The sequence below is a fragment of the Nocardia sp. AB354 genome (genome assembly GCF_049538315.1).
Lineage (GTDB): Bacteria > Actinomycetota > Actinomycetes > Mycobacteriales > Mycobacteriaceae > Nocardia > Nocardia nova.
The window spans coordinates 1-57,477 of sequence record NZ_JBMVFU010000012.1; the positions used below are offsets into that span (position 1 = coordinate 1).

Annotated in this window: 54 protein-coding genes (1 of these 54 only partly in view); 42 read left to right on the forward strand and 12 right to left on the reverse strand. The window is 68.9% G+C overall.

What is annotated here, in order from left to right; genetic code table 11:
• The first annotated feature begins 135 nt into the window (after positions 1–135).
• The 7 genes from ACPCUW_RS18605 to ACPCUW_RS18635 all read left to right on the forward strand — a co-directional run bounded on the left by ACPCUW_RS18605 (position 136) and on the right by ACPCUW_RS18635 (position 7,463).
• Complete coding sequence (locus tag ACPCUW_RS18605) at positions 136–777, forward strand: (2Fe-2S)-binding protein (protein WP_064901657.1); 642 nt, start codon at positions 136–138, stop codon at positions 775–777.
• Positions 778–915: 138 nt separating this feature from the next.
• The gene (gene thrS, locus ACPCUW_RS18610) at positions 916–2,973 is read left to right on the forward strand and encodes a threonine--tRNA ligase (protein WP_423426149.1); all 2,058 of its coding nucleotides are present in this window, start codon (positions 916–918) and stop codon (positions 2,971–2,973) included.
• Positions 2,974–2,981: 8 nt separating this feature from the next.
• Positions 2,982–3,620, forward strand: coding sequence for an HIT family protein (locus tag ACPCUW_RS18615; RefSeq protein WP_423426317.1), 639 nt, complete (start codon positions 2,982–2,984; stop codon positions 3,618–3,620).
• A gap of 1 nt (position 3,621) precedes the next feature.
• Positions 3,622–4,293 (forward strand): phosphatidylinositol phosphate synthase, encoded by a 672-nt coding sequence (gene pgsA / locus ACPCUW_RS18620; RefSeq protein ID WP_195049593.1) that lies wholly within the window; start codon positions 3,622–3,624, stop codon positions 4,291–4,293.
• 22 nt (positions 4,294–4,315) lie between these two features.
• A complete protein-coding gene (locus tag ACPCUW_RS18625; protein WP_423426318.1) occupies positions 4,316–5,299 on the forward strand; it encodes a phosphatidylinositol mannoside acyltransferase in 984 nt (327 codons plus the stop codon).
• Positions 5,296–6,420 (forward strand): glycosyltransferase family 4 protein, encoded by a 1,125-nt coding sequence (locus ACPCUW_RS18630; RefSeq protein WP_063019119.1) that lies wholly within the window; start codon positions 5,296–5,298, stop codon positions 6,418–6,420. The genes ACPCUW_RS18625 and ACPCUW_RS18630 overlap by 4 nt, the downstream gene beginning before the upstream one ends.
• Positions 6,420–7,463: an NUDIX hydrolase gene (locus ACPCUW_RS18635; RefSeq protein ID WP_064901664.1), complete on the forward strand. Its 1,044-nt coding sequence runs from the start codon at positions 6,420–6,422 to the stop codon at positions 7,461–7,463. Before ACPCUW_RS18630 ends, ACPCUW_RS18635 begins: the two co-directional genes overlap by 1 nt.
• A 24-nt stretch (positions 7,464–7,487) precedes the next feature.
• On the opposite strand, the gene ACPCUW_RS18640 is transcribed toward ACPCUW_RS18635, so the two are convergent.
• From ACPCUW_RS18640 to ACPCUW_RS18660, 5 genes are all read right to left on the reverse strand, one after another.
• A complete protein-coding gene (locus ACPCUW_RS18640; RefSeq protein ID WP_423426151.1) occupies positions 7,488–8,882 on the reverse strand; it encodes a PQQ-binding-like beta-propeller repeat protein in 1,395 nt (464 codons plus the stop codon).
• Between the two features lie 297 nt (positions 8,883–9,179).
• A complete protein-coding gene (locus ACPCUW_RS18645; protein ID WP_423426153.1) occupies positions 9,180–10,412 on the reverse strand; it encodes an NAD(P)/FAD-dependent oxidoreductase in 1,233 nt (410 codons plus the stop codon).
• Positions 10,409–10,591, reverse strand: a complete 183-nt coding sequence (locus ACPCUW_RS18650) for a rubredoxin (protein ID WP_063019113.1) — start codon at positions 10,589–10,591, stop codon at positions 10,409–10,411. Before ACPCUW_RS18650 ends, ACPCUW_RS18645 begins: the two co-directional genes overlap by 4 nt.
• Before the next feature lies 1 nt (position 10,592).
• Positions 10,593–10,784 carry a rubredoxin gene (locus ACPCUW_RS18655; protein WP_063019111.1) on the reverse strand — a complete coding sequence of 64 codons (192 nt, stop codon included), beginning with the start codon at positions 10,782–10,784 and terminating at the stop codon, positions 10,593–10,595.
• Positions 10,784–12,007: an alkane 1-monooxygenase gene (locus tag ACPCUW_RS18660; protein WP_064901660.1), complete on the reverse strand. Its 1,224-nt coding sequence runs from the start codon at positions 12,005–12,007 to the stop codon at positions 10,784–10,786. Before ACPCUW_RS18660 ends, ACPCUW_RS18655 begins: the two co-directional genes overlap by 1 nt.
• Positions 12,008–12,209: 202 nt before the next feature.
• Here ACPCUW_RS18660 and ACPCUW_RS18665 point away from each other — a divergent pair, with 202 nt between their 5' ends.
• On the forward strand, positions 12,210–12,824 hold the full coding sequence (locus ACPCUW_RS18665; RefSeq protein ID WP_064901665.1) for a TetR family transcriptional regulator: 615 nt from the start codon (positions 12,210–12,212) through the stop codon (positions 12,822–12,824).
• A gap of 523 nt (positions 12,825–13,347) precedes the next feature.
• Entirely contained in the window at positions 13,348–14,250 is a 903-nt protein-coding gene (pdxS, locus tag ACPCUW_RS18670; protein WP_030513899.1) for a pyridoxal 5'-phosphate synthase lyase subunit PdxS, read from the forward strand.
• Positions 14,251–14,376: 126 nt separating this feature from the next.
• On the opposite strand, the gene ACPCUW_RS18675 is transcribed toward pdxS, so the two are convergent.
• Positions 14,377–14,808 (reverse strand): VOC family protein, encoded by a 432-nt coding sequence (locus ACPCUW_RS18675; RefSeq protein ID WP_423426155.1) that lies wholly within the window; start codon positions 14,806–14,808, stop codon positions 14,377–14,379.
• 90 nt (positions 14,809–14,898) lie between these two features.
• Here ACPCUW_RS18675 and ACPCUW_RS18680 point away from each other — a divergent pair, with 90 nt between their 5' ends.
• Together ACPCUW_RS18680 and ACPCUW_RS18685 are read left to right on the forward strand one after the other, a co-directional pair.
• Complete coding sequence (locus ACPCUW_RS18680) at positions 14,899–15,876, forward strand: helix-turn-helix transcriptional regulator (protein WP_423426157.1); 978 nt, start codon at positions 14,899–14,901, stop codon at positions 15,874–15,876.
• A 138-nt stretch (positions 15,877–16,014) separates the two neighbouring features.
• Positions 16,015–16,986, forward strand: a complete 972-nt coding sequence (locus ACPCUW_RS18685) for a LysR family transcriptional regulator (protein ID WP_195049588.1) — start codon at positions 16,015–16,017, stop codon at positions 16,984–16,986.
• Between the two features lie 52 nt (positions 16,987–17,038).
• On the opposite strand, the gene ACPCUW_RS18690 is transcribed toward ACPCUW_RS18685, so the two are convergent.
• Positions 17,039–17,650 carry a hypothetical protein gene (locus tag ACPCUW_RS18690; protein ID WP_423426158.1) on the reverse strand — a complete coding sequence of 204 codons (612 nt, stop codon included), beginning with the start codon at positions 17,648–17,650 and terminating at the stop codon, positions 17,039–17,041.
• A 184-nt stretch (positions 17,651–17,834) separates the two neighbouring features.
• On the opposite strand from ACPCUW_RS18690, the gene ACPCUW_RS18695 reads away from it, so the two are divergent.
• The 4 genes from ACPCUW_RS18695 (at position 17,835) to ACPCUW_RS18710 (ending at position 21,775) form a co-directional block, all read left to right on the forward strand.
• Positions 17,835–19,268, forward strand: coding sequence for an MFS transporter (locus ACPCUW_RS18695; RefSeq protein ID WP_423426159.1), 1,434 nt, complete (start codon positions 17,835–17,837; stop codon positions 19,266–19,268).
• An 83-nt stretch (positions 19,269–19,351) separates the two neighbouring features.
• Positions 19,352–20,170 (forward strand): acyl-CoA thioesterase, encoded by an 819-nt coding sequence (locus ACPCUW_RS18700; protein WP_063019556.1) that lies wholly within the window; start codon positions 19,352–19,354, stop codon positions 20,168–20,170.
• A 67-nt stretch (positions 20,171–20,237) separates the two neighbouring features.
• Positions 20,238–20,900, forward strand: coding sequence for a pyridoxal 5'-phosphate synthase glutaminase subunit PdxT (gene pdxT / locus ACPCUW_RS18705; RefSeq protein ID WP_423426161.1), 663 nt, complete (start codon positions 20,238–20,240; stop codon positions 20,898–20,900).
• Between the two features lie 122 nt (positions 20,901–21,022).
• Positions 21,023–21,775 carry a YebC/PmpR family DNA-binding transcriptional regulator gene (locus ACPCUW_RS18710; protein ID WP_030513907.1) on the forward strand — a complete coding sequence of 251 codons (753 nt, stop codon included), beginning with the start codon at positions 21,023–21,025 and terminating at the stop codon, positions 21,773–21,775.
• A gap of 55 nt (positions 21,776–21,830) precedes the next feature.
• Here ACPCUW_RS18710 and ACPCUW_RS18715 read toward each other — a convergent pair whose 3' ends face one another.
• Positions 21,831–23,318 carry an alpha/beta hydrolase gene (locus tag ACPCUW_RS18715; protein ID WP_423426320.1) on the reverse strand — a complete coding sequence of 496 codons (1,488 nt, stop codon included), beginning with the start codon at positions 23,316–23,318 and terminating at the stop codon, positions 21,831–21,833.
• Between the two features lie 145 nt (positions 23,319–23,463).
• Here ACPCUW_RS18715 and ACPCUW_RS18720 point away from each other — a divergent pair, with 145 nt between their 5' ends.
• The 4 genes from ACPCUW_RS18720 to ruvB all read left to right on the forward strand — a co-directional run bounded on the left by ACPCUW_RS18720 (position 23,464) and on the right by ruvB (position 26,420).
• Complete coding sequence (locus ACPCUW_RS18720) at positions 23,464–23,982, forward strand: O-acetyl-ADP-ribose deacetylase (protein ID WP_423426164.1); 519 nt, start codon at positions 23,464–23,466, stop codon at positions 23,980–23,982.
• A 121-nt stretch (positions 23,983–24,103) separates the two neighbouring features.
• Positions 24,104–24,673 (forward strand): crossover junction endodeoxyribonuclease RuvC, encoded by a 570-nt coding sequence (gene ruvC, locus ACPCUW_RS18725; RefSeq protein WP_030513910.1) that lies wholly within the window; start codon positions 24,104–24,106, stop codon positions 24,671–24,673.
• Entirely contained in the window at positions 24,670–25,275 is a 606-nt protein-coding gene (ruvA, locus tag ACPCUW_RS18730; protein WP_423426166.1) for a Holliday junction branch migration protein RuvA, read from the forward strand. Before ruvC ends, ruvA begins: the two co-directional genes overlap by 4 nt.
• 5 nt (positions 25,276–25,280) lie before the next feature.
• Positions 25,281–26,420 carry a Holliday junction branch migration DNA helicase RuvB gene (gene ruvB / locus ACPCUW_RS18735; protein WP_231982983.1) on the forward strand — a complete coding sequence of 380 codons (1,140 nt, stop codon included), beginning with the start codon at positions 25,281–25,283 and terminating at the stop codon, positions 26,418–26,420.
• 28 nt (positions 26,421–26,448) lie between these two features.
• Here the strand turns inward: ruvB and ACPCUW_RS18740 are convergent, their stop codons facing one another.
• Both ACPCUW_RS18740 and ACPCUW_RS18745 read right to left on the reverse strand, forming a co-directional pair.
• Positions 26,449–26,973, reverse strand: a complete 525-nt coding sequence (locus ACPCUW_RS18740; protein ID WP_030513913.1) for a DivIVA domain-containing protein — start codon at positions 26,971–26,973, stop codon at positions 26,449–26,451.
• Between the two features lie 22 nt (positions 26,974–26,995).
• A complete protein-coding gene (locus ACPCUW_RS18745) occupies positions 26,996–27,628 on the reverse strand; it encodes a TetR/AcrR family transcriptional regulator (RefSeq protein WP_423426322.1) in 633 nt (210 codons plus the stop codon).
• Positions 27,629–27,698: 70 nt separating this feature from the next.
• Between ACPCUW_RS18745 and ACPCUW_RS18750 the strand changes: the two genes are divergently transcribed.
• From ACPCUW_RS18750 to ACPCUW_RS18780, 7 genes are all read left to right on the forward strand, one after another.
• Positions 27,699–29,192, forward strand: coding sequence for a flavin-containing monooxygenase (locus tag ACPCUW_RS18750; protein WP_063019249.1), 1,494 nt, complete (start codon positions 27,699–27,701; stop codon positions 29,190–29,192).
• Between the two features lie 136 nt (positions 29,193–29,328).
• Positions 29,329–29,790, forward strand: coding sequence for a preprotein translocase subunit YajC (gene yajC, locus ACPCUW_RS18755; RefSeq protein ID WP_423426168.1), 462 nt, complete (start codon positions 29,329–29,331; stop codon positions 29,788–29,790).
• Between the two features lie 138 nt (positions 29,791–29,928).
• The gene (gene secD / locus ACPCUW_RS18760; RefSeq protein WP_423426170.1) at positions 29,929–31,749 is read left to right on the forward strand and encodes a protein translocase subunit SecD; all 1,821 of its coding nucleotides are present in this window, start codon (positions 29,929–29,931) and stop codon (positions 31,747–31,749) included.
• Positions 31,746–32,948, forward strand: coding sequence for a protein translocase subunit SecF (secF, locus tag ACPCUW_RS18765; RefSeq protein WP_423426172.1), 1,203 nt, complete (start codon positions 31,746–31,748; stop codon positions 32,946–32,948). The genes secD and secF overlap by 4 nt, the downstream gene beginning before the upstream one ends.
• The gene (locus ACPCUW_RS18770; protein WP_423426174.1) at positions 32,948–34,684 is read left to right on the forward strand and encodes an ABC transporter substrate-binding protein; all 1,737 of its coding nucleotides are present in this window, start codon (positions 32,948–32,950) and stop codon (positions 34,682–34,684) included. The genes secF and ACPCUW_RS18770 overlap by 1 nt, the downstream gene beginning before the upstream one ends.
• 50 nt (positions 34,685–34,734) lie before the next feature.
• On the forward strand, positions 34,735–35,292 hold the full coding sequence (locus tag ACPCUW_RS18775; RefSeq protein WP_423426323.1) for an adenine phosphoribosyltransferase: 558 nt from the start codon (positions 34,735–34,737) through the stop codon (positions 35,290–35,292).
• Between the two features lie 149 nt (positions 35,293–35,441).
• Complete coding sequence (locus tag ACPCUW_RS18780) at positions 35,442–35,855, forward strand: hypothetical protein (RefSeq protein ID WP_146098662.1); 414 nt, start codon at positions 35,442–35,444, stop codon at positions 35,853–35,855.
• 52 nt (positions 35,856–35,907) lie between these two features.
• Here ACPCUW_RS18780 and ACPCUW_RS18785 read toward each other — a convergent pair whose 3' ends face one another.
• Entirely contained in the window at positions 35,908–36,210 is a 303-nt protein-coding gene (locus ACPCUW_RS18785; protein ID WP_051755453.1) for a hypothetical protein, read from the reverse strand.
• Positions 36,211–36,366: 156 nt separating this feature from the next.
• Here ACPCUW_RS18785 and ACPCUW_RS18790 point away from each other — a divergent pair, with 156 nt between their 5' ends.
• The 3 genes from ACPCUW_RS18790 to ACPCUW_RS18800 all read left to right on the forward strand — a co-directional run bounded on the left by ACPCUW_RS18790 (position 36,367) and on the right by ACPCUW_RS18800 (position 41,183).
• On the forward strand, positions 36,367–36,810 hold the full coding sequence (locus ACPCUW_RS18790; protein ID WP_423426176.1) for a nitroreductase: 444 nt from the start codon (positions 36,367–36,369) through the stop codon (positions 36,808–36,810).
• A 187-nt stretch (positions 36,811–36,997) separates the two neighbouring features.
• A complete protein-coding gene (locus ACPCUW_RS18795; protein ID WP_423426178.1) occupies positions 36,998–38,602 on the forward strand; it encodes an ABC-F family ATP-binding cassette domain-containing protein in 1,605 nt (534 codons plus the stop codon).
• Positions 38,603–38,891: 289 nt separating this feature from the next.
• The gene (locus ACPCUW_RS18800) at positions 38,892–41,183 is read left to right on the forward strand and encodes a RelA/SpoT family protein (RefSeq protein WP_245660984.1); all 2,292 of its coding nucleotides are present in this window, start codon (positions 38,892–38,894) and stop codon (positions 41,181–41,183) included.
• Here ACPCUW_RS18800 and ACPCUW_RS18805 read toward each other — a convergent pair.
• Positions 41,159–42,037, reverse strand: coding sequence for a DMT family transporter (locus tag ACPCUW_RS18805; RefSeq protein WP_423426180.1), 879 nt, complete (start codon positions 42,035–42,037; stop codon positions 41,159–41,161). The two genes, ACPCUW_RS18800 and ACPCUW_RS18805, sit on opposite strands and share 25 nt — an antisense overlap.
• Before the next feature lie 883 nt (positions 42,038–42,920).
• Between ACPCUW_RS18805 and ACPCUW_RS18810 the strand changes: the two genes are divergently transcribed.
• The 13 genes from ACPCUW_RS18810 to ACPCUW_RS18870 all read left to right on the forward strand — a co-directional run.
• Positions 42,921–44,048, forward strand: coding sequence for a hypothetical protein (locus tag ACPCUW_RS18810; RefSeq protein ID WP_063019477.1), 1,128 nt, complete (start codon positions 42,921–42,923; stop codon positions 44,046–44,048).
• A gap of 13 nt (positions 44,049–44,061) precedes the next feature.
• The gene (locus ACPCUW_RS18815) at positions 44,062–44,934 is read left to right on the forward strand and encodes a hypothetical protein (protein WP_030513929.1); all 873 of its coding nucleotides are present in this window, start codon (positions 44,062–44,064) and stop codon (positions 44,932–44,934) included.
• Positions 44,931–45,575 (forward strand): hypothetical protein, encoded by a 645-nt coding sequence (locus tag ACPCUW_RS18820; RefSeq protein ID WP_030513930.1) that lies wholly within the window; start codon positions 44,931–44,933, stop codon positions 45,573–45,575. The genes ACPCUW_RS18815 and ACPCUW_RS18820 overlap by 4 nt, the downstream gene beginning before the upstream one ends.
• Positions 45,576–45,681: 106 nt before the next feature.
• Positions 45,682–45,978, forward strand: coding sequence for a hypothetical protein (locus ACPCUW_RS18825; protein ID WP_030513931.1), 297 nt, complete (start codon positions 45,682–45,684; stop codon positions 45,976–45,978).
• Entirely contained in the window at positions 45,975–46,238 is a 264-nt protein-coding gene (locus tag ACPCUW_RS18830; RefSeq protein ID WP_308248237.1) for a hypothetical protein, read from the forward strand. The genes ACPCUW_RS18825 and ACPCUW_RS18830 overlap by 4 nt, the downstream gene beginning before the upstream one ends.
• Before the next feature lie 99 nt (positions 46,239–46,337).
• Positions 46,338–47,171: a hypothetical protein gene (locus ACPCUW_RS18835; protein ID WP_064902606.1), complete on the forward strand. Its 834-nt coding sequence runs from the start codon at positions 46,338–46,340 to the stop codon at positions 47,169–47,171.
• An 80-nt stretch (positions 47,172–47,251) separates the two neighbouring features.
• Entirely contained in the window at positions 47,252–48,727 is a 1,476-nt protein-coding gene (locus tag ACPCUW_RS18840) for a hypothetical protein (RefSeq protein ID WP_030513934.1), read from the forward strand.
• Positions 48,724–50,214: an SCO6880 family protein gene (locus ACPCUW_RS18845; RefSeq protein ID WP_030513935.1), complete on the forward strand. Its 1,491-nt coding sequence runs from the start codon at positions 48,724–48,726 to the stop codon at positions 50,212–50,214. Before ACPCUW_RS18840 ends, ACPCUW_RS18845 begins: the two co-directional genes overlap by 4 nt.
• A gap of 6 nt (positions 50,215–50,220) precedes the next feature.
• Positions 50,221–53,604 carry a hypothetical protein gene (locus ACPCUW_RS18850; RefSeq protein ID WP_423426183.1) on the forward strand — a complete coding sequence of 1,128 codons (3,384 nt, stop codon included), beginning with the start codon at positions 50,221–50,223 and terminating at the stop codon, positions 53,602–53,604.
• A 35-nt stretch (positions 53,605–53,639) separates the two neighbouring features.
• Positions 53,640–53,909, forward strand: a complete 270-nt coding sequence (locus ACPCUW_RS18855) for a transposase (RefSeq protein WP_227463133.1) — start codon at positions 53,640–53,642, stop codon at positions 53,907–53,909.
• A gap of 10 nt (positions 53,910–53,919) precedes the next feature.
• Positions 53,920–55,623 (forward strand): peptidoglycan DD-metalloendopeptidase family protein, encoded by a 1,704-nt coding sequence (locus ACPCUW_RS18860; RefSeq protein WP_423426185.1) that lies wholly within the window; start codon positions 53,920–53,922, stop codon positions 55,621–55,623.
• Between the two features lie 149 nt (positions 55,624–55,772).
• Complete coding sequence (locus ACPCUW_RS18865) at positions 55,773–56,282, forward strand: hypothetical protein (RefSeq protein WP_082940443.1); 510 nt, start codon at positions 55,773–55,775, stop codon at positions 56,280–56,282.
• A gap of 36 nt (positions 56,283–56,318) precedes the next feature.
• Positions 56,319–57,477 carry the 5' portion of a type IV secretory system conjugative DNA transfer family protein gene (locus tag ACPCUW_RS18870; protein WP_030513940.1) on the forward strand. The gene runs 677 nt beyond the window's last position, so only the first 1,159 of its 1,836 coding nucleotides appear in the window; the start codon lies at positions 56,319–56,321; its stop codon lies off the right edge, out of view.

The window sequence follows — 57,477 nt, forward strand, 5'->3', positions numbered from 1 at the left end:
TCGCCGTCGCCCGCGCCGATACGCTGAGCGGCGCACCCCGAAACCCGCGGCCGACGCCTCGATCCGAGCGCGGCGGACATGCCATGGTGGAGGTGGTGCATTCGGTGAATCGACGTGGATCGGAGTCGGAGGGAAATGGTTGCGCAGTCGGTGGAGTCCGGGGTGCCCGCCCAGGTGGCCGGCATCAAACTCACCGAGCCCGCGTGGCTGTCGGAACGGATCGCCGATATGGGAATCTCCTGGGGCACAGGCAATTCCCGCGTGTCGGGCACGCTGTGGTGGTGTATGGCCGCCTCGGCGCTGGTCGATCCGATCACCGAGGCGTATGCGAGCGGCGCACCGGCGCCCGACCCCACGCTGGAAGGGCTGCGCTGCGAGATCCGGCCCGACGGTGGCATCGAGCGGATCGTGCCCGACGCCGTGAGCGAGTCCGAAGCGGTCGGCGCGGCGCTGGGGGAGTCGCTGCGGCGCGTCATCCCGGTGGTGGCACGGGTGACCGGCGCCGGTCCGGCGGCGCTGTGGGCGATCGTCGCCGATGCGATCGGTAACCGGGCCATCGACGCGGGCGACCCCGAGGCGGGTGCGCGGCTGGCCGCCCAGGTCGGCGAACGGTTGCCCGCGCCGCGATTCACCGATGTCGAATCGCGCACGTTCGTGCGGCGGATCTCCTGCTGCCTGGTCTACGAGGTGCCCGGCTGCGGTATGTGCACCAGCTGTCCGAAAAGGCCCGCCGCCGAGCGCGAGCGGCTGCTCACCGAGCTGGCCCGGCGCGGATGAGCGGGTCGCGGCCGATTCGCGGCCGGTCCATCGGCGCGCGACCGGTACTGTCCCGATAGCATTGGTCGCGCCGGTGACTTTTCTGTTCGTCGACCGGCCTGGACCGAGAATGCCGACATATTCAAGGAGAGCGCAGCCGTGACCACCTCAGCCCGCACAACCCTCGCCGCCCTCGTCCGGGTGCCGGCCGGGACGACGGCGGGCGCCGCGGTGCGCGAAGCGGGCCTGCCCACCAAGGGCCCCGACACCGTCGTCGTCGTGCGTGACGGCGAGGGCAACCTCAAGGATCTGTCCTGGGTGCCGGAGACCGACGTCGAGGTCGAGGCAGTGACCGCCGGCTCCGAGGACGGCCGCAGCGTCATCCGCCATTCGGCCGCCCACGTGCTGGCCCAGGCGGTGCAGCAGGAGTTCCCCGAGGCCAAGCTCGGCATCGGCCCGCCGATCAAGGACGGCTTCTACTACGACTTCCAGGTCGAGCGGCCGTTCACCCCGGAGGATCTGGCCAAGCTCGAATCCCGGATGAAGAAGATCGTCAAAGGCGCGCAACGGTTTTCGCGCCGGGTGGTCGAGGTCGACGAGGCTCGGGTGGAATTGGCCAAGGAGCCGTTCAAACTGGAGCTGATCGGCGACAAGTCGGGAATCGACGACCCGGAGATCATGGAGGTCGGCGGTAACGAGCTGACCATCTACGACAATCTCGACCCGCGCACCGGCGAGAAGGTGTGGGGCGACCTGTGCCGCGGCCCGCACATCCCGACCACCAAGTTCATTCCCGCGTTCAAGCTGACCCGCTCCTCGGCGGCCTACTGGCGTGGTGACCAGAACCGCGAGGATCTGCAGCGCATCTACGGCACCGCATGGGAGTCGCCGGAGGCGCTGGAGAACCATCTGCGCATCCTGGAAGAGGCCGAGAAGCGCGATCACCGCAAACTCGGCCTGGAACTGGATCTGTTCTCCTTCCCGGACGAACTGGGTTCGGGCCTGCCGGTGTTCCATCCCAAGGGCGGCATCATCCGCAAGGAACTCGAGGACTATTCCCGGCGCCGCCACATCGCCGCGGGCTACGAATTCGTCAACACCCCGCATATCACCAAGGGGCATCTGTTCGAGGTCTCCGGACACCTCGACTGGTACCGCGAGGGCATGTTCCCGGCCATGCACCTCGACGCCGAATACAACGACGACGGCACCGTGCGCAAGCCCGGCCAGGACTATTACGTCAAGCCGATGAACTGCCCGATGCACAATCTGATCTTCCGCTCGCGCGGCCGGTCGTATCGGGAGCTGCCGCTGCGGCTGTTCGAATTCGGGTCGGTGTATCGCTACGAGAAGTCCGGCGTCGTCCACGGGCTGACCCGGGTGCGCGGCATGACCCAGGACGACGCGCACATCTACTGCACCAAAGAGCAGATGCACGCCGAGCTGACCTCGACCCTGCAGTTCGTGCTGAGCCTGCTGCGCGACTACGGTCTCGACGATTTCTACCTGGAATTGTCGACGAAGGATCCGCAGAAGTTCGTGGGCTCGGACGAGTTGTGGGAGGAGGCCACCGACACGCTGCGCAAGGTCGCCACCGATTCGGGTCTGGACCTGGTACCGGATCCGGGCGGCGCCGCGTTCTACGGTCCGAAGATCTCCGTGCAGGCCAAGGACGCGCTGGGCCGTACCTGGCAGATGTCGACCATTCAGCTCGATTTCAACCTGCCCGAGCGCTTCGGCCTCGAATACACCGCCTCGGACGGCACCAAGCAGCGTCCGGTGATGATCCACCGCGCCCTGTTCGGGTCCATCGAGCGATTCTTCGGCGTGCTCACCGAGCATTACGCGGGCGCGTTCCCGGCCTGGCTGGCGCCCGTGCAGGTGGTCGGCATCCCGGTCGCCGACGCGTTCGCCGAACACCTCGACTCCGTGGTGGAGGAACTGCGCGCGCACGGTGTGCGGGCCGAGGTCGACCGCAGCGACGACCGGATGCAGAAGAAGATCTTCAACCACACCGCGCAGAAGGTGCCGTTCATGCTGCTGGCCGGCGAGCGCGATGTGAACGCCGGTGCGGTGAGCTTCCGATTCCGCGACGGCACGCAGGTCAACGGCGTGCCGGTCGCCGATGCGGTGGCGACCGTCGTCGACTGGATCTCGCGGCGCGACAACGCCTCGCCGAGCGCGGAAGGATTCGAGGTCCGGACCGGTGGGGCGTGAGTGAGGGCATGGTGGAAGAGGCTGTGACGCAACAGGATCCGGGTCGGATCGTCGACACGGGAGCGGGGGACCCGGACCGGTTGCAGCGATTGTGGACCCCCTACCGGATGTCCTACATCACCGGCGCGGTCGCGGCCGATCGCGGCAGCCGGAGCGCACCGGTCGACGCCGACGCGCCCGCCGGTGCCGAGGAGAAGACCTCGGCCGGGCTGAAGCATCCGTTCACCGAGATCCCGAAGATGTCGGACGAGGACGGACTGGTCATCGCTCGCGGTGAATGGGTGTTCGCGGTGCTCAACCTCTACCCGTACAACCCCGGCCACATGATGGTGGTGCCCTACCGGCGGGTGGCCGACCTCGAGGATCTCACCCCCGAGGAGAGCGCCGAACTGATGGCGTTCACCCAGCGGGCGATCCGGGTGATGAAGAAGGTGTCGCGGCCCGAGGGCTTCAACGTCGGGCTGAATCTCGGCGGGGTGGCCGGTGGCTCGCTGGCCGACCACCTGCACCAGCACATCGTTCCCCGCTGGGGTGGAGACGCCAATTTCATCACCGTCGTCGGCGGGGTGAAGGTGATGCCGCAGTTGCTGCGGGAGACGCGGGCCCTGCTGGCCGGGGCGTGGCACGAGGCGAAGGAAGTCGAGTAGCGTGCTGAGCTTCTTCGGTCGGGAGACGTTCGCCAAGGCGACCGCGCCGCTGGGACGGGCGCTGGTGAGCACCGGGCTCACGCCCGACGCGATGACGCTGATCGGCACCACCGCCTCGATCGTCGCCGCGGTGACGCTGTTCCCGACCGATCACCTGTTCTGGGGAACGATGGTGATCTGGCTCTTCGTCATGTTCGACATGCTCGACGGGGCGATGGCCCGCGCCCGCGGCGGCGGCACGAAATACGGTGCGGTCCTCGACGCCACCTGTGACCGCGTCGCCGACGGCGCCATCTTCGGTGCGCTCGCGTGGTGGTCGGTGTATCACGAGCACAGCAAGCATCTGTTCGTGGCGACGCTGGTGGTCCTGGTGACCTCGCAGGTGATTTCCTATGCCAAGGCGCGCGCGGAGGCGAGCGGGCTGTCGGCCGACGGCGGGATCATCGAACGTCCCGACCGTCTGGTGATCGTGCTGGTCGGGGCCGGCCTCACCGGCATCGGTGGCTATTTCGACGTCGAGTGGCTCACCTATGCGGTGTATGTCGCGATGTACATCCTGGCGGTGCTGAGCATCGTCACCGTCTTCCAACGAGTCCTGGCGGTACGGAATTCGGCCGGGGCCCGCGACGTGATCGCGCCGGTGACCAAGGCCGACTCCGATTCGGCGAAATGAAGGTGGTACGGGCGTGACGCAGATGAGGGCGGCGCTGACCGACGGGGCCTATGCGGCCGGGTGGCGACTGGTGCGGGGGCTGCCGGAGCGCACCGCGCGTCGCTGGTTCGACTTCGGTGGTGATTGGGCGGCCCGGCGTGCGAACCGTGCCGCTCATCGCGGCCGGGGGCCGAATCAGTTGCGCCGCAATCTCGCCCGGGTGCTGGGTGTCGACCCGCTCGAGGTACCCGACGAGTTGATCCACGCGTCGATGCGCTCGTATGCCCGGTACTGGCGCGAGGCGTTCCGGCTGCCGACCCTCGACCATGCGGCACTGGCGGATTCGCCGCTGATGCCGTTTCCGGAGGGCTTGGAACATCTCGACGAGGCACTGGCGCAGGGGCGCGGCGTGATCTTCGTGCTGCCGCATTCGGGAAACTGGGATATGGCCGGGGTGTGGCTGGTGCAGCACTACGGCAGCTTCGCCACGGTCACCGAACGGCTGCGACCGGAATCGCTGTTCGAGCGCTTCGTGGCCTACCGGGAGAGCCTGGGGTTCGAGGTGTTCCCGCTGACCGGCGGGGAGCAGCCGCCGTTCCGGCAGCTCGCGCAACGGTTGCGCGACAACAAGGTGGTCTGCCTGATGGGCGAGCGCGATCTCACCGGCAAGGGCGTGCCGGTGGAGTTCTTCGGCGAACGCACCTGGATGCCGGCGGGCGCGGCGAAATTGGCCATCGAGACCGGCGCCGTGCTGATGCCGGTGCACGCCTGGTTCACGGTGGATGAGCAGGGCCGTGAGGGGTGGGGGCTGAAAACCGAAGCGCCGCTGGATGTTTCGGAGGGTGTCGCGGCGGCCACGCAGCGGCTGGCGAATCGCTTCGCGGCCAATATCGCCGAACACCCCGCCGACTGGCATATGTTGCAGCCGCTGTGGGAGGGGGACCTGTCCCCCCAGCGCCTGGAGCGGATCGCGTCCGCGCAGGCCGTGCGCGGCGGTGAGCGGCCCGCCGGAGACGCGGTGTCATGAGAATCGGCATGGTCTGCCCGTACTCGTTCGACGTGCCGGGCGGAGTGCAGTCACATGTCGTGGAGCTGGCGCAGGTGCTGATCGAGCGCGGCCACAAGGTGAGTGTGCTGGCCCCGGCCTCCGACGACACCGAACTGCCGGAATTCGTCGTCTCGGCCGGGAAGGCGGTGGCGATTCCGTACAACGGTTCGGTGGCGCGGCTGTCGTTCGGGCCGACCGCCTACACCCGGCTGCGGCGCTGGATCGCCGACAGCGACTTCGAGGTCCTGCACGTCCACGAACCCAACGCCCCGAGCATCTCGATGCTGGCGCTGAAGGTGGCCGAGGGACCCATCGTGGCCACCTTCCACACCTCCACCACGAGGTCGCTGGTGCTGGCGACCTTCCAGGGCGTACTGCGGCCGTATCACGAGAAGATCAGCGGGCGAATCGCGGTCTCCGAGCTGGCGCGGCGCTGGCAGGTGGAGGCGCTGGGCAGCGACGCGGTCGAGATCCCGAACGGGGTCGACGTGCCGGCGTTCGCGAATGCGCCACTGCTGCAAGGGTATCCGCGCGCGGGCGGGACGGTGCTGTTCCTCGGTCGCTACGACGAGCCGCGCAAGGGGATGGCCGTGCTGCTGGGCGCACTGCCCACACTGGTGGCCCGGCATCCGGACGTGGAAATTCTGATCGTCGGCCGCGGGGACGAGGAACGCCTGCGCCGGGAGGCGGGCGAACACGCCGGACATCTGCGCTTTCTCGGTCAGGTCTCGGATGCGGAGAAGGCGTCGGCGATGCGCAGTGCCGATGTGTACTGCGCGCCGAACCTGGGCGGGGAGAGTTTCGGCATCGTGCTGGTGGAGGCGATGGCCGCCGGAACCGCCGTGGTCGCCAGCGAATTGGACGCCTTCCGCCGGGTGTTGCGCGACGGGACCGCGGGTGTGCTGGTGCCGGTAGGTGACTCCGCGGCGCTGGCCGAGGCGATCGACGGGCTGCTCACCGACCGCGCCCGCCGCGAGGATCTGGTGCGCACCGCGGACCAGGTTGTCGGCGAATACGATTGGCCGGTCGTGGCCGAACAGATTCTTCGGGTGTACGAGACGGTCACCGTCGGCGACGCCCGGGTGAGGACCGCTGGATGATCACCTTCTCCGCGACGACCATCCTGGTCCTCGCGCTGATCGCGGCGGTGATCATCGCCATCGGAGTGTGGGCCTACTCCACTGCCAACCGGCTCGACCGGCTGCACGTGCGCTCTGACCAGGCCCGCGACGCCCTGGAGTCCGCCTTGGCGCGACGCGCGGTGGTGGCCCGCACGGTCGCGATCTCGATGGCCGGGCCGATGTCGGAGTCCACGGCGGCGGAGCAGTCCAAACGGCTGATCGCATTGGCCGACCGCGCCGAACGCGCCGACTGGAACGATCGCGAAACCGCGGAGAACCAGCTCGCGGCCGCACTCTCCGCGGTCGACATCACCTCGTTGCGTCCGCAGCTGGTGGCCGAACTCGCCGACGCCGAGGCGCGGGTGCTGATCGCGCGCCGCTTCCACAACGACGCCGTACGCGACACGCTGGCGCTGCGTACCCGGCGCCCGGTGCGGTTGCTGCACCTGGGCGGTACCGCGCCGCTGCCCACGTATTTCGAGATCGCGGAGCGCGTCACCCCGGCGGCGACCACCGGACTCGAGGTCGACACCGTGCGCACCTCGGCCCGGGTGGTGCTGCTCGACGACGAGGATCGCGTGCTGTTGATGCGCGGCCACGACCCCCAGACTCCCGATTCGCCGTTCTGGTTCACCGTCGGCGGCGGCATCGAACCGGGGGAGACGCTGCGCACCGCGGCGGTGCGCGAGGTCTGGGAGGAAACGGGCTTGGCGCTGGACTCCACGCTGCTGCGCGGCCCGATCTGGCGGCGGGTCGCGGTCTTCCCGTTCAACGGGGAGCTGATCCGCTCCGAGGAACTGTTCTTCGTCGCCCGGGTGCGCTGGTTCGACCCGAAGCCCGCGGATCCGAGCGTCTGGGAACGTCGCTGCGTCACCGCCTACCGCTGGTGCCTGCCGCCGGATATCGCCGAACTCGACCGGATCGGCGAAACGGTGTACCCGTACCACCTGGACAACCTGCTGGCCGAGGCGCTCGCCGCCGCCGGTTCCGAGATCGAGCCGGAGGTCCGGTCGATCCGCTGAGCCGCGGCGAGTATTCGGGCCGCCTCATGCCGCGGCGTATCCGGTGAACGCGTCCGCGAGCACGACAACCATCCGGCCGCCCATCGCTTCCACCGTCGAGCGCAATCTGGGATCACCACTGGGCGGCAGCGACATCGACCATGCGGTCGAACCGTCGCCGGCGTCGATCGCGTGCACGGTGGCGCCGTCCGCGAGAACGAGGTGCCAACCGTCGGTGAGGCCGTCGCGCACCGTGTTCGCGAGCCGCGCCGGCTGCTGCCACACCTGGTGTCCGTCGGCGAGATCGAGGCCGATCAGCGCCGTCCCGTCGAGCGATCGGACGATCACCGTGTGATCCACTACTCCTTCGACCGCGCCCTGACGACCGGTGTGCTCGTCGAGGCCGATCTGTGGATTGGTCCACAGCACTCGCCCTGTCGTTCGGTCGTAGGCACTCTCGCCGGTGAGGATCGGCGGCGACGCGGTCGCGGTCGGATACCACTCGAGCAGGAAACTGGGGTTGCGGACCTCGGTGATCGAGTGGCCGTTGCGATCGAGAAGTGTGACTCGTCCCGCGCTCCAGCCGCGATCGATCACCTGCGTGGCGATGATCCCGCCGTCGAATACGGCGCCGACGGGCCCGGTGAACAGCGGGTCGCCGGTGCGCAGATCGTAGACGCGAACGCTGCCGTCGTGACCGTCCCGGAAGTAGTCCGGCGCATCGAGTCTCGGCCTGACCGCGTCTCCGGGAACCGGGGTCGGATACGTTCGGCGCCAGCTCGCCTCGATGTCGGAAACGGTTCCCCGGGTGACGACGGCGGTCATCCGGTCGGCGGTGCGGCCGGCGACGGAAACCACGCCGTCGCGCACCGCCACGTCCGTCACCTCGAAGTCCGTCGAGCGGTCCGTGGCTATCGCGCCGGTGGCGGCGTCGACGATCACCACTCGGTGGGTGCCGCGGCAGGTCAGCCGGCCGTCGAAGACGCGCTCGTTACAGCTGAGGAGTTTGCCGGCGTCGATCGTCCACCGCACCGCGCCGGTGTCCGGGTCGATGCCGTACAGCCGCACCGGTCCGGCTTTCGGTGCGGTGCCCGGCCCGGGCTCGCCGGGTACCGCGGTGGCCGCGACGATCATCGGCCCGGCGTCCATCGGCGAACCGTAGCCGTTGTAGTTGTCCAGGCTGTGCGGAAGTGCCAGCAGGACCGCGCCGGGCTCGTGCGACAGATCGGCGGCGCGTAACGTCCATCGCGGCACCGGGGCGGAGTCGAGCCGGCCGGAAATCCGGAACCGGCCACCGGCCGCGGGACCCGCCGGCGGCTGCTCCGGTGATCGGTTCACCCATACGACCGCTGCGACTCCCGCCACCACGGCCACGATCAGCACCGCGATCCAGATCCGGCGCGTGCCTCGACCGGTGAACCAGTGTGCGGCCGCGTTCATCCGGCGGTCTCCTTCATCCGTCCAGCCGGCTCACGCACCGGCCCCACTGTGCGAAAGAGGCAAGGTATCAGCCTCTTTCGAGGTAGGCGACCGAGGACGTCCCAGCGCCGGTAATGCCGTAGCTCGAAAGCCCCTTCTCGTCGACGATCCCCATCGTGGTCGGAGAAACTGTCACCGGCGGGCATCGGTCAGCGACGAGGACGTGCTGCCGCGTTCGGTGTGGACGACAACGCGCCGGAACGCCCGGAGGCCGGTGTCAGCGCGGCGCGATCGCACGGTTGCGAAGCGGTCACTCGGTCAGTGGTGGCCCGAGAGTTCCGTGGCGGATGCCAGTTCCTGGAGGGGAATGGTTGTGTCGGACCAGGTTTCGGGACCGTGGGTCGTTCGGGCGGCGATGAGGCTTCGGGCGGTGCGCAGGTCGGCGGGACGGCCCACGGCCGCCGCGGCGACCAGTCGACCCGCTCGCAGGGACAGTGCGACGAACTGCCCGGGGGTGTCGGTGGTGCGGACCACGACGTCGTCCTCGGTGTGCGGTCGCCCTGCGAATTGGATCGTGACGCCGTACTGCGTGGTCCAGCCCCAGGTGACCTCTTGCGCGGGGAGGGGTTGTCCGAGAACGGATTTCGCCACGGCGATCCCCTGTGACTGTGCACTGTTCCACTGTTCGGTGCGCCGGTGGACCCCGAATTCCGGATCGTAGACGGCGGCGGCGTCACCGGCGGCGAAGATATTCGGCGCCGAGGTCGTATAGGACTCGTCGACGAGGATCCCGTCCCCGACGGCGAGTCCGGCCTGACGGGCCACCTCGGTCTCCGGTTCCGCGCCGATCGCGACGAGCACACCGGCAGCGGTCCACTGACGTCCGTCGACAGCGGTGGCCCGGATATCGCCGTCGTCACCGTCGATCCGGTCCAGTACGACCGCGTCGTGAATGTCGACGCCCTTGCCGGCGTGCAGGTTTCGGCAGTGCACGCCGATCGCCGCCGGGGCCACCCGCTCCAGCGGAGCGTCACCCGCGTGCACGATCGTCACCGCCGCCCCGAGTCCACGCGCCGTCGCGGCGGCCTCGCAGCCGACCAGGCCGCCGCCCACCACGAGCAGCGATCCCCCGGTCACCACGGCCGCGCGCAACGCCTCGACATCCGCCGCGGTGCGCAGCGTGTAGGCGCCCGATTCGGGACCGGGCAGTTCTCGGGCGCGCGCGCCCGTGGCGAGCACCAGGGCGTCGTAGCCGAGGGTTTCGCCGGTGCCCAGATGTAGCCGGTCGCGGTCGACATCGATGCCCGCGACCGGGGTCCCCGGGCGCACCTCGATGCCGAGTTCGCGCCACGATTCCGCGGATTCGAGCAGGAGCCGGCGTTCGTTCGCGGTACCGGCGAGCAATTCCTTGGAGACCATCGGGCGGCGGTAGGGCAGCCGGTCCTCCGCGCCGAGCAGCACGATCTCACCGGTGTAGCCCTCGGTGCGCAGAGCGCGGGCGGCGGTGGCGCCCGCGACCCCCGCACCCACGACGACGATGCGTCCGGTCATGCGCGACTGACCTCGACCATCTCGAAATCCGCCTTGGCCGCACCGCAGTCGGGGCAGGACCAGTCCTCGGGAATGTCGTCCCAGCGGGTGCCCGGCGCGATGCCGTCTTCGGGCCAGCCGAGCGCCTCGTCGTATTCGAATCCGCATTGCAGGCAACGGAACAGCTTGTAGTCGCTCATATCATGCGCCTTTCGTGAGGGTCGGATCGTGGCTCGCGAGATCGAAATCGACCTTCTCCCGCACGCCGCAGTCGGGGCAGCACCAGTCGTCGGGTATCGCCGACCACGCGGTGCCGGGCGGAAAGCCCTCGCGAGGTGCGCCCTCGCTTTCGTCGTACACGTAATCGCAGACGGGGCAACGGAATCGGGACATCAGGCGACCCCGTACTTCGCGAAGACCCGATCGCGCTTGCGGGGCTGGATGTTGACGCGGGTGATGTCACCGCCGTAGTGCGCGAGCACCCGCTTGTCCATCACGCGGCGCCACACCGGCGGGAAATAGGCGACGGTGATCATGCTGGCGTAGCCGCTGGGCAGATTCGGCGCGCCGTCCATACTGCGCAAGGTCTGATAGCGCCGGGTGGGGTTGGCGTGATGGTCGCTGTGGCGCTGCAGGTGGTAGAGGAAGATATTGGTGACGATGTGGTCGGAGTTCCAGCTGTGCTCCGGCGTGCAGCGTTCGTAGCGTCCGGCCGCTGTGCGCTGCCGCAGCAGGCCGTAGTGCTCGAGATAATTGACCGTCTCCAGCAGCGAGAAGCCGTACACCGCCTGCAGCACCAGGAACGGCAGCACTCCGGGGCCGAAGATCGCGGCCAGCGCGCCCCACAGCACCACCGACATCAGCCAGGCGTTGAGCACGTCGTTGTGAATCGTCCACGGCCGCTTGCCCATCCGCTGCAGGCGCGTCTTCTCGAGCGACCAGGACGAGCGCAGGCTGCCCCACACACTGCGCGGCAGGAAGGTCCAGAACGATTCGCCGAACCGGGAACTGGCCGGATCCTCCGGTGTCGCCACCCGTACGTGGTGGCCGCGGTTGTGCTCGATGTAGAAGTGGCCGTAGAACGTCTGCGCCAGCGTGATCTTCGACAGCCAGCGCTCCAATTCGTCCTTCTTGTGGCCGAGTTCGTGCGCGGTGTTGATGCCGACACCGCCCATGGTGCCGATGCTGAAGGCCAGGCCGATCTTCGACACCAGGCTCAGCCCGCCGTCGACACCCAGCCAGGACAGATCGGCCGCACTCCACAGATAGCAGGCGAACACCAGGCTGAGCAGCTGGAACGGGATATAGGCGTAGACGCACCAGCGGTAGTAGCGGTCGTTTTCGAGCTGTTCCATCACCTCGTCGGGCGGATTCTGCCCGTCGGGCCCGAAGAAGCGATCCAGGATCGGCAGCAGGACGTACACCAGTAGCGGCCCGATCCACCACCACACCGGCGCCGCGTGGTGCCAGCCCAGCTGGTTGAACAGCCACACCAGGCCGGTGGCGAGCAGGACCGCGGTCGGCGGGACGAGGCCGAACAGCCAGAGATGGCGTTTGCGGTCGCGCCACTGCGGCGGCGCGGTCCGGGCCGGATCGCCGATTCGGGATGTGGTCACGGAGTTCTCCTCACGAACGGTACGCGGACTGCGCGGCGGAACGGTGCGCCCGCATACGGGCTGCGTGGACGAGGTCGGGGCCGGAGCGCGACCCGTTCACCTCGGCGTATTTACACTTTCTGATGAAGTGTTCTCATTGAATACAGATGCGGATAGATTGTCAATAGTCGAACAGTTTCGTGGACCGTGTACGATCATGGACGTGGCTACCGCGCCGAACTTCCAGTCCGATATGCGCCGACTTCTGCGCGAGCGCGTCATCGAGACCGCTCGTGGCCTGGTCTGTACCGAGGGCTGGGGCGCGGTGAACATGTCGCGGGTCGCCAAGGAGGTCGGTGTCAGCCGGCCGGTGCTGTACAAGGAGATCGGCACCAAACAGGACCTCGCCGATGTGGTGATCGCGAACGAGGTGGACGTCTTCCTGGTCGGGATCGCCGAGAAGCTGGCGGCCCACCCGGACGATGTGATCGCCGGCCTGATCGCGGCCGTGGAGTTCACCCTGCGCAGCGGCGCGGACAATATGCTGCTGAAGGCGGTGCTGTCGGGCCGCTCGGCGCCGGATACCGCACTGCTGCCGGCGCTGATGACCGAACCGGAACCGGTGCTCGGCCGGGCGATCGCCGCGGTGACCGCGACGGTTCGCGCGCAATACGATCTGGCGTCGGTGGGCGACGAGGAACTGGGATCGGTCGCCGAAACCGTTGTGCGCCTTGCTCTCAGTCATCTGTTCCAGCCGACCGGGCCGGTCGAACGGGCGCTGGAGCAGATCCGGGTCGTCGCCGTCGGACTGTTCGAGCCACTGCTGGCCGACGCGTGACGATTCGAGCCTGACGATTCGACGGTGGGAGACGTTGGCTGTCAACGCATTTCGTCGGAAATCCGCCGATCTCGCCGATACCCGGCCGTTGCCGCTGTGTGACAGGTCACCATCGGTTAGGGTCGAAACCGGTTTGCCGCACACCGAATCCGGCGAACCGGTGTGTGGAGGTGAGGTACCGAATGCATATGTCCTATCTGCTGTACGACTTCCTGCTGCCGTATATCGGCGAGCAGGCCGCGACGTACTGGGCGCAGCTGTTCGTCGTCGACCCGATCTGACGAACAGGTGGCGCCGGCCTGCGGTTACGGTCGTCCGGCGCCACGGGTACCCGCTCTCGGCGCGCCCGTAGCGACGCCGTAGCGGCCGCCTGCCGGGCGTGTGATTCCGGCCGGGGGCCGCGGACCAGTCCAGTGCTCTCGGACTGGCTATCTAGTGGCCTGATCGGGGCGCCTAGAATCGTGGAGGTTCGCATCGCAGCGATGCCTCCTCGAACGAATCCCCGATAATCAGGAGTTTGCCCGTGACAACGCCCGACACCACCTCGACGACCGGCACCGCCCGCGTGAAGCGCGGCATGGCCGAGATGCTCAAGGGCGGGGTGATCATGGACGTCGTCACCGCCGATCAGGCCAAGATCGCCGAGGATGCCGGCGCGGTCGCGGTGATGGCGCTCGAGCGGGTTCCCGCCGACATCCGCGCCCAGGGCGGTGTCGCGCGGATGAGCGACCCGGACCTGATCGACGGCATCGTCAACGCCGTCTCCATCCCGGTCATGGCCAAGGCGCGCATCGGCCACTTCGTCGAGGCGCAGATCCTGCAGAGCCTCGGCGTCGACTACATCGACGAGTCGGAGGTGCTGACACCGGCCGACTACGCCAACCACATCGACAAGTGGCAGTTCACCGTGCCGTTCGTCTGTGGCGCCACCAATCTGGGCGAGGCGCTGCGCCGCATCACCGAGGGTGCGGCCATGATCCGCTCCAAGGGTGAGGCCGGCACCGGCGACGTATCCAACGCGACCACCCACATGCGCAAGATCCGGGCCGAGATCCGCCACCTGCAGTCGCTGCCCGAGGACGAGCTGTTCGTGGCCGCCAAGGAACTGCAGGCGCCCTACGAGCTGGTCCGTGAGATCGCCGAGACCGGCAAGCTGCCCGTGGTGCTGTTCACCGCCGGTGGTATCGCCACCCCCGCCGACGCCGCGATGATGATGCAGCTGGGCGCCGAGGGCGTCTTCGTCGGCTCCGGCATCTTCAAGTCCGGCAACCCGGCCGAGCGTGCCGCCGCCATCGTCAAGGCCACCACCTTCTACGACGACCCCGATGTGCTCGCGAAGGTGTCGCGCGGCCTCGGTGAGGCCATGGTCGGCATCAACGTCGAGGAGATTCCGGAGCCGCACCGCCTCGCCGAGCGCGGCTGGTAATTCGGTCGGAAGACTTTCCGAGACAACGGCTTTCGCCGGGTCGTCGTGTACGGACGGCCCGGCTTCGTCGTACAGGCGTGATCGCGCCGCAACCCGGAGACCGTCCCGGAGTGTGCGGTCGGCGCCTCACCTGTCCTGCGCGATCGCCCCGATCCGATCCCGCGCCGCGAACTTCGCGATCGCGGCGGCTGTGACCGGGGTGAAGAAGTTGACCAGGTTGCCGTCCGGGTCGCGGACCAGCAACGACCGGTTGCCCCACGGCATCGTCGTGGGTTCGGCGACGATCTCGGTGCCGGCACCGGACAGCTCGCGATGGACGCGGTCCACATCGGCGACGAGGAATTCGGTGATCACACTGCGGTTGGCGCCCGGAGCGGCGGAATCCGGTGCGAACAGGGCCGCCGTGCGCGTGCTCGCGATCGCGAGGGTGGCGGTGGCGGTCTCGAGCTCGGCGAAATCCTCGGTCGCCCACTGCGCCCGGACGCCGGTCGCGCGCTCGTAGAACGCGACCAGACGCGCGACGTCGCCGGTGATGATGCGGATGGAGACGAAATCCATGACTGTTTCCTTGCTGTTGAGAGGCGTTTTCCGCAGCGTAGGAGAAATAGTGGACACAATCGGTCCGGTATCGGAACTAGAGTTGTCCGCATGGCTCGACCCACCGGCCGCGTGCTGATCCTGCTGGAACTCCTGCAGTCCGGCGGTACCCGCACGGTGGCCGAGCTCGCCGACCGGCTGGGCGTCGAGGGACGCACCGTCCGGCGTTATGTGGACCATCTGATCGACCTCGACATTCCGGTGGAGTCCGTGCGCGGCCGCTACGGCGGCTATCGCCTCGCCGCCGGATACCGGCTGCCGCCACTCATGTTCAGCGACGACGAGGCCCTGGCCGTGCTACTCGGTCTGCTCGCCGGCCGCCGGAACGGCTGGGCCCCAACGGATGTCACCGCGAGCGAGACGGCCGCCGCCAAGATTCGTCGCGTCCTGCCCGCGTCCCTGACCCGGCGATTGGACACACTGCTGGAATCGTTCGACGTCACCGAGCAGCCGGACGCAGCGGCCCCGGCGCCGGCCGCGGTTCTGCTCGCGATCGCCGATGCGGTACGCCACCGCCGGCCCGTCACCATCCGCTATACCGATCGGCACGGCCGCGGAAGCGAACGCGTCCTGCATGCCTACGGCCTCGTCGCTCACGCCGGGCGGTGGTACGTGACGGGCACGGATCCCCGGCTCGGCGAAGACCGCACCTTCCGCCTGGATCGCGTCACCGATGTGCGAACGCTGCCCGGCTCGTTCGACCCACCCGCCGGATTCGACGCCGCACAGCATCTCGTGTCCGGCTTCGCCGCCGCCGACTACCGATACGACATCGGCCTGCGGATCTTCGGCACCACCGAGCAGATCCGCGCCCATCTGCCCGCGACCGTCGCGACCGTGGCCCCCGCCGACGACGAGGAGGCGCCGCAACGCTGGTGGCGTGTCGACGTGCGGGCCGAGCGCCTCGAGTGGCTGCCGCCGGTGCTGGCGGCGCTGGATCGCCCGTTCGTCATCGACCGGCCCGAGGAGTTGCGCGACCGCGTCCGGGCCCTCGCCGATCGGCTCGCCGCCTCCGCCCGCCGAACCTGATCGCCCCTTCGCACCGGTGCGGCCGGTCCCTGCCGAGCGAATGAGCTTCCCGCTACTGTCTTTCGGGCACTGTGCGATCCTTCGCACCGATCGACGAGACGAGACAGGGGTCCACATCCGATGGTTGGGTCAGGGACTGTGGGCCGGGACCTCGATCTGGCGGCGGTGCGGGCGTTCGTCGCCGCGGCCGAGGAGCGGCAGTTCAGTCTCGCCGCCGTGGTTCTCGGCATCAGTCAGCAGGCGGTGTCGAAGCGGATCGCGAAGCTGGAGGACCAGCTCGGGACGGCGCTGTTCGACCGCGTCCCCGCCGGAATCGTGCCGACCGCCGCCGGTGCGCGGCTGCTGCCGCATGCGCGAGCGCTGCTGGCGGTGGCCGAAACCGCGGTGGCGGCGGTCTGTGAGATGCCGCGTCCGCTGCGTGTCGCGGTGCAGGGCGAGCGCCAGGGCGCGACCGAGCAGATGCGGTTCTACCTCGACCGCAACCCCGGCGCCGAGACCGAGATCGTGATCTCGAACGTCTTCGTCACGTCGCGGGACATGGTGGTGCACGGCCGCGCCGACGCCGCCTTCGCGCGCCCCTCGGGCGGCCCCCGCCCGCTGCCGCCCGATATCGCGGCCGTCCCCGCCTATGTCGATCCGGCGCATCTGCTCGTCGGCAGGGACCATCCGCTGGCCGGGCGCTCGGCGGTGCCGCTCGCCGAGCTCGCCGCGTACACGGTGTGGATTCCGGGTGCCGGGGTGGCGTCGGAATGGGCCGACTTCTATCGCGAGCTGAGTGAATTCTGCGGTGTCACCATCGATACGACACCGCGCGACCGCACCCGGTTCCCCGGGCCCGACGGTATCGAAGCCATGCTCGCACGCATCGCGGACTCCGACACCCTGGCCACCGTCAGCAGCGATCACTTCCGCAATCCGTGGCATCCGCACATCCGTCGGGTGCCGATCGTCGACCCGACGCCGGCCTATCCGCATGCGCTGCTGTGGTCGACGGCCAATACCCATCCGGGGCTACCGCACCTGATCGAGCATTTCCGCACGACCTACAACCGCGACATCGCCGCCGGCTGCTGGCTGCCCGCCGCCGACCGCGAGCGGTTCGCGGGCTGATCGCCGCGAATCCCGCTGCGCCCCTGCGCCTTCGGTTCGGGACCGACGCCGATCAGGAACCGGTGCGCACCGCCGGGCGGTCCGGATGATCCCAGCGCACGTCGAAGGTGGGCATGTCGTCGTGCTCGCGTTCATGGCGCAGCAGCGCGGGCACGGTCCATCGGTCGGCGGGGTCGGTTCGGCGCAGCAGTGCCGATTCCGACATCTGCAGCCGCACGGTGACGTCGAAATCCAAACCCCGGCCGAGCAACATCGGCCCCGCGACCACCAGGACGAGACCCGGTTCGGCGGGCTGCATGCGCGCCCGAGCGGACCGATCCTCGACTTCGTCCCACAGCGCGGGCAGCCACCGCCCGCGCCCGCGTACCGCTTCCAGCACTTCACGATCCAGGGCGGCGTAGTCGAACCAGGCTGTGCGATAGGTCATCTCGTCGCGCCCGAACTCCAGCCGCAGCGATGCCGGGCGCACGAAGTCGTGCAACCACACCCGCTCGGCCGGCCGCCCCCGCGTGCGGATCCGCTCGGCGATCCGGTCCGCCGGTTGTCGCGGGTGCGCACCGTCGGCGCCGTCGACGGCCACCACGACCGGCCCCGGCAAAGCGAGAGCGACCGCGGCGACCCGCTCGACCAGCCCGTCCACGGCGATCGGTTCGTATGCGGGCATCCGCCTATCATGCCCGCCCCCGCGCGGATCCTGGAGAGTCGCCCGGCGACCGGGTTTGCCATCACATAGCCTGAGCGGGTCGATTTCGGGCACGGCGGTACCCGCGAGGCGATCGAACACCCTCCGCGGACCCCACCGGCGTCGCTGTTCGACGGTTGTCGTGAACTCGAGGAGGTCGTGGTCCGTGGCGGTGCTGGTTCCGCGTGAACGTCCGAGGCGGTGGTCGCTCGACGACATCGTCGTCACCGATCCGCCGATCATCCGGCGGGCGATCGGCGCCGCGAGTATCGGCAACATCACCGAGTGGTACGACTTCGGCGTCTACGCGTATTTCGAGCCGACCATCAAGGACGTGTTCTTTTCCCATCTCGGGGACACCGCCGGCACGATCGCCACCTTCGGCCTGTTCGCGGTGGCGTTCCTCGTCCGCCCGTTCGGCGGCATGTTCTTCGGACCGCTGGCCGACCGCGTCGGCCGCAACAAGGTGCTCGCCACCACGATGATCCTGATGGCGGCCGGCACGTTCGCCATCGGCTGTATCCCGGATCAGGACACGATCGGGATCTGGGCGCCGATGTTGTTGCTGGGCGCGCGGTTGCTGCAGGGTTTCTCGACCGGTGGCGAATACGGCAACGCGATGACCTTCATCGCCGAATACGCACCCGACCGGCGGCGCGGATTCCTCGGCAGCTGGCTGGAATTCGGCACCTTCACCGGATATCTGCTGGGCGCCTTGGTGGTCACGCTCGCCGACGCCACCCTCACCGACGAGCAGCTGCTGTCGTGGGGCTGGCGGCTGCCGTTCTTCGTCGCGCTGCCGCTGGGTGTGGTCGGCGTCTATCTGCGGACGCGGCTGGCCGACACCCCGGCCTTCGCCGCCCTGGAGAAGGAATCCGAGGAGCGGGAGAAGGCGAACAAGACCGGCGAGGAGGCGAAGATCCTGGCCCGGCTGTGGCCGTACGTGCTGGTCTGCATGGGCCTGGTGGTCGTCTGGAATGTCACCAACTACATGCTCACCTCCTATATGCCGACCTACGTCACCTCGACCGTGCCCGACAGCACCGGCGGCGGCGTGTCCTCCTCGGCGTCGCAGTGGCTGCAGATCGCGGTGATGACCATCGCGCTGCTGACCATCCCGGTGATCGGCCTGATCTCGGACCGGGTCGGGCGCAAACCGATCATCTGGGCCGGCATCGTCGCGTTGCTGGTGCTGGCGTTTCCGATGGTCCTGCTGGTGCGCACCGACAACGCCTTCGCCGTGTTCCTGGGCCTGCTCATGATGGGTCTGACCCTCATCTGCTTCAGCGCGACCATGCCGTCCACCCTGCCGTCGCTGTTCCCGACGAAGGTCCGCGGCGCGGGGCTGTCGGTGTCGTTCAACGTGGCGGTCTCGCTGTTCGCCGGCACCACATCGGTGGTGGTCGGCGCGCTCGTGGGCGCGACCGGAGATCTGAACTGGCCGGCGTACTACCTGATCATCGCGGGGCTGGTGGGTGCGGTCTCGGTGTACTTCCTGCAGGAGCCCAACGGCCGGCACATGTGGGGCTCGGCGCCGGCCGCGCGGTCCGCGGAGGAGGCGAGGGAACTGATCGGATCGCAGGGGAAGCGGGCGTCGTGAGCGGTGTCACGGCGGAGAGTCGCGCGCCGGGGCGGGTTCGCCATCGCTTAGCCTGAGCGGGGCACGTGGCGGAAGGACGGTACATGGCGACGATCGAAGAGGCACTGGAGATCGAGCGGCTCGAGCGGGACATCTTCCGCGGCGCGATCACCAAGTCCCAGCTGGCGCGCACATTCGGCGGTCAGGTTGCCGGGCAGGCGCTGGTCTCGGCCGTACGCACCGTGGAACCGCGCTTCGAGGTGCATTCGCTGCACGGATACTTCCTGCGCCCCGGCAATCCCGCCGAGCAGACCGTGTATCTGGTGGAACGCATTCGCGACGGGCGCTCGTTCTGCACCCGACGCGTCACCGGCGTCCAGGACGGCGAGGCGATCTTCACCATGTCGGCGTCCTTCCATGTCGGCGACGAGGGTCCCGAACATCAGGACCGGATGCCGGAAGTTCCACTGCCGCAGGACATTCCGGACGAACGCGCGTCGATGAGCCCGGAGCGGCTGTGGCTCATGCGCGAATGGGAGCACTGGGACATCCGGCTGGTGCCGCAGGAAGAGGTGGTCCGGCGCGACGGCCTGGCCTCCCAGCAGCAGGTCTGGTTCCGCTACCGGCACCCGCTGCCCGACGACCCGCTGTTCCACGTCTGCACCCTCGCCTACATGAGCGATATGACCCTGCTCGGTTCGTCGAAGGTCACCCACCGCGACGAACCGACCCAGGACGCGTCGCTCGACCACGCGATGTGGTTCCTGCGCCCCTTCCGCGCCGACGAATGGCTGCTCTACGACCAGAATTCCCCGTCCGCGGGCTACGGCCGCGCGCTCACCAGCGGGCGGATCTTCAACCAGCGCGGACAGTTCGTCGCCCAGGTCGTGCAGGAAGGGCTCATCCGCAAACTGCGGCGGTAGGTGAGCGGCGCCACAACGGCGGTGGCCGCGGGCCGCGTCCGCGCCGCGCGACTCGTATGCTCGTGCCGTGAAACCGACCATTGGCGTGCTGGCTCTGCAGGGTGACGTGCGGGAGCACTTCCACGCGCTGGCCGCGTGCGATGCCGAACCGGTGAGTGTGCGACGGGAATCGGAACTCGAGTCCGTCGACGCGCTCGTGCTGCCGGGCGGCGAATCCACCGCGATCAGCAAACTGCTCGAGGTCTTCGGATTGCTGGAACCGCTGCGGGCGCGGCTGCGCGCGGGCATGCCGGCCTTCGGTTCGTGTGCCGGGATGATCCTGCTGGCGTCGGAGGTGCTCGACACCCGTCCCGACGCGCAGTCGCTGTCGGGCGTCGATATGACGGTGCGGCGCAACGCCTTCGGACGCCAGGTCGATTCGTTCGAAACCGATCTCGACTTCACCGGACTCGACGAGCCCATCCGCGCGGTGTTCATCCGGGCGCCCTGGGTGGAACGAGTCGGCGACGGCGTCGAGGTCCTGGCCCGGGTTCCGCACCGGCCGCGTCCGGGGACCGTGGTCGCCGAGGGACCGTCGGTGGGCGACCCGCAGGAGGCGGCGGGCCGGATCGTGGCGGTCCGGCAGGGCTCGGTCATCGCGACCTCGTTCCATCCCGAGGTGACCGGCGATCTGCGCGTGCATCGCCTGTTCGTCGACTCGGTCCGGGCCGCGGTGGCCGCCGGTACCTGACCGTTCGCCGCGCACCCCGGCCGGGCGATGGCGGACCGGGCAGTAGACTGCACAGCGATCGCCGGAACGCAGATCGCGAATCTGCCCGGGCCTCGAGCACACCGACCTGAAGGAAGTAGGGAATGAGCGGCCACTCCAAATGGGCCACCACCAAGCACAAGAAGGCCGTGATCGATGCCAAGCGCGGCAAGATGTTCGCGAAACTGATCAAGAACATCGAGGTCGCGGCGCGTACCGGCGGTGGTGATCCTGGCGGAAACCCGACTCTCTACGACGCCATCCAGAAGGCGAAGAAGTCGTCGGTTCCCAACGACAACATCGAACGCGCCCGCAAGCGCGGCGGTGGTGAAGAGGCCGGCGGCGCCGACTGGCAGACCATCATGTACGAGGGCTACGGGCCCAATGGTGTTGCGGTGCTGATCGAATGCCTCACCGACAACCGTAATCGCGCCGCCGGTGAGGTGCGAGTGGCCATGACTCGCAACGGTGGCAATATGGCCGACCCCGGGTCGGTCGCCTACCTGTTCCACCGCAAGGGCATCGTCACGCTGGAGAAGAACGGGCTCAGCGAGGACGACGTGCTGACCGCGGTGCTCGACGCGGGCGCCGAGGAAGTCAACGACCTCGGTGATTCGTTCGAGATCATCAGCGACCCCAGTGACCTGATCGCCGTGCGCACGGCGCTGCAGGAGGCCGGAATCGATTACGACTCCGCCGAATCCGGCTTCCAGCCCTCGGTGTCGGTGGCGGTCGACGCCGACGGCGCCCGCAAGGTGTTCAAACTCGTCGACGCGCTCGAGGACAGCGACGACGTGCAGAACGTGTACACCAACGTCGATGTCTCCGACGAGGTTCTCGCCGAACTCGACGCCTGATCCGTACCGCCGCGGGCCGCTGCCGGATGGACCGGCGGCGGCCCGCGGCGTGTGATCAGGTGTGCACGGGCAGTCCGAGCCGCGCCGACACCCACGGCAGCGACGAGGTGAACGCGGCCGCCGCGAACTGCCAGGTATGCCCGCCCTGAGTGGTGTGGATGGTGCACTCGATGCCGACCGCGCGGCCCTGACCACACAGTTTCTCGGCGGCACCGACCTCGCCGGTATCCATGACGCCGTCCTGGCCACCGACGCCGATGCGGCTCTCGTCGACCTGCGGCAGGTGGAACCGGCCGCCGGCGTCCTTACCGGTGCGGTCCGGGCGGTGCGGTGGCGTCAGATCGTCGAACAATCCGGCGACATCGGTATAGGGGCCGTGCTTCGCCATCACCGTCAGCGGGTCGAAGCGGTCGTAGGCCGCCGCGTCGCCGCCGTAGAGGCGGGAGATCGTCTGATCCTTGGTGCCGGACGTGGGGCCGAGATCGCCCGCGATATCGACGAAGGTGCGGAACAGCTCCGGATGCATCACGGTCAGGTCTGTGGCGCAGGTACCGCCCATCGACCAGCCGATTACCGCCCACTTCGCCGGGTCGGCCGGCACGCCGAAACGCGAGTCCACATACGGCACAACATCTTTCGTGAGGTGGTCGGCGGCGGCGCCGCGCGGCCCGTCGACGCATTCGGTGTCGTTGTTGAAGCTGCCCGAGGAGTCGACGAAGACCAGGACGGGGGCGCTGCCGGCGTGGGCCGCGGTGAACGCGTCGATGGCGGGCATGATCTGGCCGCTGCGCAACCAGTCGGCGGGAGTGTTGAATTCGCCGCCGATCATCATCACCGCCGGCAGGGCGGGCGGGGTGGGCCCGGCGAACCACGCCGGTGGCAGGTAGACGTATTCGGTGCGGTGCTTGAACCCGCTGGCGCCGTCGCCGGTGTCGATCGGCACCACCACGCCGTTCGCGGGGTGACTGTTGCGCATCGTGGCGAGTTCGTCCTGATCGGTCTGGTGGGGCAGCGGCCCGGCCGTCAGCGCATTCCACGCCGACTGCACACTCGGGTAGTAGCCCACCCACTGGTTGAGCACCACCGCCGAACTGGCGATCGCGAACGGCACCGCCACGATCGCGGCGGTACGGTGCCACCACCGTGCGCCCGGCCAGCCGACGACCACCAGCGCGATCGCGGCGACCGCGACGCCCACCCAGATCCACAGCCGCACCGGAGCGGGATCGGAGGCCAGGCCCTCGTTGTTCATCACGGTGCGGGCGGCGAAGGCGGCCACCACCCCGAGGGCGAGGCAGATCGGCACCCGGATCAGCCACCACCGCCGGCTCCAGCGCACGATGGCGACCACGAGCAGGACGGCGGCGACGATCTCGATGGTCAGCGGCAGCCAGCCGTGCAGCAGCGAGACGCCGTGATGAAAACCGTTGTAGGGGTTCAGTTTCGCCGAGGGGAGCTGAGGTGGCGGAGGCGGCGCCACCGCGGGGGCGGCGGTCGGCGCGGGCGCGGCGGGGGCGGTCGGCGCGGGCGTCGGCACATCCATGGGCGCTGGGAACACGGCGTAATTGTCGGTGGCGTTCCTCGAGAAACCCTGTGAACTCGCTCGGAGTCCGGTCCGGCCGGGCGGCCGGGGAAGATGGGGTCGAAGTCCGGCGCCGCGCGAGCCCCGCGCGGGCACAATGGGGAATATGGCCGAAATCGTGCTGTTGCGCGGGGATATCACCGAACAAGACGTGGACGCTGTGGTCAATGCCGCCAACTCCGGGCTGCTGGGTGGCGGTGGGGTCGACGGTGCGATCCGCCGCCGCGGTGGACCCGACATCCTCGCCGCCTGCAAGCAGTTGCGGGCGACGACCTATCCCGACGGCCTGCCCACCGGGGCGGCCGTGGCGACGACGGCCGGCAACCTTCCCGCCCGCTGGGTGATCCACACCGTCGGCCCGGTCTGGGCGGCGAAACACGACCGCTCCGCCCTGCTGGCCTCCTGCTACCGCGAATCCCTGCGTGTCGCAGAGGAATTGGGTGCCCGCACGATCGCCTTCCCGGCGATCTCCACCGGCGTGTACGGCTGGCCTCTCGACGACGGCGCCCGGATCGCCCTCGACACCGTCCGGACGGCGCGTACCGGCGCCGCCGAGATCCGTTTCGTCCTGTTCGGCGCGACCGCGCATCGGGTGTTCGAGTCCGCGCTGGCCGCACTGGAATAGCAGGCTTCGTCGCTCCGCGGTGCGGGGTCGCGGCGTCCCGGCTCCGTGTCGGTGGCCGCCGGTGCGGGGGCTCTCGGTTAGACTTCGAACAATTGTTCGCGAATCGACAGGGGTGCATTTCGTGCGGGTGATGGGTGTCGACCCCGGGCTCACCCGGTGCGGCCTGAGCATCGTCGAGGGCGGTCTGGGGCGGCAGGTCACCGCGCTCGACGTCGACGTCGTGCGGACACCGGCCGATATGGACCTCGCGCAGCGGCTGCTGGGCGTCGCCGACGCCGCCGAGCACTGGATGGACACCCATCGACCCGAGGCGGTCGCGATCGAGCGGGTCTTCTCCCAGCACAACGTCCGCACCGCGATGGGCACCGCACAGGCCGGCGGGGTGATCGCGCTGGCCGCCGCGCGGCGCGGCATACCCGTCGCCTTCCACACTCCGAGCCAGGTCAAAGCGGCGGTGACCGGCAACGGTTCCGCGGACAAGGCTCAGGTGACGGCGATGGTGACCCGCATTTTAGGCTTGCAGACGGCGCCGAAACCGGCCGACGCGGCCGACGCCCTGGCGCTGGCGATCTGCCACTGCTGGCGGGCGCCGATGCTGGAGCGGATGGCGAAGGCGGAGGCCCAGGCCGAACAGGCGCGGCGCAGATACGCCGAAAGGCTTGCCCAGCAACGAAAGGCGGTGACCAGGTGATCGCGTCGGTGCGCGGTGAGGTGCTCGAGATCGGGCTCGACCACGCGGTGCTGGAGGCTGCGGGCGTCGGATACCGGCTCAACGCCACCCCCTCCACGCTGGCCGGTCTCACCCGCGGCGACGAGGCCCGCCTCTACACCGCGATGATCGTGCGCGAGGATTCGATGACGCTGTACGGCTTCGCCGATACCGAGGCGCGCGATCTGTTCGGGCTGCTGCAAACCGTCTCCGGTGTCGGTCCCCGGCTGGCGATGGCGGTGCTGGCGGTGCTCGAGCCCGAGGCGCTGCGAAAAGCCTTGGCGGAGAGCAACGTCGCCGCACTGACCCGCGTACCGGGCATCGGTAAACGCGGGGCCGAGCGCATGGTGGTCGAATTGCGCGACAAGGTGAATCTGGTTCCCGTGCAGTCCGCCCCGGCCGGCGCGGCGCCCACCCCGGTCGTCACCCCGGTGCGTGATCAGGTCGTGGAGGCGTTGACCGGTCTCGGGTTCCCGGTGAAGCAGGCCGAGCCCGCCGTCGACGGTGTCCTCGCCGAACAGCCCGAACTGGGTACCTCGCAGGCCCTGCGGGCCGCACTGGCGATCCTCGGCCGGAATCGGTGACGCCGATGCACGACGACGAATTCCCTTCCGGCAGTGACGGTATCGCTCCCGGCACCGACGATGTCGACACCGGTGCGGACGGCGGCGAATCCGCGGTCACCGCGAACTACCTGACCTCCGACGGCGACATCGAGGCCGGCCTGCGCCCGAAATCCCTGGACGACTTCATCGGCCAGCCCCGGGTGCGCGAGCAGCTGGCTCTGGTCCTGCGCGGTGCGACCCAGCGCGGCGGCACCCCCGACCACGTCCTGCTGTCCGGCCCGCCCGGGCTCGGCAAGACCAGTATGGCGATGATCATCGCCGCCGAACTCGGTACCGCGCTGCGCATCACGTCCGGACCGGCTCTGGAACGCGCCGGTGACCTGGCCGCGATGCTGAGCAATCTCGTCGAGGGCGACGTGCTGTTCATCGACGAGATCCACCGCATGGCCCGCCCGGCCGAGGAGATGCTGTACCTGGCGATGGAGGATTTCCGGGTCGACGTCGTGGTCGGCAAGGGACCGGGAGCGACCTCGATCCCCTTGGAGATCGCGCCGTTCACCCTGGTCGGCGCCACCACGCGCTCGGGCGCGCTGACCGGCCCGCTTCGCGACCGCTTCGGCTTCACCGGCCATATGGACTTCTACGAGCCCGAGGAACTGCAGCGCATTCTGCAGCGTTCGGCGGCGATCCTCGGCGTGCGCATCGAATCCGATGCGGCGGCAGAGATCGCCGGCCGCTCCCGGGGTACACCTCGCATCGCCAACCGGCTGCTGCGCCGGGTCCGCGACTATGCCGAGGTACGGGCCGACGGCCTGGTCACCCGGGACATCGCCAAGGCCGCGCTGGCGGTCTACGACGTGGATTCGCTGGGATTGGACCGGCTCGACCGCGCCGTCCTGGGCGCGCTGGTCCGCGGCTTCGGCGGCGGGCCGGTCGGTGTGTCGACGCTGGCGGTGGCCGTGGGGGAGGAGGCCGCCACCGTCGAGGAGGTGTGCGAACCGTTCCTGGTTCGCGCCGGTATGGTCGCGCGCACCCCGCGCGGGCGGGTCGCCACCGCCGCCGCCTGGGAGCATCTGGGCCTGGTGCCGCCGCCGGATCTGGTTTTCGGATCCATCGAGGTCCGAGGCCGCGAAGTCCAGCCCACCCTCGACCTGTTCGACTGATCGCGTCCGGCCCGCCAGTTCGATCGCGTCAGCTCACCAGCGCCGCGACCGCATCCACGAAGGCATCCACCTCGCCGCGATGGTAGGCCCGGACCCCTGCCGCGGCGGTGCCGAATGCGGGGCGGATCGCCGCCGCGTCCCATCCCGTCGCGGCCTGTGCCAGTAGCGCGGCCACGCGCTCGCGGAACGCGTCGACCTCGTCGGCGACATATCCGCTCCGGCCCAGCGGCGGCGCCGAAAACCGCAGCCGGGAAACATATTCCGGCGACGGCGGCCACGCCACCTGCGGCCGGGCCGGGCCGTAGCGCGCGGATTCCAGCGCCACGCAGGCGCGATCGAGAAATGCGTCCACCTCGTCGCGGTCGTAATCGCGGCGGCCGGGAGCGGCCAGGCCGAATTCGTGTCCGCGAATGGCGGCCGCGCTCACAATGGCCCGGCCCGCGAAGGCATCGGCGAGGGCGGCGCAGAACGCGTCGACCTCGGCGGGGTCGTAGCCGCGGTGCCCGATCGGGGCCCGGCCGAAACGGATCCCTCGCACATACTCCGGCGTCACCCGCACATTGTTACAACACCGCTCAGCCGGCGCGCACCCCGTCGATCAACAATCGCGGAATCGCCTGGGCCAGTCCGTCGGTCGACTCCGGATCGGGATCGCGCAGGCCGTGCACGATGGCCGCGAGCAGCATGCCGGTCACCGCCTTGGCCGTATTGGCGGCGTCGAGGTCGGCCCGCAGATAGCCCAATTCCACACCGTGCTCGAGATATCCGGTGGTCAGCGCGTCGGCGGTGTCGAGCAGGCCGTAGAGCCGCATCGTCAACTCCGGATCGATGCCGGTCGCCTGGAACAGCAGCAACTGCGCGACCCGGCGGTCTTCGAGGAAGATCCGGTGCAGCGCGACGCCGATGCGGTCCAGCTGACGCCGGTAATCGGCGAGCGAGGTCGCCGCGTCGGGCGCGTTCTCCGTTCCGAGCGCCTCGATGATCCGCGCGGCGAGATCGTCGATCACGTGGTCGATGATGTCGCGCTTGTTCTCGAAGTAGCGATAGAACGTCCCGTGCCCGATTCCGAGGGCCGTGGCGATATCGGCGATTCCGGTGGCGTGATAGCCCTTGTCGGCGAAGCAGGCGAAGGCGGTGTCGATGATCTGTTGCCGCAGTTCGGCCTTGCGTCGCTCCAGATGTGTGGATGGCTTCGGCACGGACCCGATGATACGGTGTTCCGCAACGGAATGATGTGTCATTCCGTATCAGATACGTCAGGTAACAGGGAGGTTCGGCGTGGCACCTCAGTACGACGCCGTGGTGGTCGGTGCGGGATTCGGCGGTATGGGGGCCGGAATTCAGCTGGATCGTCTCGGTTTGAAGAATTTCGTGATCCTCGAGCGCGAGGACGGCCTGGGCGGGACCTGGCACGTCAATCACTACCCGGGCCTGGCCGTCGATATAGCGTCGGTGACCTACTCGTATTCGTTCGAACCGAATCCGCACTGGTCGCGGCTGTTCGCCCCGGGGGCCGAGCTCAAGAAGTACGCCGAGCACATCGCGGACAAATACGACCTGCGCCGCCGGATGCGGTTCAACCAGGTCGTCGGCGGCGCTCGCTGGGATTCCGAACACGCGCACTGGGTGGTGTCGGTCGAGGGTGGCGAAACCCTCACCGCGCGCTATCTGCTCACCGCGACCGGCTTCCTGTCCCAGCCCTATACCCCGCCGTTCCCGGGCATCGACAGCTTCGCCGGCAAGATCATCCACACCACCGCCTGGGAGGACGATTTCGATCTGACCGGCCGGCGCGCCGCCGTCATCGGCACCGGCGCCACCGCCGTACAGCTCGTGCCGGAGGCCGCGAAGAAGGTCGCGGAACTGACCGTCTTCCAGCGCACGCCGATCTGGGTCGTACCCAAGGTCGACACCGCCATTCCGAAGCGCGTTCAACGGCTGTTCGAGAAGGTGCCGCTGACCCAGAAGGCGGCGCGACTGGTCAACACCGGCGCTCTGGAACTGCTGATGGTCTCCGGTGTCCTGCACTACAAGCAGGCCAAACTCGGCAACAAGGGCGCCGCACTGCTGGCGAAGGCGCATCTGCGCGCGCAGGTGCGCGACAAGGAGACCCGCGACAAGCTGACGCCGCACTACGACTTCGGCTGTAAGCGGCCCACCTTCTCCAACACCTACTTCAAGACCTTCAACGAACCGCACGTGCGGCTCGAGACCAATGCGATCGACCATGTCGAGGCCGACGGCATCGTGACCGCGGACGGGCACAAGACCGAGATCGACACGCTGATCCTCGCGACCGGCTTCAATCTCTGGGATGTGAACTTCCCGGCCGTCGAGATCATCGGCCGCGACGGGGTGAATCTCGGAAAGTTCTGGCGCGACAACCGATTCCAGGCCTACGAGGGCATCACGGTGCCGAAGTTCCCGAACTTCTTCAGCCTCAACAGCCCCTACTCCTACAGCGGTCTGTCCTACTTCACCACCATCGAGGCGCAGATGAAGCACATGGACCGGCTGCTGCGCGAGGCTCGCCGACGCGGTGAGGAGGTCTTCGAGGTGCGGGAAGAGGCCAACGCGCGCTTCCTGGACTACGTGACCGAGAAGCTCGGCTCGTCGGTCTTCTACGCCGGGAGCTGCTCGACGGCCCGCAGCTACTACTTCAACCAGCACGGCGAGGCCGCGCTGCTGCGCCCGAACAGCACGATCACCACCCACCGCGAAGCGGTGAACTTCCCGCTCGACGACTACGTCTACGGCGCGCCCGCCGCCTGAGGCACCGCTGCGGCGGGGTTCGCGCCGGTGTGGCGCACCTCGCCGCGCGCACCGCGGGTGTGGCGATATTCCAGGTTGCTGGCAGACTGTGTGGGTACAGCCCATCCAACCCACCAAACTAGGACCGACTACGACGATGGCGAACCTGCTGTTTCCGCTGCTACTGGTAGTTCTGCTCGTACCGATGTTTCTCGGTGTCCGCCGCCAGAAGCGCGAAGCGCAGAAGGTCGCCGATATGCAGGAGAGCGTGAAGGTCGGTGACCAGGTCACCACCACCTCCGGCCTCTACGGCACCGTGGTCGACCTCGACGAGGAGACCGTCGACCTGGAGATCGCCGAGGATGTGGTGACCACCTGGCTGCGCGCCGCCATTCGCGATGTGCGCCCCGGTGGCGACACCGCCGACTCCGCCGAGGCGGGTTCCGCCACCGAGGAGTCCGGCGACGGGGCGATCGCCGCTCCCGCAGCGGAGACTGCCGGCACCAACGGGACGAACGGTTCGGCTTCCGCGAACGGCTCGGCGGCCAACGGATCGGCCTCGGCCTCCGGTGTGGAGGAATCCGTCGAGGACACCGCAGCCCGGCTGCGCAAAGACTGACCCGCTTCCGCCGTCGCAGCGCTCCGCCGCCGCGACGGCGGTGCGGCGTGTCCGTGGGCCCGCGTTCGCCGGTGCTCCGTGCTCGCAGGTCATGCCGCGATTCCGGCCGCCACCCTCACCGCCTAGGAGATATGTACTGTGCCACCTTCCAAGGGAACGGGGCATCCGCTGCGGCTGCTCGGCGTCTACGCCGTGCTGCTCGCGGTGATCTACGCGTTGGTGTTCTTCACCGGTGACAAGTCGCCGGAACCCAAACTGGGAATCGACCTGCAGGGTGGAACCCAGGTCACGCTGACCCCGCGCACGCCCGACGGCGGTAAGCCGAGCAAGGACAGCCTCAAGCAGGCCCAGCAGATCATCGAATCCCGGGTCAACGGCCTCGGTGTGGCCGGTTCCGAGGTGGTGATCGACGGCAACAACCTGGTCATCACCGTGCCCGGCAGCGACGGGCAGCAGGCGAAGTCGCTGGCCACCACGGCCAAGCTGTACATCCGCCCGGTGGTCGGACAGCCGTTGCCGGTCGGGCCCGACGGCAAGATCCAGACCGGTGGCGAGCCCGCTCCCGGCGCGGAGCAGCCCGGCACCCCGCCCGCGAACACCCCGGCTCCGGGTGCCGGCCAGCAGGCACCCGCACCGGGTGCGTCGCCCGGTACCGAGTCGAAGCCGTCGAACGAATCCGGCACCGCCTCGGGGCCGGCCTCTTCGGGTGAGACGTCCGGCACCGGCGAATCCTCGGGCACGACCGCGCAGAACCGGGTCTTCCCGGCTCCGGCGCAGGCTCCGACGACGCCCGCTCCGGCTCCGGCACCCTCTCCGGAGCCCGGTGCGCCGAACCCGGCGCTGACGCCGCAGCAACAGGCCAAGCAGGAGATCGACGCGGCGCGTGCGCTGCGGCAGAGCACCGACCCGCAGGTCCAGCAGCTGGCGGCCCAGCAACTGGACTGCCACAAGCCCGACCCGCTGGCCGGTAACGACGATCCGAAGCTGCCGCTGGTGACCTGCTCGTCGGACGGCAACGCGGTGTACCTGCTGGCCCCGATGCGCATCGACGGCCAGGACATCAAGGATGCGAGTTCGTCGCTGAACCAGCAGTCGCAGTGGGCGGTCGATCTGACGTTCAAGAACGCCGACGCGTGGGCCGATCTCACCAAGGAATACCTGCAGAAGCAGGTGGCCTTCACCCTCGACTCGAAGGTGATCAGCGCGCCCGTCGTTCAGCAGGGGCCGCAGCTCGGCGGTACCACCCAGATCACCGGCCAGTTCAACGCCTCCACCGCCAAGGAACTCGCCAACTCGCTGAAGTACGGCTCGCTGCCGCTGTCGTTCGAGGTCTCGGAAGCCTCCACAGTGTCGGCGACGCTCGGCCTGGCCTCGCTGCACGCCGGTTTGATCGCCGGTGCGATCGGTTTGGTCGCGGTGCTGCTGTACTGCCTGCTCTACTATCGGATGCTCGGCTTCCTGGCCGGGTTCTCGCTGGTGGCCTCGGGTGTGGCGGTATACGGGATCATCGTGCTGCTCGGCCGGTGGATCAACTTCACCCTCGACCTGGCCGGTATCGCCGGTCTGATCATCGGTATCGGTATGACCGCGGACTCGTTCGTGGTGTTCTTCGAACGCATCAAGGACGAGATGCGCGAGGGCCGCAGTTTCCGCTCGGCCGTCCCGCGCGGCTGGGCTCGCGCGCAGCGCACCAACCTCTCGGGTAAGACCGTCAGCCTCATCGCCTCGGTGGTGCTCTACATCCTGGCGGCCGGGCAGGTGAAGGGCTTCGCGTTCACCCTCGGCCTCACCACCGTGCTCGACGTGGTGGTGCTCTACCTGGTGACCTCGCCGCTGATGATGCTGGCCTCGCGCTCGCCGTTCTGGGCGAAGCCGTCGGTCAACGGTCTGGGCGCGGTGCAGCAGATCGCGCGGGAGCGTAAGGCGGCGGGCACACTCGTAGGGACGGGGTCACGATGAGCGACAATCGCAGTCAGGTGTTGGAGGAACCGATCGTGGACGAGTCGCTGCCCGCCGGGGAAGCGCCGAAGCACGGATTCTTCGAACGCCTCTACACCGGTACCGGCGGCTTCCGGATCGTCGGCCGGCGCAAGCTGTACTACGGCATCGCCGCCGTGCTGGTCTTGATCGCGGTGCTGAGTATCGCGGTGCGCGGCTTCACCCTCGGCATCGATTTCGCCGGTGGTACGAAGATCCAGATCCCGGCGACCAGCGGTATGACCACGACCTCGGTCGAGGACACCTACTCCCAAGCCCTGGGACACAGCCCGGTCACCGTGCAGAAGGTCGGATCCGGTTCCTCGGCCTCCTTCGAGATCCGTTCCGAGACACTGGATTCCGCGCAGCAGGACAAGATCGCGGACGCGCTGTTCACGAAGTACCACCCGAAGGATTCCAGCGGTACTGCCAGCCGCAGCGTCATCAGCGTCACCGAGATCAGCGAGACCTGGGGTGGGCAGATCACCCGCAAGGCGATCATCGCGCTGGTGGTGTTCGTCCTGTTGACGATGGTCTACATCGCCATTCGATTCGAACGCGATATGTCGATCGCCGCCATCGCCTCGCTGTTCTTCAACCTGATCGTCACCGCCGGCATCTATTCGATCGTCGGCTTCGAGGTGACGCCCGCCGCGGTGATCGGTCTGCTGACCATCCTGGGCTACGTGCTCTACGACAACGTCGTGGTGTTCGACAAGGTCGAGGAGAACACCCGCGGTGTTCTGCATCTGACTCGGCGCACCTATGGTGAACAGGCCAATCTCGCCGCCAACCAGACGCTGATGCGCTCGATCAACACGACGGTGATCGGCATTCTGCCCATCGTCGGCATGCTGGTGATCGCGGTCTGGCTGCTCGGTGTGGGCACGTTGAAGGACCTCGCGCTGGTGCAGCTGGTCGGCATGATCGTCGGCGCCTACTCGTCGATCTTCTTCGCCGTGCCGCTGCTGGTGTCGATCAAGGAACGCTTCGGCCCGGTGGCAGCGCACACCCGCAAGGTGCTCGCCAAGCGCGCCGCCGGCGATACCGGCCGCACGGGTGAGGCGCTGGGTCGTCGCACCTCCGGTACCCCGGTCGCGACCCGCACCCGCGACAGCGGTTCCGCCGCACCGAGACCCGGTGCCCGGCCCACCGGGAAGCGGCACAAGAGAACCCACTGATGAGGCGAAGGGGGTCGGATCGCGTGCGGCGGACGCTCCGGCGGACATTCGGTGTGATCGCGGCCGGGGCACTGCTCACCGGGGTGATCGCGGGTTGTTCGAGCAAGAACCAGGTGCCATCCATCGGATATGCCGTCGACGCGGTGCCGGCCACCTACAACGGCGGGAGTTCGGCCGGTGTCGCGGGCGGCTCCGCGGCGCTGTTCGCCCGCGTGCTGACCGGGTTCTACTACACCGGTCCGGACGGCCAGCCCGTCGCCGATACCGATGTCGGCACCGCGAACGAGGTGGCCGGCGAGGCGCAGACCATCCGGTACCGGCTCAACCGCGACGCGGTCTATTCCGACGGCGTACCCACCTCGTGCGATGATCTCGTGCTCGAATGGGCCGCGCGCAGTGGGCGATTCACCAAACCGGGCCCGGGCGGCGCGATTCCGCTGTTCGACGCCGCCTCCACCACCGGCTACTCCGATATCGAGCGGGTCGAATGCCAGCCCGGATCCAAGGACGCCACCGTCGTGTTCCGGCCCGATCATCACTTCCTGGCGTGGCGGACGCTGTTCAACGCCGGGGATCTGATGCCGTCACATATCGCGGCCAAGGCCGCGGGTGTGCCGAATGTGGTGGCGGCGGTGCAGTCCGGCGACCAGGCCGCATTGGACCGGCTGGCGCAGTTCTGGAATACCGGCTGGAATCTGAAATCCGGTGACATCAACGCCGACCTGCTGCCCTCGTCGGGGCCGTATCGCATCGAGTCCTACAGCGACGGTGACGGTTTGGTGCTGGTCAAGAACGACAAGTGGTGGGGCAACAAGCCCGCCACTCCCCGAATCGTGGTGTGGCCCAAGAACGCCGACCTGAAGAAGAAGATCTCCGACAACGCCGTCGAGGTGGTCGACATCGGCGCAGGCTCGGTGAAAGACCTGGGCCTGAACAAGTTTTCGGTGAATCAGGAACCGGGCCGCGGCGCCGAGCAGTTGGTGCTGTCCACCGCGGGCGTCTTCGCCTCCGCCGATGCCCGGCGCGCGTTCGCACTGTGCGTCCCGCGGCAGGCGTTGTTCGACACGCTGGGACATCCAGGTTTCGACAACAAGTCCGGCCTGGGATCCGGGCCCCTCGATTCCCGGACGGTCCAGGCCGATTCGGTGTACTACCCGGCGATCACGGGTCCGGCGGACAAATACCGCGCGGGCGACGCGCCGGGCGCGCAGCGCGCCCTGTCCGCGGCCGGGGTGGCCAATCCGACGATCCGGATCGGCTATCGCAGTCCCGACGACCGTCGTGCGCGCACGGTGGCGATGATCGCGGATGCCTGCAAGGCGGCGGGCGTGACCGTCGTCGACGCCGGTGCGGCGGACTTCACGCCCGCGGAACTGGGCGCCGGCAAGGTGGACGCCGTACTCGGTGGCACCGCGGCCGCCGTGGGCCCCGCCGGTTCCCTGCCGGGGATCGAGGCGACCGCTGCGTTGCGCACCGGCCAGGGCGCGAATTTCGGGCGGTTCGGCAACGGGCGTTACGATGCGATCGCGGATCAGCTTGCGGCGGACGACAATTCGGTGACGGTGTTGAATCTGGACACCGAGGCCGAGAATCTGCTGTGGAACGAGATGCCGTCGATCCCGCTGTTCAACACGCCTCGGACCGTAGCGTTCGGGAAAGGGCTGGAGAACGGGGTCGCGAGCCCCACCAAGGCCGGTGCGGGCTGGAATATGGACCGCTGGGTGTTGCGGCGGTGAGCGTCCTCGGACGCTGGATGAGGGAGCGGGTGTAGATGAGTAAGCACACGATGGTGGAAACGGCCGAAACCGCGGAGGAGAAGGTCGCGCGGACCGCCGAGGTGGTCGGGCGACTGACGCGCTGGCACGACGATTTTCCCACCCCCGGTGTGCGTTTCGCGGATCTGACCCCGGTATTCGCCGATGCCGAAGGCTTCCACGCGGTGATCGAATGCCTGGCCGCCTGTGCTCCCGACGCCGATCTGGTGGCCGGCGTGGACGCGCGCGGGTTCCTGCTGGGCGCGGGTGTGGCGGCGCTGCTGGGGACCGGGGTCGTGGCCGTGCGCAAGGGTGGCAAGCTGCCGCCACCGGTGCTCTCGCGTGAGTACACCCTCGAATACGGCGCCGCCGCACTGGAAATTCCGGCCGACGGCATCGACCTCGGTGGCCGCAAGGTGCTGCTGCTCGACGATGTCCTCGCCACCGGCGGCACGCTGGCCGCCGCGGCGGAACTGTTCCGCAGTGCCGGGGCGCAGGTGGTCGCGTCCGCGGTGGTACTCGAGATCGGCGAGCTCGGCGGGCGCGCTCGCCAGGGCGAATACCCGCTGACTTCGATCGTGCAGGTGTGAATCGCGTGTCGGTTGTGGGGCCCGCGCGGGGGTCGTTATGCTGACGTGCGGCAAGGGGGCCCGGATGAACGACCGACGGACGATCGCATGAACGAGTACCGCAGTGCGCGCGACAATGCCGGAGCAGGAGGCGCCGACCGGTGGTGGCGATGAGCCGTAGTCGGCGTACCCGAATCGGGGCCGCTCTGGCGGGCGCGGTGGGCGTGGCGTTCATCGTCGGCGCCGCGACCGCCGCGGCTACTCCTTCGGTGGCGCTGCGCGGCGGCGCCACCGTCACGGCCCGGGTCACGGGGGAGAAGGCCGGGCAAACCTGCCGGATCACCGGCTCGGATATCGATATGCCCTGGCGTACGGTCGGTTCCGACGGCTCGGTGGAGCTGGACAGCGGACCGGTCTCGTCCGGACGCCACAGCGCTCGCGTCGTCTGCCGAGATCCGCGCACCGGCGCGGCCTCACAGCATGCGGTGGGTAAGGAAGAGGACGTCTTCACCGGGCATTGGGCCCCGGCCTTCGAATTCCTGCACCATCACCGGATGGAGTTCCTTACCCCGCACGAGCCCTGAGCTGGTTCGACCCCGGGCTGATCGAACACCGAGTCGATCCGCTCCGGCGCCACTAGATCCGCGCCAGCAGCCGGGCGATGATCCCGGTCACCACGAGCCAGAACACCGCTGCCAGACCGTAGTTGATGATGATGTCCCAATCTCGGGAGCCGGTGTTGAACAAGCCCGGGAAGAACAGCGCCAGCGGTTCGGCCAACCCCTTGATGAAGGTGAAGAACCGGTTGGTCTGGTTGGCGTCGAAGACCTGCAGCAGGATGTAGACGATTTCGATCAGAGCGAGCACACCGCCGATCGTGCTGACGATCGCCGCCAGCCCACCCGTGCGGTTCGTGCCATAGGTTCTATATCTGTACATGCCGGCCGGATACCCGCCTGACGGCGTTGAACGCAGCCGATTTTGTCCAGAGGTCTGAACTTCTACAAATGTGAGCGCTGCTCTTGACAGGGGTGCGCCCGTGGGCGATGATTGAGTCATCGAAGAGAGCAGCGCTCACAAAAGCGAGGAGTAGTCATGAACGCCACCCGGTACATCGCGCCCACCGGCATCGACCCGATCATGAACCGGATGTTCAACGCCCTTCCGAAATGGGGCATCAGCGTGATGGGTTCCCGGCTGCTTGCCGTGCGCGGTCGCACCTCCGGGGAGTGGCGGACCACGATGGTCAACGTTCTGCAGGATGCGGACGGAACCCGGTATCTGGTCGCTCCTCGCGGTCGTACCCAGTGGGTCCGCAATATCCGCGTCGCCGGCGGCGGAGAGTTGCGGCTCGGGCGCAAGACCGAGGTGTTCGCGGTGACCGAGGTCGCCGATGTCGACAAGGTGCCCGTGCTGCGGCTGTACCTGAAGAAGTGGGGCTGGGAGGTCGGCAAATTCTTCGAGGGCGTGACCGCAAACGCCACCGACGCCGAACTCGCCGCCATCGCGCCCGGCTTCCCGGTCTTCCGAATCAACTGAGCCGCAACGGTTTCCGTCGCCGGTGACGCGTATCACCGGCGACATGATCTTGCGGCCCGTCTTTCGGTCCGCTAAAGTTGGCGAGTCTTGTTTCCGTTGATCGGAGCTCTGCCGTTGCTCTTCTGAGGTAGCCATCGCGTGGCCCGCATATCTGCGCGCCATTCCCGCCGCCCTCAGGAGCACGCATATGTCTATTTCGACTATTTCTCTGTCCGATCTCACCTTCGTATGGCCCGACGGCACCCCTGTGTTCGACGGTCTCGACGCGGTGCTCGGACCCGGCCACGTCGGTGTGGTGGGCAGTAACGGAGCCGGAAAATCCACGCTGTTGCGCCTGGTCACCGGGGAATTGCGCCCGGGGCGTGGTTCGGTGACGGTGGCGGGGCGGCTCGGATATCTGCGCCAGGATCTCGGCTTGGCCGCGGGACAGCGCGTCGACGCCGTACTCGGCATCGGCGAGGTGCGCGCCGCGCTGCATCGCATCGAATCCGGCGCCGGAACCGAGGCCGATTTCGAGCAGGTCGGAAACCGCTGGGATGTCGAGGAATCGGCGATCGCGCTGCTCGGCCGGCTGGGCCTGAACTACCTCGCCGACGATGTCGCACAGCTGGATCGGCGCCTGGACACCCTGTCCGGCGGGGAGACGGTACTGCTCGGACTGGTGGCCGAACTGCTGCGCGAACCCGATGTGCTGTTGCTCGACGAACCCACCAACAATCTGGATTCCGCTGCGCGGCAACGCCTTTACGACGTGGTCGAGGGATTCTCCGGCACCGTGCTGACCGTCAGCCACGACCGCGAACTGTTGCGGCGGGTCACCACCGTCGCCGAACTGCGGCGCGGTGAGATCCGCACCTTCGGCGGGAATTTCGACGATTACGAGCAGATCGTCGAGGCCGAGCAGGAGGCCGCGCGCGCGGCGATCCGCGATGCCCGCAGCGATGTGCGTAAACAGTCGCGCGAACTGGTGGAGGCCAGGATCAAACTGGACCGCCGCCAGCGCTATGGGCAGAAGATGTGGGACACCAAACGCGAGCCGAAGATCGTGATGGCCGAGCGCAAACGCCAGGCGCAGGTGTCGGCGGGCAAACTGCGCAACAACCACATCGCGAAAGTGGAGGAGGCCAGATCGACCCTGGAGCAGGCCCAGGAACTGCTGCGCGACGATCGGGAGATCCGCGTCGACCTGCCGGGAACCAGGCTCTATCCCGGCCAGGACGTGGTGGCGATGGAACAGGTGCGGCTGGCCAACGGACCGGTGGTCACGCTGCGGGTGGGCGGTCCCGAACGCATCGCCCTCACCGGGCGCAACGGCGCCGGCAAGACGACCCTGCTGCACCGCCTCGTCGAGGAACCGCCGAAGGTGCCGTGGCGGCTGCTGCCGCAGCGACTCGACATCTTCGACGAGCGGCTGTCGGTCTTCGACAACGTCTCCGCGGCGGCGCCACACGCCGGCGCCGAGCAGATCCGCGCACAACTGGCGCGGTTCCTGTTCCGCGGCGCCGACGCCGATGTCGCGGCCGGGGCGCTGTCGGGCGGCGAGCGGTTGCGGGCCGCGCTGGCGATGCTGCTGCTCGCCGAACCGGCGCCGAAAATGCTGCTGCTCGACGAGCCCACCAACAACCTCGACCTGCCCAGTCTCCGCCACCTCGCCGAGGCGCTGACCAGCTTCGAGGGTGCGCTGATCGTAGTCAGCCACGACCCGCGCTTCCTCGATGAGATCGGCATCACGCGCCGCCTCGAATTGACCCCGGACGGGTTGGTGGATGAATCGGACTCCGGAACCGGTTGAACGAACGGGGTGCGTCGGGCCGGACCGGTGCGCCTTGGGGAAAACTCCTACTAAAGTGGGTGTTCTGGGCTGTTGAAGCGGTCGGCTAGGGTGTGGCGATCGAGGCGTGAGAGGTGGTGGCATGACTCAGCATCTGGAGAAGGCGAATGCCGGGAATTCGGCAGCTGGTGATGCCGCGCCGGCTGCCGCACCGGCGACTCCGCCGGCCACTCCCGCCGCGCCGCGTCCGGCGGCGTCGAAGTCGGGCGCCGACCGGAGCGGGCAGCCCGCGGCGCCCTCGCCGCGGAACATGCCGATGAAGCAGCCGGGTGCGCCGGCGGCGGTGCCGAGTTCGGCCTCGCGCCGGGTGCGGGCCCGGCTGGCCCGCCGGATGACCGGGCAGCGGGGTATCGCCGCGGTCAAGCCGGTGCTGGAGCCGCTGGCGACCGTGCACCGGGAGCTGTATCCCAAGGCGAATCTGCAGTTGCTGCAGCGCGCCTTCGACGTGGCCGACGAGAAGCATTCGCATCAGTTCCGCAAGTCGGGCGACCCGTACATCACCCACCCGCTGGCGGTGGCCAACATCCTCGCCGAACTGGGGATGGACACCACCACGCTGGTGGCCGCTCTGCTGCACGACACCGTCGAGGACACCGGCTATTCGCTGGACGAGCTGACCGCGGATTTCGGATCCGAGGTGGCGCATCTGGTCGACGGCGTGACGAAGCTGGACAAGGTCAACCTCGGCGCGGCCGCGGAGGCCGAGACGATCCGCAAGATGATCATCGCGATGGCCCGCGATCCCCGGGTGCTGGTGATCAAGGTCGCCGACCGGCTGCACAATATGCGCACCATGCGCTTCCTGCCGCCGGAGAAGCAGGCGAAGAAGGCGCGCGAAACGCTGGAAGTCATTGCGCCACTGGCGCATCGGCTCGGTATGGCCACGGTCAAATGGGAGCTCGAGGATCTGGCGTTCGCGATCCTGCACCCCAAGAAGTACGACGAGATCGTGCGGCTGGTCGCCGACCGCGCACCGTCGCGCGACACCTACCTGGCGCGGGTGCGGGCCGAGATCGTGAACACGCTGGCGGCGAGCCGCATCAACGCCATCGTCGAGGGCCGGCCCAAGCACTACTGGTCGATCTATCAGAAGATGATCGTCAAGGGTAAGGATTTCGACGACATCCACGACCTGGTCGGCATCCGGATCCTGTGCGACGAGGTGCGCGACTGCTACGCCGCCGTCGGCGTGGTGCATTCGCTGTGGCAGCCGATGGCGGGCCGGTTCAAGGACTACATCGCCCAGCCGCGCTACGGCGTCTACCAGTCGCTGCACACCACCGTGGTGGGCCCGGACGGCAAACCGCTGGAGGTGCAGATCCGTACCCAGGACATGCATCGCACCGCCGAATTCGGTATCGCCGCGCACTGGCGCTACAAGGAGACCAAGGGCAAACATTCCGGCGACGCCGCCGAGGTCGACGATATGGCCTGGATGCGGCAGCTGCTGGACTGGCAGCGGGAGGCGGCGGATCCGGCCGAGTTCCTGGAGTCGCTGCGGTTCGACCTGAAATCCCCGGAGATCTTCGTGTTCACGCCGAAGGGCGATGTGATCACGCTGCCGCAGGAGTCGACTCCCGTCGACTTCGCCTACGCGGTCCATACCGAGGTGGGCCATCGCTGCATCGGCGCGCGCGTCAACGGGCGGTTGGTGGCGCTGGAACGGCAGCTGGAGAACGGTGAGGTCGTGGAGATCTTCACCTCGAAGGCGCAGAACGCCGGCCCCAGCCGGGACTGGCAGAACTTCGTGGTGTCGCCGCGGGCGAAGGCCAAGATCCGGCAGTGGTTCGCCAAGGAACGCCGCGAGGAGGCGCTCGAGGCCGGTAAGGAGCAGATCTCCAAGGAGGTCCGCCGCTCCGGTCTGCCGCTGCAGCGGCTGATGAGCGTGGACGCGATGTCCGCATTGGCGCACGAACTGCACTATGCCGACATCTCCGCGCTGTACGCGGCGGTCGGCGAGAACCAGGTCTCGGCGCACCACGTCGTGCAACGCCTGATGGCGCAGCTCGGCGGCGTCGGCGACGTGGAAAACGAACTGGCCGAACGGAGTACGCCGTCGACGCTGCCGGCGCGGCAGCGCACCATCGGCGATGCCGGGGTCGAGATCCCCGGCGCTCCCGGTACGGTCGCGAAGCTGGCCAAATGTTGTACACCGGTGCCGGGCGACGAGATCATGGGCTTCGTGACCCGCGGCGGCGCGGTGAGTGTGCACCGGACCGACTGCACGAACGCGGATTCGCTACGCGCGCAACAGGAACGGATCATCGAGGTCAAATGGGCGCCCTCGCCGTCGTCGGTCTTCCTGGTGGCGATTCAGATCGAGGCGCTGGACCGCACCCGGCTGCTGTCGGATGTGACCAAGGTGCTGGCCGACGAGAAGGTCAACATCCTGTCCGCGTCGGTGATGACCTCCGGTGACCGGGTGGCGATCAGCAAGTTCACCTTCGAGATGGGCGATCCGAAGCATCTGGGTCATCTGCTGAACGTGGTCCGCAATGTGGAGGGCGTCTACGACGTCTACCGGGTGACCTCGGCGGCCTGATCCGCCGGGGGCAGCTCCGCCTGGGCACGCGACAGCTGTACCGCGGCCATGCACATCACCAGCACGGAAGCGATGACGACGATCGTGCCGATCGTGCCGGTCCGCAGTCGCTCGTCGAGCACGGTGAGGCCGAGGAAGGCCGCGCCGAGCGGTTCGGCGACGGTGAAGGCCGGCAGCGAGGCCGACAGCGCCCCGACCTGGTAGCCGCGCTGTTGCAGATAGAGCCCCACGATGCCCGCGGCGACCAGGGTGTACAGCTGCCAACTGGTGAGCGCCGTGCCGAGTCCGCGCCCGAACAGATGGATGACGTGCTGGGTGAGCGCGGCGGAGACGCCGAACAGCAGACCGGCCGCGGTTCCCAGCATGAGCGCCTGCAATCCGGTCACCCGGACCACCACCGCCACCACGACCGCGGCGGCGACCACGCCGAGAACCAGCACCAGCGGCCACATCCAGGTCGACCACGGCGCATCGGGGATGCCCTCGGTGGGGTCGCCGACGACGAGGAAACAGGCCAGCGCGGCCGAGAGGGCGATCGCGTGTGCCCACATGACCGGCGAGACCGGGCGGCGGCTGTAGTGCGCGGCCAGCGGCAACGCGAAGACCAGGGCCGTCACCAGGATCGGCTGCACGATCAGCACCGATCCCAGCGCGAGCGCCACCACCTGGAAGATGAAGCCGCCGGCGTCGCCGATGATGCCGGCCCACCAGCGAGGATTGCGAACGAGCTGGGCTACCAGCGCGTCACCGGCCGGCACGTCGGCCGCCGCGCGTTGCTGGGCGACCGCCGACACGGCGAACAGCAGGGCGCCGACGAAGGCGCAGACGACCGCGGCGACGGGAAAGTTGCTCACCCGATCAGTCTGCCGTCCGCGACCGGGTGCCCGGCATCGGGGACCGGTCTGCCGATCCGAGGGGGTGTGGTGACGGCGCTGCGAGACCGCGGAACCGCGATGGCTGTATCGGAATAGGCGGAATGTGCGCTACGGGCGAATGGCAATTGTTCGGCAACACATTTCGGGCCGCTGTCCGCAGTGGCGGCGAGTTGCCCTCCGCCGGGCGCGAATTGCGCATTCGCCGCAAATTTGCCGAGGCTCATACCGACTCTCGGTGCCGGTCGGCCGGTCCGGCCGCGGCGAATCCTTCGCGCAGGTAGGAAGGTTCGCGGGCGGCGATCGAGGATGTGCTCGCGCGCCGACGGGGGCCTGCACTCCGAGCCGGATTCTGTTACGGTTTATTGCGTTTCGGGGCGCGCGCGATGTTCGGCGACAACTCGAATCCACATGATGATCGCCGGACGGGTCGCAGTGGCACTCGACCCTCAGAACTGTTGCAGACAGCGGGTTTAAAGGGGGTCAGATCATGCTGACCGTGCTGACATGCTCGGCGGCGACCGTACCGGTCGCGTCGGGTCCTCATTGCGGATTTCGCGCATCCACATCCGCGCCGGCCCTCGATTCGGCGTTCGAGATACCCCCGTTCACACCCGTTGACCTGCCTGGATGTGGTATTGCCCGAATCTCGGCGGCCTCGGACGGCGCGTCGAGTTCGCCGAATTCGTCGGGTACGGGACAATTTCCGTTCGGGAAGGGCCTCGGTGACGCCGCACCCGGTGGTGTGCCGTTGGCGACGTCCCATGGCGGTACCGCTGACAACAACTACCCGTTCTCCACGAACTGATCGCCGAGAGGGTCCGACGATGCTGCACGACGTGCCCGGCTCCGCGGGGATGAGGGAATGTTGAAGCCGTACAAAGAAGTCCAACGGTGGTTCCCGGCGCTGGAACCCGAACATGCCGTTCCCGCGGCCGCGCCGGGGGAATCCGACGCCGTCGACGACGAGGCGGAACCTGGAGCGGCGCGGTACCCGCACTACATCCGTGACACCGAGCCCGAGCCGTTCGACATTCCGTTCGCCGACGAACCGGCCACCCGGCGCAGCGAATTCGTCGGGGGCTGGACCGACTGGGTCGGCAGCCACGCACCCGGGCCGGACGACGACTACCCGGTCCACGAGGGTGAGGTACTGCGCCTGCCCCGCGACGCCGAGACCGGCGACGGCCGGGCTCGTGGCCGCCGCCGGACCCGCCCGGCCGGTGCCGACGGCGACGATGCGGAGGGATCCGGGGCGCGCTCACCGGGCGACGACGCGGACGAGCGCGACGATGTGGACACTCCCGAGTGGATTCTGCCGCCCCGGCGCGAACACGGCGACGGCGCCGCCGGCCGGATCGTGCGCCGCGCCCCGGGCCCGGCCTCACCGGCCCTGCGCGACTACATCCGCCCGAGCCGGCTGCGGGTCGCGCTCGTCCTCGCGGTAGCCCTGTTATTGCTGGTCGCCGCAGGCGGTTTCGCCCTGTACGTGCTGCGCTCCGGTCACGACGGAAAACAGTCGGTGGCGCCGCTGCCGGCGCGCCCGGCCGTGGGTGACGACGCGCCGATGCTTCGGCTCACCTCGGCGTTCGGCGCCGATTCCGGCCCGCGGGTGGGTTCGGCCGGGCACTGCCCGACCGAACGGTCCGCGCGCGTGGTGCGCGGCGCCGAGGTCGGCGGCACCGATTCCGGGCCGGACGCGATCATGTGGTTCCAGCACGCCTTCTACGTCGAACGCTCGGCCGAGCGTGCGCGCGAGGTGGTGGCGCCGGATGCGGCGGTCTCGCCGGCGCCGGTGATCCAGCGCGGCATCGCCTCGGTGCCGCTGGGCACCGACTATTGCGTGCGGGTGGTCACTGTGGACGACAACAGGTATTCGGTGGAGGTGACCGAACGGCGGCCGGGCGCGGCCCCCGCCACCTACGACAAGCAGTTGGTGACCACCGCGGTGGTCGGCGGCCGCACCCTGATCACGGGCATCACGGCCGGGTAAGAGGAGAGCTGAGATGGGACAGGACTGGAGCCGATGGCTCGACGAGACGTCCGACGCGGACGTCGCGGCGGGCTCGCGACCGCGTGGACGGGCGCCGGTGGTCCGGTTACGCAAGGGTCGGCGTGACGACGGCGAGGGCGGCGGCCTGCCGCGTCCGATCCTGGTCGTCGGCGGCTGCGGTGGCGCCGGAACCACCACCACCGCACTGGGACTCGCGGGTGAACTGGGCGCGGAGGCGGCGGCCGTCGCCGTCGACGCCACCGTGGCCGGCAGCGATCTGGCCCTGCGCGGCGCCGACGAACATCTGAGCCCGATCAGTCTGCAGCAGTGGCTGTACGGCCGCGGTGACGACGAACCGGCGCCGCTGAAGGAATGTCTCTCGCAAGCGAGCTCCGGTATCGGCCTGCTGTGGCGCGACGCCTCCCCGTTGCGCCGCCGCGCCACGTATCTGACGGTGGCCCGGGCCGTCGCCGACGCCGGGTACACGCCGGTGTACGACGGCGGCAGCCCGATCGCCGCCCGTCAGCTGCGGCCGCTGCTCGAGGACGCGGAAGTGGCTCTGGTGCTGTCGATTCCGGCGCGTGCCGACGCCGCCAATCGTTTGCGGGTCACGCTGGAATGGCTCGACGACGAATTCGGCGGTCACGCCGAGGGGCAGGGTGGCGGCATCGTGGGTGACACCACCATCGTGATCTCACATCAATTGCCCGGCAACAACTCTCGGGTGGCCGACCATCTGCGCGAACACCTCACCGGCTGGGTGCGCGACATCCGCGAGATCCCGTACGACACCCACCTGGCGCGCGGAGAGCTGGTGCGCCACAACGCACTCGATGCCGAAACCCGGAGGGCGTACCGGCGGCTGCTCAGCGGGATGGCATCATGACCGCGGCCATGAAGGAACCTCGCTCTTCCGAAAACCCGCCTGCGGCAGGCGTTGTCGCACCGGCGGAGTCTCGTCGCGCACCCATCTGGGACCGTCCGGTACCGGGCGCCGGACGTGCGCCGCTGGTGTGGTTGCTGGGGGTGCACGGCGGCGCCGGAGCCAGTACCCTCGCGCATGTGCTTGCGCCTGCGGCGGATTCGCACCGGCGCTGGCCCGGTGTGTTCGAACGCGAATCACCTTTCGTGGTGCTGGTCGCCCGCGAGACCATCGCCGGGCTGACCCGCGCCCATGATCTGCTGCGCCAGCACCGGGCCGGGCTCGCGGGGCCGAGCGAGGTGCTGGGCCTGGTGACCGTGGCCGCGCGCCCGGGCCGGATTCCGGCCGAGATCCGGCGCTACCGCGATGTGGTCGGCGCATTGGCCGGGGAGGTGTGGCAGATGCCCTGGATCGAGGAGTGGACGCTGGTCGAACCCGATCAGCTGCCGGTGTGGTCGCCCAGCGACCCGCCGCCACAGCAACGCAAACGCAAACTCGATCCGCTGCAAGAAGTTCCGCACGAGGTGGACGCGCTGGGAATGAGCATCGTCGACCTCGTGCGGGAGACGGTCGGCGCCGGTTCGCAACAGGAGGAGCAACGATGATCGTGCCCGGACGTTGTGCTGCCGCGAACACGCCGACAGCTGTTTCCGACGGTGTACCTCCGGTACCCGGCTTTGTATTCCGATCACCTATTGAGAAGGACGCTCGATGAGTACCATCCTGGCCGCTGTACACGAGACGTACGGCGTTGTTCTCGCTCAGGTCGGGAATCCGACACCCGAGACGCCGCCGGCCGCCGACAAGCTCATGAAACTGGTGCGCTACTTCACGTGGTTCGTGCTGCTGTCGGGCATCTTGGGCATCACCTACGCCGGTGGCCGCTTCGCCTGGGAGAAGTGGACCGGTGGCGGCCTGGAATCGCCGAAGATGGTGGCGGGCGCCATGATCGGCGGCATCGTCGCCACCAGTGCGGGCACGATCATGAACGCAGTCATCGGATCGTGAGGGGCGCCGCGATCGTGCTGGCCTACAAGCAGATGCCCGCGGACGTGATCGAACCGATCATGCAGCTGATCAACTGGTTACTGTGGTGCGTGCTGTTGCTGTGCCTGGCCTGGATGATCATCTCCGCGGGCCGGCTGTGGTCGGCGATGCGCGACGACATGGCCGTCAACGACGCCTCGCACGGCATCGTGATGAGCCTGCTCGGCGCCATCGTGGCCAGTTCGGCGAGTGCGATCGCATTGACCCTGCTTCCTGCGTGAGCCGGTGACAGATTTCCGTATGCACGCCGACGACACCACGGCGACAACCACATTCGACGAAGCGACATTCGACGACGACCTGCGACGGGAGGTGACGGTATGAGTAACAAGGACACCTACGACGAGCGCAGCGGCGTCTCCTTCGGCGTCATCGTCTCCGCTGCCGTGATCGCCCTGATCGTGATCGTCGGCGTCTTCGTCTACGTCGGCCGCGACACCTCCTCTTCCGGCGCCCGGAAAGCGGATCCGCCGCCCTCGCCCGTCGCGGGCTCGGGCGCGACCGGATTCGCCGGACCCGATACGGATCTGTTCGGCCGGCGGGTCGATATTCCCAACAACCCTGCGGGACAACCGCTTCCGCAGAATTCCGCGCAGCAGCACAGCTCGTCGGATTCGGACTGGCTGACCGCGGCACCCGCCGGCACCACCGAACCGCGCGGCTGGCAGCGGGTCTACGGCGCCTCGGTGCCGTTCTCCACCAGCGACGGTCCGACCCGGATCGACGACAAGGGGCTGGCCGTCGGCTATTCCCACACACCGCAGGGGGCGGCATTGGCGGCGGCGCAGATCACCTATCGGCTCAACGCGCGGCCCGGCGACCGGGATCTGTACGTGCGCCAGGTGCGGGTCTCGGCCCAGCAGATCGCGGCCTACGACAAGGCGCGCGGTGACGGCAAGCTGCCCGATCAGCAGCCGGCGCGGATCACCAAGTACCTGGTCGCACCCGACGCGTTCCAGATCGAGAACTACGCCGACGATATGGCGATCGTGCGGCTGGCCGCCCGCGGGCCGAACAACGACGGCAAACAGGTGTGGGCGGCGATCCGGCTGATCATGGTGTGGGACAACGGGGATTGGCGACTCAAACCCACCGACACCAGAGCCACGCCGAGTGAATACGTCGACACCCTGCAGGGGTGGACCCGATGGTGAGCACAGCGATTTCGAGAAAGGCACGAGAGTCAGCCGATGGTCCGGATCGATTCCCTGCGACGCATCGAGGAGTGGATCTCATGGTGAGGCGCATCGTCACGATCCTCGCGGTCGTGTTCACCGTCATGATCGCGACCCCGACGGTGGCCTACGGGCAGACCTACGGATTCGACCAGACCTGTAACGAGATTCACGACGATCTCGACGGTCTGGGCTTGCCCGGCGTATCGCTCGGCGACGCCGCCTCCGCGGCGTGCAAGGCCGGCAACGCCGCCACCCATCCCGGTGACGCCGCGAACGCGGTGAAGGACAAGGCGTGGGATTCCACCTTCGGCAAGGTGGTCGACTCGTTGATGAACGGTCTGGGCGAGGCGCTGATCCTGGCGCTCACCTTCTGGATGAAGGTGCCCAACGATCGCATCAGCGACGGAGGAGCGCTGTTCCAGAAGATCAACGACTACACCTATCAAGCGCAGATTCTGCTGCTGATCGTGTCGGTGATCCTGTCCGGCGCCAGACTCGCCGAAGCCAGACGCGGTGCGGCACTGAGCGAGGCCGCGGAATCGTTCCGGATGTTCGCCCGCGTGGTCTTCAGCTCCTGGATGCTGGGTGCGGTGGTGGTCGCGGGTACGCAGGCCTCGGACCGCTTCTCGCAGTGGGTGATCGAGGACGCCACCAACGGCAATGCCCGCAGCCTCGCCGAGTTGATGGTGAAAACCTCCAAGCTGCAAGCCTTTTCGCCCGGCCTGGTGCTGATCATCGCGATCGTCGGCCTGCTCGGCGCGCTGGCGCAGATCGTGCTGGCCATCGTGCGCCAGGGCATGCTGGTGGTGGCCGCGGGTGTGCTGCCGCTGGCCGCGGCGGCGTCGGGCACCAGTACCGGCCGCCAGGCGTATCCGAAGCTGATCGGCTGGATCATCGCGTTCATGCTGTGGAAACCGGTGGCCGCGATCGTCTACATGATCGCCTTCGTCACCGCCGGTGACACCAACTCGACGACTCCGACCTCGGGTCTGCCGGACGCCGACCAGGCGCAGCGGATGCTGGTCGCGATCGTACTGCTGTGCAGTGTCGCCTTCGTCCTGCCGGCGCTGATGCGGCTGGTCACCCCGGCGGTGGCGATCGCCGGCAGCGGTGGATCCGGCCTGGGCGCCACCGGAGCGGTGCTGCTGGGAGCAGCCGCACTGGGCGCGGTGGGTACCAAGGCGGTCGGCGTGCGCACGCAGGCGGCGGCGGGAGCGCCGGGATATGTGGGGCGCAACGGAGGTCAGCGTCCGCCCGGCGGTACCGGTCGCGGCGGCAGTCCCCGGCCCGTTCCGCCGCGCGGCCCGCGCCCGGGCGGCGGTGGCGGGGGTCAGCAGGCGCCCGCGAGTCCGCGCGCACCCGGCGGTGCCGCGGCGGTACCATCCGGCGCGTCGCGAGCCATGAACAACATCGCGACGGCCCGGGCCGCGGGCGCGCACCTCAACCGCGCCGACGAAGCCATGGGCGATATCGCCGGTGACCGCTGGACCAACCGCGCACCCGACCTCGGCAGGAGCACCATCCCGCGATGACGACGACCGACACCTACGAGCGCCGCTCGTACGGGCTGTGGCAGAAGCCCCGCAGCGCAGGCCTTTTCGGGTTGCGCTGGGGGGAGACGGTGCTCGGCTTCGTCGTCGTCATCACCGCCCTGATGACGGCGCTGGTCGCCGGGCCGAAACCGGCGCTGTTCGTCGCGATCATCGGTGTGGTCGTGATGGTTCCACTGGTGTGGCGGACGGGGGGCCGCTCCGGTTACGAGACGGGATTGATGATGTTCCATTGGTTGCGCGGCCGCAGCAAGGGCGAGCACGTCTATCGCGGCGGCCGGTTCTCCCGCATCCCCGGCGGCGTCGCGCGCCTGCCCGGACTGATGGCGCCCTCGCGGCTGTACGAGGGAATCGACGCCGGCGGCTACAGCTTCGGCATGATCCACCTGCCGCAATTCGCGCAGTACACGGTCGTGCTCCGGGCTTGGCCGCAGGGACACGAGGCGGTCGACCAGCCGGTGATCGATCGGTGGGTGTCCGCCTGGGGAACCTTCCTGGCCTCGCTGGGCCAGACCTCCGACATCGTCGCGGTGGTTCCGGTGATCGATACCGTGCCGGAGACCGGAAACCGTTTGCTCACCGAGGTTTCCACCATCACCCGGCCGGAATCGCCGGCGCTGGCGCAGCAGGTGATGTACGAGCTGGCGACCGAATTGCCGCAGGAGCGCGTGCAACTGCTGCCGCGCGTGGCGATCACGTTCAAGGCCACCACCGCCGAGCGACGCAAGAATCCGGCCGAGGAGGCCGTCGAGATCGGTCGCCGGCTGCCGGGGATCTGCGCGGCGCTGGCCGAAGCGGGCGTGCGGGCGCAGCCGATGTCGGCCGACGAGGTGATCTCGTTCATCCGTCGCAGCTACGACCCGGCCGCGCAGGCCGATCTGGAAGTTGCCGCCGGCGAGATCGGCGGGCACGGGCTGGATTGGGCCGACGCGGGCCCGATCTCGCACGAGGAACGCTGGGATCAGTTCATCCACGACGGCGGCCGCTCGGTCACCTGGGAGATGGACGCCGCACCCGAGGGCGCGGTCGACGAGCGGGTGCTGCAGCGCCTGCTGGCACCGAATCCGGAGGTCCCGCGCAAGCGGATCGCGATCGTCTACCGTCCGCATTCGGCCGCCGACGCCGCCGAGATCGTGGACGACGACTACAAGAACGCGCTGGTCGCGCAGCAGAGCGAACGAGGCGTGGTCTCCGCCTCGGCGACGCTGCGGGTGGGCGCCACCCAGCAGGCGCGTGAGGAACAGGCGCGCGGTCACGGCGTGACCCGATTCGGTGCGCTCGTCACCATCACCGAACCGCTGCGCGGTGATCTGCCGCGGATCGAAGCCATTACCCGCGACCTGTCCACACAGGCCCGGTTGAAGATCCGGCGTTGCTACCGCTACCAGGCGGCGGCCTTCGCGGCCTCACTCGGCTGCGGGGTGATCCTGCCGGAACACGCGAGTATTCCCAAGGCATTGGCGGGGTGAGCGCAGATGGCAGGTGAGCACGAGCCGCCGGTTCGCTACCGGGGCGAACCACCGCGCTACAGCGAACGGGTGGTGGATCCGGAGAACCCGGTCCAGGCCCGGCCGCGCACGCGCACGGGCCACGACGACGAATGGGGCATCGAGGCCTACGCGCCCGGCCTGCCCCGCTCGGAATACGGTGGCGCACCTGCCGATTGGGACGACGTACCGCTGCGCCCGGCGCGCCGGCGAGCACGACGCGAGGAGGGTGAGCGCACCCGACCGGACGCCGCCGCGCCCCAGGAACGCGGTGGGCGCGCGACGGGGCACTCGCGCACGGATGCCGGCGCGGACGGTTCGGGACGCACCCGAGGAACGGCTCCCCGGCGGGAGACCGAGCGTCGCCCGGCACCCGAACCGGGTGTGAGCGGCGGTGCGCCGCACCGTGGTTCGGGCAGTGACCCGATCTCCGGCGAGCGCGGCTCGGGAAGTCCGCGGCGGCGCGGTGACGATGCGGCGAGGCCCGGATCCGCCGGGGGCGAACGTGCGATGCGGCGGGCCGAGTCGGAGCCGGGGCGTCGTCGTCCGGCGGACGGCGACCGAGACGGATCGGCCGGGCGCGACGGGAACCGCCGCGGGACCGGCGATGCGGGCGGCGCCCGCGGCCGTGCGGGCGGGGATGGGGTGGAGTCCGAGCGGAACCGGGGCGGCCGGTCGACATCGGAGTCGGCGCGCAACCGGTCCTACGGTGGCCGGGACATCGACCGGTCGAGCACGCACCCGGGCCGTAATACCGGATCGAACGGTGACGCGGCACCGCGAACGACCCTGTCCGAGAACGACGAGACGCGCGACGACGTCGCGACGACCCGCACGGCGACGCCGCGAGCCGGTCGCCGGGTCGCGGGCGCGGAGGACAGCGCGGACCGTGAAAGCCATGGCGCCGAGCGCGATACGGTGACGCCGACGACAGCGAGCGGCCTTCGACAGCAAGGGGCCGGCACGGCCGAGGAGTCCGGGCGGGACGGGAGCGCGGCCGGAGCGGTTCCGCCACCGCCCGGAGATGCGGACTCGCCGACCGCGACGCGCCCGGCGCCGAGCGACCACGACTCACCGGACCAGGGTGCGGACCTCGTGGACGGCGACCGCGCCGCTCGTGCCGAGGAGGCCGAGCGGGACGCCTCCACGGACCGCACCGAGTCCGCGCGCACCCGCGCGAGCGGTCGAGCCGGTGCGGCAGACGGCGCCGCCGCCGACGACCGGACCGCGGCACGCTCCGGCGGCGACACCGCGTCCGCGTCCCGCGTCGCCGACCACGATGCGCCGCACGACAATTCGGCCGGTGCCCGCACCCGGCGCCGGGTGAGCGGGCCGGAGGACCGGTCCGACGATCGAGAGATTTCCTATGCGCATGGCACCCCGCACTCGGCCGAGCTGCCGGCCGGATTCGACCAGGTATCGCCCGAGACGCGCGGAGGGCGCTACATGACCGGCGACTACGAGCCGGCGCCGCGGCGGAGTACGCGCACCGAATACAATTCGGGGTCGTCGCGCCGCCGGACGGAAGCGCCCGCGCGGCGATCCGGCCGGGGACAGCGCACGCTCCGTGATCGCAACGGCTCCAAAATGGCGTCCTACGAACAGCTTTCGCGGACCGCTCGTGCCGACGCCGAAGCGGGCAATCGGCGGGATCGGCGCAGTAAACCGGTCAAGAAGAAGAATCAGGGCCCGCCTCTGCTCGACGACGCGGCCCGGGCGCGGCTGGAGGCGGTGGCCCGCGAGGGCGCCGGATTGCGCGCCGCCTGGGCGGCATTCCGGATTCGCACCGACGACCTGCGCCGCGTCAACGCCGCGGCCCGCATCGAATCGGTCGTCGAGGACGGATTCGACCGCGGCACGGCGCAATTGACCGATCGCGGCTATGTCGGCCCCGGCGGCGGCCGGATGAACGTGGTGGGCCGCCCGGTCGAATACCGGGCCACCACCGCGCAGGTCGCCGGACTGTGGCCGTGGTCGGTAGGCGCCGGCGCCCCGCTGATCGGCACCCCGCTCGGCTCGCATCTGCACACCGGCGCGCCGGTGTGCTTCGACCCGATGAACTGGTTCATGCGCGGCAGTTTCATCACCGCCCCGAGCCTGTTCGTGCTGGGGCTCAACGGTTTCGGTAAGTCGTCGCTGGTGCGCCGCATCGTGCTCGGCGGTGTGGCCCAGGGCATCACGCCGCTGATCCTGGCCGATGTGAAACCCGACTACCGCAAGCTGGTGGAGATGGTCGGCGGCCAGGTCATCGACCTCGGCTACGGCCACGGCAAACTGAATCCGCTCGCCGGTGGTGTGCTCGGCTCGATCGTGCCGCTGCTGGACGACCTGCCCGCACTGCAACTGCAGGTGACCCAGGAATTGCGGGCCCGGCAGGTCACGTTGATCGCGGGTCTGGTGGAACTCGTGCGCGGCGCCCGCGTGCGCGACTACGAGGAGACGTTGATCTCCACGGCGCTGCGCATCCTGTACCGCGAGGGCAGCGGCTTCGCTCCGGAATCGCCGCCGATCATGGAGGATCTGCTCGAGGTGGTGGTCGGCGGCGGCCAGGAGCTGATGCTCGATGCCGGCGCCGACAACGCCGAGGAATACCACGAGGCCACCAAGGGGCTGCGGCGGTCGCTGCGCGCACTGACCCAGGGACCGTTCGGCGCGGTCTTCAACGGTCAGACCACGACACCGATCGACACCTCCTCGGTGGCGGTCTGCATCGACGTCTCGCACATCCCGACCGGGGACAAGAAGCTCAAAGCCGGTGTGATGCTGGCCTGCTGGGCCGACGGCTTCGCCTCGGTGGAGGCCGCGCACGTCCTCGCCGACGGCAAACTGGGACCGCAGCGCTACTTCCAGGTCGTCATGGACGAGCTGTGGCAGGTGCTGGGACTGGGCGACTTCATGGTCGACCGCGTCGACGAACTGACCCGGCTGCAGCGCGGCATGGCGACCTCGCTGATCATGATCAGCCACACCATCAAGGACCTGCAGTCGCTCGGATCCGAGGCCGCGATCGCCAAGGCGCTGGGCTTCCTGGAACGCGCGCGCGCCAAGATCTTCGGTGCGCTGCCGCCCGAGGAGATCAGCCGCCTGGACTCGACGATCCCGTTCACCTCCGCCGAGGAGGAGATGGTCACCAGCTGGTCGGCCCCGCAGGCGCTGACCGGCGAGGCGCTCAAACCCGGCCAGGCCCGACCGCCCGCGCCCGGCACCGGAAAGTTCCTGCTCAAGATCGGTGAGGATCGCCGCCCCGGCATCCCGTTCCATATGGAGTTCACCGTGTCGGAAAAAGAGAGCGGAATCCACGAGACCAACCAGCGTTTCAGCGAATTCACCGAATCCACGGCCCGGCGGGGCGACGAGGGGAGTGCCGCGTGATGCCGCACAGGTCATACCGAAGAGTGTCGCCGCAGGTGCGGAAGGCGGCGGTGGAGCAGGTCGTCGCGCTGACCGACAAACTGCGCAGCGAGTCGGAGGCCTGCCGGGTCGTCGCCGAACAGATCGGCGTGCACACCAATTCGGTGCGCAACTGGGTGCGTGCCGCGGAGGGGCCCAGCCTGGAACGGATGGACGCGGTGGCCCTGCGCCGCAAAGTGGCGCTGCTGCAACAACAACTGGCGGCCGCGGCGGAGATGAACCGCACCCTGGTGGAAACCCTGAACGAAACCCGCCGCGCGACATGACGGGTGCGCGGTGAACGCGAAAACCCTCACCGCCCTCGTCCTCGGCGGTGTCGTCTCTCTGATCACCCTCGTGGTGGTGATCGTGTTGCCCTCCTCGGAGGATCCGTGCGCCGATCAGCCGACCGCGCCCGGTTCCGGCCTGCCGGACACCTCCGGCGCGCCGTGGGCAGCGGGGGCGCCGGAGTCGGGCTCCACCACACCGACCGCCACGACGGAACCGCGCGGCTCCACCTCCGCCTCCACCAGTGCCGCCGATATCCCTGCGGCACAGGCGAATCCGAGTGCGACCGGCGCGCCCTCGCTGGCCGCGGGGATCGCGCCGATCCGGCGCACCTGGCCGCTGCCGGGCGGATCCTTCACGGTGTCGGACACCTTCGGTGCGCGCGGAGGCACCCATCTCGGTGTGGATCTGGCCGCACCGGACGGCACCCCGGAGTTCTCGGTGGCGGACGGCGTCGTCGTCGCCGCCGGTCCCGCCTCCGGCTTCGGCAACTGGATCGTGATCGACTCCGTCGACGTCAACGGCCGTCCCTTCTCCGCCGTCTACGGCCACGAGTGGACGAGCGGGGTGAAGGTGCGGGTCGGGCAGCGGGTGCGGGCCGGTGAGGAGATCGGCGCTGTCGGGTCGGCGGGCGAATCCTCCGGTCCACATCTGCATTTCGAGATCGTGCCCGGCGGGCGCCTGACCGGCGGGCGTCAGATCGATCCGCTGCCGTGGCTCGACGGCGCGCTGACACCCAATGCCGGTGGCGCCTTCCCGTATTCGACGAACCCGCTGTGCAGCCGCGGATTCGGCAGCGCCGGCGGCGCGCTCGCCGACGGCAAGGTGCCGCCGGAACTCGAAATCTGGTATCGCCGTGCGGGTTCGCTGTGCCCGGAGATCACCGCCTCGGTGCTGGCCGCGCAGGGCCGTCAGGAATCCGGATTCCAGCGCGGGCTCACCTCGCCCGCCGGCGCCGAGGGACTGGCTCAATTCCTGCCCACCACAGCGCGGGCCACCGATCCCGACGACGGGCGGCCGTATCTGCTCGACGCGGACGGCAACGGGCAGGCCAGTCTGTGGGACGACGGCGACGCGATCATCGCTCAGGGGCGCTACATGTGTTCGATCGCCCATCAGGTCGAGCGGTGGATCGGCGAGGGCAAGGTGCACGGTGATGTGGTGCCGCTGTCGCTGGCCGCCTACAACGCCGGCGAGGGTGCGGTCCTCGCCTCGGGCGGGATGCCCAATCAGGTGGCCGCGCACTTCTCCGAAACCCGGCCCTACGTCACGAATATCCTCGCGATGGAGACGCAGTACCGGGCGCCGGGATCGATGGGCCGATTCCAGCCCGGTCACGGTTCGGCGGGCGCCGATATCCTCGCCGCGGCCCAGCAGTGGATGGGCACCCCGTACGTGTGGGGCGGCGGTGGCCCGCAGGGGCCGACCGGCGGTGGACTGGACGGCCCGGGGCTGACCTCGGCCGCGGTGTTCGCGGCGTCCTCGGGCGCGAAGACGTTGCCGCAGACCGCCGAACAACAGTGGGAGGCGGGGGTCGAGGTGCCGATGCGCAACGCCCAGCAGGGCGATCTGGTGTTCTCCCGCTTCGGGGTGCGCGGGCCGGCCGAGGTCGGCATCTACGCCGGCAACGGCCGGATGATCCGTTCCACCGACCCCTCGGGCGTGAGCGAAGCGCCCGTGCCCGGCGACGCGCGGTTACGGAGGGTGTTGTGACGGTACGACGATCGGGACACGCCGGGATCGCCGGATTGCCGGGAGTCGCCCGGCACCGACCGGGACCGATAACCTGGAGACAGCGTCCGGAGTTCCGGGCGCCGGGCCGCCGACCTACAGGACGGGCCGTCTACGCGAACCTGGTGGTGATGCTGGTGGTGAGCGTCGCACTGCTGTCCGGCTGCGCGGGCGGGTCCGAACGAGCCGAACCACCGGCGGCCACGTCGACTCCGCGTCAGCTCGAGGCCGCCCCGGCACCGGATCCCGGCACTCCCGACGGCGTCGCCGTCGCCGCGCTGCGCGAGATCTTCACCTGGTATCCGGCCACCGAGACGCAGGGCGCCTCGCTCGCCCGGGCCCGGAAGTGGCTGGGCCCCAGCCTGCTTCGCACACTCGACGCACCGCCGGGCGAGGAGACTCCGAAACCGACGCTGCGCTGGGCCGAATGGGGGCGTTCGGGTGTGCGTGTGGAAGCGTTCACCTTCGCATCCGGCGAGCAGGCCCCGGGCAACGGCGATTCGGACCACCAGCAGTTCAAGATCGGTATCGAGCAGACCGCCGTGCACACCGACGGTACCCGCGAGACGCTACCCCCCACGACGGTGATCGCCACCGTCGTCCGCACCCCCGACGGCTGGCGGCTCGACGGATTCCGTTGAGCCGCAGCCACATACTCGGTCATTCCAGGAGGCGAGATGGCGAAGAAGGTGAAGGACCCGGCCGATCCGGGACCGGACCTCGCGCTGTATCTGATCTACATCGGTTTCGCGGTGGTCGGCACCCTGTGGGGCGCACTGCATCTGGGCAACAAGCTGTCGACGGTGCCCCAGGACGTGCCGATCAACCCGATCGCCTGCATCGCGAAGATCGCGCGGGGACAACTGACGTGGCCAACCGCCTCCACGGTGATCGTGCTGCTCGTCGTGCTCGTCGTCGTCGGCATCGTGTTCGTGCGGCGGGAGATGAAGAAGCGCCGCAGCCGCGGAAAACTGCCGGTGGACGACAAGGCCCAGTACATGGGGAGCGGCGGGGCGATCGCGGCACTCACCGAGGCCGGGGTGCGGGACAAGGCCCGGCAGCTGGGCGTGCGGCTCGGCTACGAGGATTCGCCCGGTGTGCCGATCGGTGTCGGGGTGGTCGACGGTGTGATGCTGTTCGGTTCGTACGAGGATTTGCATCTCGACATCTGGGGCCCCCGCCAGGGTAAGACCTCCGCGCGGGTCATTCCGGCGATCCTGTCCGCCATCGGCCCGGTCCTGGTCACCTCCAACAAGCGCGATGTGGTCGACGCGACCCGAGATGTGCGGGAGGGCAAGGGTTCTCGCACGTTCGTCTTCGACCCACAGGGCGTCGCGGGTGAAGAGCACGCCCTCTGGTATTGGGATCCGCTGGGCTGGGTGGACGCCCGGCACGAAGGATGTGAGATGCGAGCGGCACGACTCGCAGGTCACTTCGCCGACGCCGACGACGGTGGCGAAGGTACCCCCGACAGCTTCTTCGACCCGGAGGCCGAAGATCTGCTGGCGGGTATGTTCCTCGCTGCCGCCGTAGCCAACCGGTCGATCACCCAGGTGTGGGACTGGGTGACGGATCCGAGCGACACCGAATCCGTCCAGTTGTTGCGCGCCGCCGGGCACCATTACGTGGCCTCGGGTCTGGCACAGCAGTACAACGCCTCCGAACGGGTCCGTGACAGCATTTTCGGTACGGCGAAGAAGATGGTCCGCTGCCTGAAGTTGTCGAATGTGCACCAATGGGTCACGCCGGGCACCGATCGCTACGCGTTCGATGAATGGGACTTCCTGAACCGCAACGGAACCCTGTACTGCCTGTCGCTGGAGGGCCGCGGTTCGG

Excerpts from the sequence above, each read along its gene's own strand:
- ACPCUW_RS18715 (WP_423426320.1), bottom strand. The coding sequence starts at position 23,318 with ATGGATGTGCCGACGCCCGCGCCGACCGCCCCCGCCGCGCCCGCGCCG.
- ruvB (WP_231982983.1), top strand. The coding sequence starts at position 25,281 with ATGCACGACGACGAATTCCCTTCCGGCAGTGACGGTATCGCTCCCGGC.
- ACPCUW_RS18700 (WP_063019556.1), top strand. The coding sequence starts at position 19,352 with ATGGCGACGATCGAAGAGGCACTGGAGATCGAGCGGCTCGAGCGGGAC.
- ACPCUW_RS18815 (WP_030513929.1), top strand. The coding sequence starts at position 44,062 with ATGGGACAGGACTGGAGCCGATGGCTCGACGAGACGTCCGACGCGGAC.
- ACPCUW_RS18825 (WP_030513931.1), top strand. The coding sequence starts at position 45,682 with ATGAGTACCATCCTGGCCGCTGTACACGAGACGTACGGCGTTGTTCTC.
- ACPCUW_RS18630 (WP_063019119.1), top strand. The coding sequence starts at position 5,296 with ATGAGAATCGGCATGGTCTGCCCGTACTCGTTCGACGTGCCGGGCGGA.
- ACPCUW_RS18645 (WP_423426153.1), bottom strand. The coding sequence starts at position 10,412 with ATGACCGGACGCATCGTCGTCGTGGGTGCGGGGGTCGCGGGCGCCACC.
- ACPCUW_RS18650 (WP_063019113.1), bottom strand. The coding sequence starts at position 10,591 with ATGAGCGACTACAAGCTGTTCCGTTGCCTGCAATGCGGATTCGAATAC.
- ACPCUW_RS18625 (WP_423426318.1), top strand. The coding sequence starts at position 4,316 with ATGAGGGCGGCGCTGACCGACGGGGCCTATGCGGCCGGGTGGCGACTG.
- ACPCUW_RS18770 (WP_423426174.1), top strand. The coding sequence starts at position 32,948 with ATGAGGCGAAGGGGGTCGGATCGCGTGCGGCGGACGCTCCGGCGGACA.
- yajC (WP_423426168.1), top strand. The coding sequence starts at position 29,329 with ATGGCGAACCTGCTGTTTCCGCTGCTACTGGTAGTTCTGCTCGTACCG.
- ACPCUW_RS18680 (WP_423426157.1), top strand. The coding sequence starts at position 14,899 with ATGGCTCGACCCACCGGCCGCGTGCTGATCCTGCTGGAACTCCTGCAG.
- ACPCUW_RS18835 (WP_064902606.1), top strand. The coding sequence starts at position 46,338 with ATGAGTAACAAGGACACCTACGACGAGCGCAGCGGCGTCTCCTTCGGC.
- ACPCUW_RS18690 (WP_423426158.1), bottom strand. The coding sequence starts at position 17,650 with ATGCCCGCATACGAACCGATCGCCGTGGACGGGCTGGTCGAGCGGGTC.
- ACPCUW_RS18720 (WP_423426164.1), top strand. The coding sequence starts at position 23,464 with ATGGCCGAAATCGTGCTGTTGCGCGGGGATATCACCGAACAAGACGTG.
- ACPCUW_RS18820 (WP_030513930.1), top strand. The coding sequence starts at position 44,931 with ATGACCGCGGCCATGAAGGAACCTCGCTCTTCCGAAAACCCGCCTGCG.
- ACPCUW_RS18845 (WP_030513935.1), top strand. The coding sequence starts at position 48,724 with ATGACGACGACCGACACCTACGAGCGCCGCTCGTACGGGCTGTGGCAG.
- ACPCUW_RS18640 (WP_423426151.1), bottom strand. The coding sequence starts at position 8,882 with ATGAACGCGGCCGCACACTGGTTCACCGGTCGAGGCACGCGCCGGATC.
- ACPCUW_RS18780 (WP_146098662.1), top strand. The coding sequence starts at position 35,442 with ATGAGCCGTAGTCGGCGTACCCGAATCGGGGCCGCTCTGGCGGGCGCG.
- ACPCUW_RS18710 (WP_030513907.1), top strand. The coding sequence starts at position 21,023 with ATGAGCGGCCACTCCAAATGGGCCACCACCAAGCACAAGAAGGCCGTG.
- ACPCUW_RS18675 (WP_423426155.1), bottom strand. The coding sequence starts at position 14,808 with ATGGATTTCGTCTCCATCCGCATCATCACCGGCGACGTCGCGCGTCTG.
- ACPCUW_RS18785 (WP_051755453.1), bottom strand. The coding sequence starts at position 36,210 with ATGTACAGATATAGAACCTATGGCACGAACCGCACGGGTGGGCTGGCG.
- ACPCUW_RS18775 (WP_423426323.1), top strand. The coding sequence starts at position 34,735 with ATGGTGGAAACGGCCGAAACCGCGGAGGAGAAGGTCGCGCGGACCGCC.
- secF (WP_423426172.1), top strand. The coding sequence starts at position 31,746 with ATGAGCGACAATCGCAGTCAGGTGTTGGAGGAACCGATCGTGGACGAG.
- ACPCUW_RS18840 (WP_030513934.1), top strand. The coding sequence starts at position 47,252 with ATGGTGAGGCGCATCGTCACGATCCTCGCGGTCGTGTTCACCGTCATG.
- ACPCUW_RS18865 (WP_082940443.1), top strand. The coding sequence starts at position 55,773 with ATGCTGGTGGTGAGCGTCGCACTGCTGTCCGGCTGCGCGGGCGGGTCC.
- ACPCUW_RS18790 (WP_423426176.1), top strand. The coding sequence starts at position 36,367 with ATGAACGCCACCCGGTACATCGCGCCCACCGGCATCGACCCGATCATG.
- ACPCUW_RS18800 (WP_245660984.1), top strand. The coding sequence starts at position 38,892 with ATGCCGATGAAGCAGCCGGGTGCGCCGGCGGCGGTGCCGAGTTCGGCC.
- ACPCUW_RS18850 (WP_423426183.1), top strand. The coding sequence starts at position 50,221 with ATGGCAGGTGAGCACGAGCCGCCGGTTCGCTACCGGGGCGAACCACCG.
- ACPCUW_RS18795 (WP_423426178.1), top strand. The coding sequence starts at position 36,998 with ATGTCTATTTCGACTATTTCTCTGTCCGATCTCACCTTCGTATGGCCC.
- ACPCUW_RS18655 (WP_063019111.1), bottom strand. The coding sequence starts at position 10,784 with ATGTCCCGATTCCGTTGCCCCGTCTGCGATTACGTGTACGACGAAAGC.
- ACPCUW_RS18605 (WP_064901657.1), top strand. The coding sequence starts at position 136 with ATGGTTGCGCAGTCGGTGGAGTCCGGGGTGCCCGCCCAGGTGGCCGGC.
- ACPCUW_RS18810 (WP_063019477.1), top strand. The coding sequence starts at position 42,921 with ATGTTGAAGCCGTACAAAGAAGTCCAACGGTGGTTCCCGGCGCTGGAA.
- ACPCUW_RS18615 (WP_423426317.1), top strand. The coding sequence starts at position 2,982 with ATGGTGGAAGAGGCTGTGACGCAACAGGATCCGGGTCGGATCGTCGAC.